Raw genomic sequence first — 44,746 nt, 5'->3', positions numbered from 1 at the left:
CATGCCGAACTCAGAAGTGAAACGCCGTAGCGCCGATGGTAGTGTGGGGTCTCCCCATGTGAGAGTAGGGAACTGCCAGGCATCAAATAAAGCAGAAGGCTCAGTCGAAAGGCTGAGCTTTTTGTTTTTGCGTTTTAACAAGAACCCCGTCCCGAAAGGTGCGGGGTTTTTTGCTGTGTAGGGTATGCCTCCCCGGTGGCGCTGCGCTTACCGGGGCTACTGATCCGACATGGGGCTACGCCCCGGTCGCCCGGCCAGGGGGCGCAGCACCGCCTTTGGGAAAAAAATCGCCTGAATACCTGCTACTGCCTCGCTAACCAGCCGACAATAAATGACGCAATCTGCGGAATATTATTTAAATCCAGCAGCGGAAGTGAGGTCGCGATCGATACATCGCTGGCCACGGCGATCGTATGCTCATCAGTCGTTAACTCTTCCACACAATGGCCGCTGTTTTGCCGAAAAAGCAGGATCTTAGGCACTGCTTCATGCTTGAAACCCTCGACCAAAACCAGATCCAGTCTGCTGGCATCCATTCGACTAACCAGCCATGTGAGATCTAATTCCGGCTTCTCGGGCGTCTCGGTCATCAATGCCCACCGCTGTTCGCTGGCGACAATAGTTTGCGCAGCGCCCGCCTTACGCAGTTCATAGCTATCTTTGCCCGGCTTATCCACGTCCATATCATGATGGGTGTGCTTTATCAGTCCCGGGCGTAATCCTAGAGCGCAAAGCTCAGGGATAAGACGCTTTAATAATGTTGTTTTTCCGGTACCGCTCCATGCGGCGATCGCCAGTAATGGGATCATGATGGCTCCTGCATCTGCTGCAAATCTTCGAGCGTATTTACATTAATGAAAGCAGTTTTCACATCGCTGAAATTCACCGGGCGCCCACCCATTTGTCGCATAAAAACCATCACCCTGCGCTCTCCATGTGCCAGATAAGCCTCCAGTTCCGGAATGATTTGACGATGAACTAATGCAACGGCAGGATGATCCCGTTCGCCGTCATGGGCCCAAACGACCGGTGCGTCCCCTCTCTGCTGGATAAAGCGCTCCACCAAAAAGGACGGAATGAACGGCGTGTCGCAGGGGCAAAAAACAAACCATGGGCTCGCGACCTGCTGCATCACAGCAAGCATTCCGGCCAGCGGCCCCTGATAACCCTCCTGTATGTCTCGAAAGACCGGATATCCGCTGGCACGCCACTGTTCAAGATGACGATTGGCGCTAATGACTAACTCATCTACCTGCGGAGCTAATGCTTCCGCGACGTGTCGCCAGAGAGGACGTCCATTGAGCAACTGTAATCCTTTATCAATGCCGCCCATTCGCGTGGCCCTGCCGCCCGCCAGCACGACGCCGGTTATCGCCTCGCTTTGCATATGAATATCGCCTCTTTCATTGTGGGATTGACCCTGTTAATTTGTCCCTATCAAGAGTAAGGAGCATGACCATGAAATGTAAACGTCTGAATGAAGTAATTGAACTCCTCCAGCCCGCCTGGCAGAAAGAGCCAGAACTGAACCTGATGCAATTTTTGCAGAAACTGGCGAAAGAGGCTGGCTATGATGGCGAACTGAGCGATCTTTCCGACGATATTCTGATCTATCACCTGAAGATGCGTGATTCTTCAAAAGATGCTGTCATCCCGGGTATTCAGAAGGATTATGAAGAAGACTTTAAAACCGCGCTGCTGCGCGCCCGCGGCGTAATAAAAGAGTAAAAGGTTGTAAGCGCTGCCGCGTAAAGCGCAATGAGATGATATCCTGAACTATTCGTACGATTATCGGATGTCAGGATGCACGATAAGGCTTTTACTTTTCAGACGCTTCGCCCGGATACCATTATCGATGGGTTATTCGATCTGGGTATGCGGGTGGACTCCGGTCTTACCCCGCTGAACAGCTATGAGAACCGCGTTTATCAGTTCCAGGACGAAGAGCGTCATCGTTATGTGGTGAAGTTCTATCGTCCTGAGCGCTGGTCGGCAGCACAAATCCTTGAAGAACACCAGTTTGCGCTTCAGCTTGTAGAAGATGAAGTGCCCGTTGCGGCGCCGCTGTTATTTAACGACAGTACGCTTCATCAGCACCAGGGGTTTTATTTTGCCGTTTTCCCAAGCCTTGGCGGCCGACAGTTCGAGGCGGATAACCTTGATCAGATGGAGTGGGTTGGCCGTTATCTGGGGCGCCTGCACCAGACCGGGCGCAAACAGCGCTTTTCTGCGCGTCCGGAGATTGGCGTGCAGGAATATCTGCTGGAACCACGCCAGGTATTTGAACAGTCGACGCTTATCCCCTCAGGCCTGAAGGCCGATTTCCTGAAGGCGACCGATAAACTCATCGCTGCCGTCATGACGCAATGGTACGGTGGCGGGACTACTTTGCGCCTGCATGGTGACTGTCATGCAGGCAATATCCTCTGGCGCGATGGGCCGCTGTTTGTCGATTTAGACGATGCGCGAACCGGCCCGGCGATTCAGGATCTGTGGATGCTGCTCAACGGCGATAAGGCTGAACAGCGTATGCAGCTGGAGACCATCGTCGAGGCCTATGAGGAATTCAGCCCCTTTAACAGCGATGAAATCGCGCTTATTGAACCTTTACGCGCCATGCGACTGGTTTATTATCTGGCGTGGTTGCTCAGACGCTGGGACGATCCGGCTTTCCCGGTTAATTTTCCCTGGTTAACCGGGGAGGATTACTGGCGAGGGCAGACGTCTACTTTTCTCGAGCAGGTGAAGGTTCTACAGGAACCCCCGCTTCAGTTAACGCCAATGTATTAATGTGATATATCCAGGAGAGAGTAAATCATGAAAAAAGTTTGGCTGGCGCTGGCTGGTATGATTCTGGCTTTTAGTGCATCCGCTGCCCAGATCACCGACGGCAAGCAGTACATCACCCTTGATAAGCCGGTTGCTGGCGAGCCGCAGGTGCTCGAATTCTTCTCATTCTACTGCCCGCACTGCTATCAGTTTGAAGAAGTGCTGCATGTCTCTGACAGCGTGCGCCAGAAACTGCCAGAAGGCACCAAAATGACCAAATACCATGTCGAGTTCCTGGGGCCGCTGGGCAAGGAGCTGACGCAGGCATGGGCTGTGGCCATCGCGCTGGGCGTTGAAGATAAAATTACGGCGCCGATGTTCGAAGCGGTGCAGAAAAACCAGACCGTACAGAGCCTGGCTGACATTCGTAAAGTGTTCGTCGACGCTGGCGTGAAAGGGGAAGACTACGATGCCGCATGGAACAGCTTCGTGGTGAAATCTCTGGTCGCTCAGCAGGAGAAAGCGGCAGCCGATCTGCAGCTGCAGGGGGTACCGGCTATGTACGTCAATGGTAAGTACCAGCTGAACCCGCAGGGGATGGACACCAGCAATATGGATGTCTTCGTCGCTCAGTATGCGGATACCGTGAAGCAGCTGGTTGAGAAGAAATAAAAAAAACGCCGGTCACTGACCGGCTTTTTTTTATCTACTTTGCCGTGACTTCATTGCTTTGTCCCGCATGATGTCAGTTAACTGACGGTCTTTCTCTTCCCATAGCCCATTTAGCCAGCGCTGGAAACCACGCTTAAAGTTCTTATCGTTGACGTAATCGCCGTGTAGCTCTTCACCAATCGGTACCAGATTGATACGAACCACAATGCGCGTCAGTCGGCCACTTAGCATGTCGTAAAACGGCCTTGCATGATTTTCCGGGTAGCACAGCGTAACGTTCAGCAGTTTATCGAACTGCGAGCCGAGAACATTGAGCGCCATGGCGATACCCGCCGCTTTCGGCGGTAACAGGTTGTGGTAAGGAGAGCGCGTCTCGCGCTTTTTTACGTCGGTAAAACGCGAGCCTTCCACGAAATTGACGATTGTCGTTGGGTGCGAGCGGAATTTCTCACATGAACGGCGGGTGGTTTCGACATCTTTACCGCGGCGTTCCGGGTGACGAATAAGATAGCTGCGCGAATAGCGGCGCATAAAAGGCATATCCAGCGCCCAGCAGGCGAGGCCTATGAACGGTACCCACGCCAGCTGTTGTTTAAGGAAGTACTTATTCATCGGAATATGCTTGCGGAACAGCACGCATAGCACCACGATATCTGCCCAGCTGTGGTGGTTGCTGATCAGCAGATACCAGTTCTTTTTGTTCAGGCCTTCCAGACCCTGGACGTCCCATTTTAGCCAGGGATTGAGATGCAACAGCAGCGCCAGCCCCTCGCACCAGCAGTACATCATAAAATTGCAAAAAACGGATATAGAGCGCCATACCGCTGGAATGGGGACCAGTAGTTTAATCAGCCCGGCGACGATGATCGGTACAGAGCAGATAACGGTGACTAAGATGGTTAAGGCGATACTCAGCGGAAGTGTTATCGCAGCGAGTAATCTCGACATAGTTAGTTTATTCAGAAAGTTAGGCTGACAAAGAGCGCCTTTAAGCTGCGCAAGAGGCTGATTTTACCAGAAAACGCGGCAAATGACGGGTCTTACCAGAACAGAAAAAAACAAGGATCTTCTATCCACATGGAAGATTAGGTCATCAAATTCATGCCAGGATCGTTGATCTTATTTTAAGTTATTGATAAATAATAACTAATGCTATTTATTCATTTATTTTCAGGGGCGGATAAGCTGACGTTGTAAAACTATGCACAAAGTTATCCACAAGCTAAGTTGTCGCGCGATCGCGAGGATCGTTGAATCTTTTCCGCGAAATGCGGGAAAAATTCAGGATTTCATGCCCGTCTGTGGCATCCTTTATCCATAATCTGATAAACAGGCACGGAAATTATGGTTCAGATCCCAGAAAACCCTCTCATCCTCGTTGACGGCTCCTCCTATCTTTATCGGGCGTATCATGCGTTTCCGCCGCTGACTAACAGCGCAGGGGAGCCCACCGGGGCTATGTACGGCGTACTGAATATGCTGCGCAGTTTGATTCTGCAGTATCAACCGACTCATGCCGTCGTGGTCTTTGATGCGAAAGGGAAAACATTCCGTGATGAATTGTTCGAACATTACAAATCTCACCGCCCGCCGATGCCGGACGATCTGCGCGCGCAGATTGAGCCGTTGCATAAGATGGTGAAAGCGATGGGGCTGCCGCTGATGGCGGTCCCGGGCGTCGAAGCTGACGATGTGATTGGCACCCTGGCGCGGGAAGCGGAAAGGGCTGGACGTCCGGTGCTGATCAGTACCGGCGATAAAGACATGGCCCAGCTGGTGACGCCGGGGATCACCCTGATCAATACCATGACCAACACTATCCTCGGGCCGGATGAGGTGGTTACCAAGTACGGCGTCCCGCCAGAGCTGATTATTGATTTCCTGGCGCTGATGGGCGACTCCTCAGATAACATTCCTGGCGTGCCGGGCGTGGGCGAAAAGACCGCCCAGGCGCTGCTGCAAGGCCTCGGCGGCCTCGATACGCTGTATGCGGAACCGGAGAAGATCGCTGAACTGAGCTTCCGCGGCGCGAAAACGATGGCGGCGAAGCTGGAGCAGAACAAGGAGGTGGCTTATCTCTCTTATCAGCTGGCGACCATCAAAACCGACGTCGAGCTGGAGCTCACTTGCGAAGAGCTGGAGGTGCAGCCGCCGGCGGCAGACGATCTGCTGGCGCTGTTCAGACAGTATGAGTTTAAGCGCTGGACCACCGACGTTGAAGCCGGAAAATGGCTGCAGGCTAAGGGGGGCAAACCGGCTGCGAAACCTGCAGTGCCTGCAGCAGCGGCAGAAGCGGAAGCAGAGGTTGAGGCCGCTACTGCACTTTCAGCAGAGCACTATGTCACCATCCTTGATGAGGCTACGCTGCTCACCTGGATCGATAAGCTGAAGCAAGCGCCGCTCTTTGCCTTTGATACGGAAACCGACAGCCTGGATAACATCTCCGCCAACATGGTCGGCCTTTCATTCGCTGTTGAGCCGGGCGTGGCCGCCTATGTCCCGGTAGCGCATGATTACCTTGATGCGCCGGATCAGATCCCGCGCGAGCGCGTGCTGGCGCTGCTTAAACCGCTGCTGGAGGATGAGAAGCTGCTCAAGGTTGGGCAAAATCTCAAATACGATCGCGGCATTTTGGCTAATTACGACATTGAGCTGCGCGGGATTGCGTTCGATACCATGCTGGAATCTTACATTCTCGACAGCGTGGCGGGCCGCCATGATATGGACAGTCTTTCCGACCGCTGGCTGAAGCATAAAACGATTACCTTCGAAGAGATCGCTGGTAAGGGTAAGAGTCAGCTCACCTTTAACCAGATTGCGCTGGAAGAGGCGGGTCGCTACGCGGCGGAAGACGCCGACGTCACGCTTCAGTTGCATTTGAAAATGTGGCCGAAGCTGCAGCAGCATGAAGGTCCGCTGAATATCTTCCAGCACATTGAAATGCCGCTGGTGCCGGTGCTGTCACGCGTTGAGCGCAACGGCGTTAAAATCGACCCCGCCGTGCTGCATGCGCACTCGCAGGAAATAGCCCAGCGCCTGGTTGAGCTGGAGCAGAGGGCGCATGAGATCGCCGGGGAAGCGTTTAATCTCTCCTCCACCAAACAGCTGCAAACGATCCTGTTTGAAAAACAGGGTATCAAGCCGCTGAAGAAGACGCCGGGCGGTGCGCCGTCCACCTCTGAAGAGGTGTTGGAAGAGCTGGCGCTCGATTATCCGTTGCCGAAAGTGATTCTGGAGTACCGTGGGTTGGCGAAGCTGAAGTCGACCTATACCGATAAGCTGCCGCTGATGATTAATCCCAAAACGGGCCGCGTACATACCTCCTATCATCAGGCGGTTACCGCCACCGGCCGTTTGTCGTCTACCGATCCAAACCTGCAAAACATTCCGGTGCGTAACGAAGAAGGGCGCCGTATTCGCCAGGCGTTTATCGCGCCAGAAGATTACGTTATTGTCTCGGCGGACTACTCGCAAATCGAGCTGCGCATTATGGCGCACCTGTCGCGGGATAAAGGCCTGCTGACCGCCTTCGCGGAAGGGAAGGATATTCACCGGGCGACGGCGGCTGAAGTGTTTGGCTTACCGCTGGACAGCGTCAGCAGCGAACAGCGGCGCAGTGCGAAAGCTATCAACTTCGGTCTGATCTATGGCATGAGCGCCTTTGGCCTGGCCCGCCAGCTGAACATCCCGCGTAAAGAAGCGCAGAAGTACATGGATCTTTATTTCGAGCGTTATCCGGGCGTCCTGGAGTATATGGAGCGCACCCGCGCACAGGCGAAGGAGCAAGGGTATGTTGAAACGCTGGATGGCCGTCGACTCTATTTGCCGGATATCAAGTCCAGCAATGGCGCTCGTCGTGCCGGTGCGGAACGTGCGGCGATTAACGCCCCAATGCAGGGGACGGCTGCGGATATCATCAAGCGGGCGATGATTGCCGTTGATGAATGGCTGCGGAGCGAGAAACCTCGCGTGCGAATGATCATGCAGGTTCACGATGAACTGGTCTTTGAAGTGCATAAGGATGAGCTCGATGCCGTATCGAAAAAGATCCACGAACTGATGGAGAACAGCACTACGCTGGCGGTACCGTTGCTGGTGGAAGTGGGCAGCGGAGAAAACTGGGATCAAGCGCACTAAGTATACAAAGCACAACGCGATTTTCTGTAAGTAAGCAACATAACTTATAGAGTTTTGTGAGGATCATTTGAATTTGCTATGTAAATAGTGAAAAAAAACTACAAAAAATGCTTTATCCGTGAGCGAAAGAAGAGTAAAGTTATTCGCGTAGGGTACAGAGGTAAGATGTTCTATCTTTCAGACCTTTTACTTCACGTAATCGGATTTGGCTGAATATTTTAGCCGCCCCGGTCATTTATGACCGGGGCGTTTTTTATTGCGCGAAAGAAAAGTGGCAAAAAGAAGGACGCGCTTGTGCTTGACGCTGGAGAGGAACCCGGACAAGGCGCGGCACGCTCTTATCCGGCTGTTGGTGTCGATTACTCGTCTACGGCGCTCTCTGCTTCCTGCGGCGGGATTTCGTTAAACCAGCTATCCAGCTTCTGTCGCAGCTTATCCACGCCAGATTTTTTCAGCGAAGAGAAGGGTTCAACCTGAACATCGCCATTGAAGGCCAGCACCGCTTCACGCACCATATTCACTTGCGCTTTACGCGCGCCGCTGGCGAGCTTATCGGCTTTGGTCAGCAGCACCAGCACCTGAATATCGCTTTCTACCGCCCATTGGATCATCTGCTGATCGAGATCTTTAAGCGGGTGGCGAATGTCCATCAGGACCACCAGGCCCTTCAGGCACAGGCGTTTTTCCAGGTATTCTCCCAGCGCGCGCTGCCACTTGATCTTCATCTCTTCCGGGACTTGCGCATAACCGTAGCCGGGAAGGTCGACCAGGCGTTTGCCTTCGGCGACTTCGAACAGGTTAATCAGCTGTGTACGTCCGGGAGTTTTGGAGGTCCGCGCCAGGCTTTTCTGGTTGGTCAGCGTATTCAGCGCGCTGGATTTTCCCGCATTGGAGCGGCCGGCGAATGCCACTTCAATACCGGTATCGGCAGGAAGATGGCGGATATCTGGCGCGCTAGTGACAAAGTGCGTCAGTTGATAATTCCAGTTGGTCAAGACGGTCGTCTCCGTTAAAACAGGCTATGGCAGGGATTATACCTGAACAGCAGAAAAAGGCTGTTTTTACCGCACGCCGGTTCTGTAAGTAAAAACCATGCACTTTGTGAGACATTGGCTATTCTTCGTATAGGACATGCCTGAGAAAAATAAGACTAATAAATTATAACCTACTGAAAATAAATAGATTACAAGAATAGAGAAATCTGAAAAGTGGAATTTTAACGGCCAGACTGGTTGTCGATTTTTGTCAACAGGGTAAAGTAATACACAACGGCGGGGATGCTGAAAAGGATGAGGACTCAGGACGAGGGGTCAGGAAGCGCCAGGAGGCGAAGACCACAGGATTGTCAGGATGACGCGCGTTTTGGAAACGTTTCAAAGGGAAAAGGAAGAAACAGGGACCGTTGGACGCTAAGGGAAAGACAGGGTAAGTCGTTAGCGAACAGGGAAAGAAGAGCCCGTTAAGGGTGGTCAGTGAGGAAAAAGGCGACAGAGTAATCTGTCGCCTTTTTTCTTTGCTTGCTTTCTGCTAGATTCCGCCTCAATTCTATACTGAATAATACTGTCTGAAGATTACACACCATGAAAAAACCGACATCCGCCACCCGTGGCAAATCCGGCCGCAAGTCGCGTGAAGAGTTAAATCAGGAAGCTCGCGATCGCAAACGGCAGAAGAAACATCGTGGCCACGCGGCAGGTAGTCGCGCGAACGGCGGCGATGCGGCTTCAGCAGGTAAAAAACAGCGCCAGGCGCAAGATCCACGCGTGGGCAGCAAAAAACCCATCCCGCTGGGCGTGAGCGAAAGCAGCGCTCCAGCTCCCAAGCAGCATAAACCAAAGAGCGAGAAACCTATGCTTTCACCGCAGGCTGAGCTGGAGTTGCTGGAGAATGATGAGCGCCTGGACGCGCTGCTGGAACGTCTGGAAGAGGGCGGTACCCTGAATGCTGAAGAGCAGAGCTGGGTGGATGCCAAACTGGATCGCATTGATGAGCTGATGCAGCAGCTCGGCCTCTCTTACGATGACGAAGATGAAGAAGAGGAAGAGCGTCAGGAAGATATGATGCGTCTGCTGAAGGGTGGAAACTAACATTTGCATCCCATCGGATTCCCGGTACTGCTTATAACCCTTCTGGTTATATGTTATCTGCTGTGGTTATTCGTTAAACTACGACGGTTGTCGCGGCGTCAGAAATGGCTGCGCAACCGGCTCATGACCCGCGGTGCGGTGGGGCCGGGACGGCGTACCCGTCGGCGGCACCATCGGAAGGAGTGAGCATGTCTGAGCAGATAATCGACTGGGATCTGGCCCTGATCCAGAAATATAACTATTCCGGGCCGCGCTATACCTCGTATCCCACCGCGCTGGAGTTTTCACCACAATTCGGCGCGGCGGAATTCGATGCCGCTGTGGCCCGTTACCCACAGCGTCCCCTGTCGCTGTACGTGCATATCCCGTTTTGCCATAAGCTGTGTTATTTCTGCGGCTGCAATAAGATCGTCACCCGCCAGCAGCATAAGGCCGATCAGTATCTCGATCTCCTTGAACAGGAGATCATCCACCGTGCGCCGCTGTTTGCCAACCGTCAGGTTAAGCAACTGCATTGGGGAGGCGGCACGCCGACCTATCTCAACAAGGCGCAAATCAGTCGCCTGATGGATCTGTTGCGTACCCATTTTCATTTTAACGCCGAAGCCGAGATCTCCATCGAGGTCGATCCGCGTGAAATCGAGCTGGATGTCCTCGATCATTTACGCGCTGAGGGATTCAACCGCCTGAGTATGGGCGTGCAGGACTTTAATAAAGAGGTTCAGCGTCTGGTTAACCGCGAACAGGACGAAGCGTTCATCTTTGATTTGCTCCGTCATGCGCGGGAGATTGGATTTACCTCGACCAATATCGACCTCATCTACGGCCTGCCGAAACAAACGCCGGAGAGCTTTGCCTTTACCCTGCAAAAGGTCGCCGAGCTCAATCCTGACCGCCTGAGCGTGTTTAACTACGCGCATCTGCCCACGCTCTTTGCCGCACAGCGCAAAATTAAAGATGCCGATCTGCCCTCCGCTGAACAGAAGCTGGAGATCCTCCAGGAGACCATCGGCTCGCTGACGGCGGCAGGCTATCAGTTCATCGGCATGGACCACTTCGCGCGTCCTGATGATGAATTAGCGGTCGCGCAACGTCACGGCGTACTGCATCGCAATTTCCAGGGCTACACCACTCAGGGCGATACCGATTTGCTGGGGATGGGCGTGTCCGCGATCAGCATGATTGGCGACAGCTACGCCCAGAACCAAAAAGAGCTAAAGCAGTACTACCAGCAGGTGGCAGAGCAAGGGAACGCCCTGTGGCGCGGGATCGCGTTAACCCGGGACGACTGTCTGCGTCGCGACGTAATTAAGGCGTTGATCTGTAACTTCCGTCTGGATATTGATGCAGTCGAAGCGCAGTGGGCCGTGGATTTTCAGTCTTATTTTGCTGAGGACCTGAAACTGCTGGCGCCGCTGGCGCATGACGGGCTGGTGGTGGTGGAGAGTAAGGCTATCCAGGTAACGGCGAAAGGCCGCCTGCTGATCCGCAACATCTGTATGTGCTTTGATGCCTATCTGCGGCAAAAGGCTCGGATGCAGCAGTTCTCAAGGGTGATTTAATGTTTTCCCCCTCTCCCGCAGGAGAGGGGGAACAATTAGCTGAACAGCCCGACCAGCGCAGCGCACAGAACGGCAGCGACTGCCGTTTGTGGTGTGTGACTCGCAGCGGCGCCGCTCGATATCATACTCACCAGTGATTCAAACATGATGCTCTCCCCTAATGCCGGGCACGATCATACTCAACTCATCGGAACAGTAAAGTACAAAATAGCAGCACTTTGCGCTGATCGGCTATTTTTCATCACGCCGTTTAACCCTACTCCATACCCAACTCTTTTAGCTTACGCGTCAGGGTATTACGACCCCATCCCAGCAGGCGCGCAGCCTCCTGTTTATGTCCCTGAGTATGACGCAGGGCGGTCGTCAGCAGCGTGCGTTCCATTTCGGGTTGCGCTTCTGAAAGCAAGTTTTGATGACCGGAACGCAGCGCCCGATCGGCCCACTGACCCAACAGTGTCGCCCAGCTGTCTGGCTGCATCTGCGTCGGGCTATCAGGAATGGTGGTCTCAAACAGTTCGCTCGGCAGATCCTGCGTCAGCACCTCCTGGCCGGCGGCCATGACGGTGAGCCAGCGACAGGTGTTTTCCAGCTGGCGAACGTTGCCCGGCCACGCCAGGCGGGTCAGCGCTGTCTCCGTTTCCGGATGCAGCTGTTTGGCTTCAACACCTAGCTCGCGGGCGGCAATCTGCAGAAAATGGCGGGCCAGACGTGGAATATCTTCCCGACGCTCGCGCAGCGGCGGCAAATGCACCCGGATCACGTTCAGGCGGTGGAATAAATCTTCACGGAATTTCCCCTCCTGCACCCGCTGCTCCAGATTCTGATGGGTGGCGGCGATGATCCGCACATCGACCTTCACCGGCGCGTAGCCGCCCACGCGATAAAACTGGCCATCCGCCAGAACGCGCAGCAGGCGAGTCTGGACATCCAGCGGCATATCGCCAATTTCATCCAGGAACAGCGTACCGCCGTCAGCCTGTTCAAAGCGACCCTGACGGACGGTATTGGCGCCGGTAAAGGCCCCTTTTTCATGCCCAAACAGTTCCGATTCGATCAGGTCCTTGGGGATCGCCGCCATATTCAGCGCGATAAATGGCGCTTTTGAGCGCGGGCTATGACGATGCAGGGCATGAGCGACAAGCTCTTTACCGGTACCGGATTCGCCATTGATCAGCACGCTGATGGATGAGCGCGACAGACGGCCAATAATGCGAAAGACATCCTGCATGGCCGGCGCCTCGCCAATGATATCGGCGGTGGGGCTGCTTATCGGCGCATTTCGCGGCTGCTGCTGCTCCTGATAGTGGCTAATCGCCCGGTCGACGAGGGCGACGGCTTCATCGATATCAAAAGGTTTGGGCAGATAATCAAACGCGCCTTGTTGATAAGCGCTGACCGCGGCGTCCAGATCGGAATGCGCGGTCATTATGATGACCGGAAGCATCGGATGACGCTGCTTAATCTGTTTGAGCAGCGCCAGACCATCCATTCCCGGCATACGGATATCTGACAGCAGTACATCCGGGGTTTTGGTGGTGAGGGCATCTAGCACCTCATTGCCGCTTTCGAACGTTGTGCAGCTCAAGCCGGCTCCGGTGAGCGCGCGTTCAAGCACCCAGCGGATGGAGCTATCGTCATCAACGATCCAGGCTATCCCTCGTTGCATAAACACCTCTACTTCCGAATAGGCAGGTATACCGAAAATTCGGTATGACCCGGCCAGCTGGTGAATTCAATTTTGCCGGAGTGCTGATCGATAAGGCTGCGGGCGATAGATAAGCCCAGGCCAGTACCGCCTTCGCGGCCGCTGACCATCGGATAAAACAAAGTATCCTGGAGCTGGGGCGGAATACCCGGGCCATTATCTTCGACGTCAATACGGGCGGCGAGGCGATAACGCACCCCGTGCAGCGTCAGCTGGAAAGCGGTCCGGGTGCGGAGAACAATTTCGCCCCCTTCCGGCCCCAGCGCCTGCAGCGCATTACGGACGATGTTCAGCAACACCTGTTCAATTTGATCCGGGTCGTGGGGGAGCTCCGGCAGGCTGGGGTCGTAATCACGGATCAACTTCACGTTGTCCGGCAACTCCATCGAGACCAGTTTCACTACCCGTTCGGCGACCTTGTGGATGCTTTCGGTAACGTGCATGCCCGGATGCTGTGGGCCGAGCAGGCGATCGACCAGATTTCTCAGCCGGTCGGCCTGCTCGATGATCACTTTGGTATATTCCGTTAGCGCCGGGTCGGGCAGGGCTTTGCTGAGCAGCTGTGCCGCGCCGCGCAGGCCGCCTAACGGGTTTTTAATCTCGTGCGCCAGGCCGCGGACCAGATCGCGGGCGGCGACCTGCTGCGCGTGCTGCAGTTGCTCCTGGCTCAGGCGGCGCTGGTTATCCATCGGCGCCATTTCCAGCAGAATAAAGCCTTCCGGCAGCCGCTGGGCGGTCAGCGACAGGATATGCGAGCGGCCATCGATAACCAGCGTCACTTCGTTATCGGTAAAACCCTGGCCCGCCTGCAGACTCTCCTGCATCAGCCCAATATTTAATGAGAAATAGCTCAACAGCTCAGGTAACGGGGTGCCAAACAGCTTGCGCGAACTCTGCGCCAGCAACTGCTGCGCCGCAGGGTTGGCAAAGTGCACCGCCAGGTCATCATCGACCAGTAAGATACTGTTGATAAGAGAGTTGAGGATCTGCCCAGCATCGGGCAGTGTGCCTGTTGCCATTCGACAGTCTCCTGAAAAAGAGTGCACCAATTTAGTGCAGTATAGCTTTTTATCGGTAAAAAGCTCGCGAGATCAGCGTGTTGGTGGAGAAAAAAGCCCATCCTGAGATGGGCTGAAAGTTTCCACGGCAACAAAATATCCCGGGCATCCCGCGCCACAACACGACATACCCTGGATTTACAGCAAAATTAGACGCTGTAGTACAGTTCGAACTCAACCGGATGCGGAGTCATGCGTACGCGGTCGTTCTCTTCCAGACGCAGGGCGATGTAAGCATCGATAGCGTCATTGGTGAATACGCCGCCAGCCGTCAGGAACTCGCGGTCAGCATCCAGGGCCTGCAGGGCTTCTTCCAGAGAACCGGCAACCTGCGGGATCTCTTTCGCTTCTTCCGGCGGCAGGTCGTACAGGTTTTTGTCCATTGCTTCGCCCGGATGGATTTTGTTCTTGATACCATCGAGGCCAGCCATCAGCAGCGCCGCAAAGCACAGGTACGGGTTAGCAGCCGGGTCCGGGAAGCGCACTTCGATACGACGCGCTTTCGGAGAGGTCACCACCGGAATACGGATGGAGGCAGAGCGGTTACGGGCAGAGTAAGCCAGCATAACCGGCGCTTCGTAACCCGGGACCAGACGCTTGTAGGAGTTGGTGGTCGGGTTCGCCAGGGCGTTGATGGCTTTAGCGTGTTTGATTACGCCGCCGATGTAGAACAGCGCCTGCTCAGACAGACCTGCGTATTTGTCGCCGGAGAACAGGTTAGTCCCGTTTTTCGCCAGAGACATATGGCAGTGCATGCCGGAGCCGTTGTCGCCGAACATTGGTTTCGGCATAAAGGTCGCGGTTTTACCAAAGCGGTGAGCGACGTTGTGAACAACGTATTTGTAAATCTGAATTTCGTCCGCTTTTTTGGTCATGGTGTTGAAACGGGTTGCCACTTCGTTCTGACCTGCGGTAGCCACTTCGTGGTGGTGAGCTTCAACAACCAGGCCCATCTCTTCCATGATCATACACATGGTGGAGCGGATATCCTGAGAAGAGTCTACTGGCGGAACCGGGAAGTAACCCCCTTTCACGCCCGGACGGTGACCTTTGTTACCGCCTTCGTATTTGGTGGAGGAGTTCCACGCACCTTCGATATCATCGATCGCGACATGGGAGCCGGAGATAGAGGCGCCGAAACGGATGTCGTCGAACAGGAAGAATTCTGGTTCTGGCCCGAACAGGACGGTGTCAGCGATGCCGGTAGCGCGCAGGTACTCTTCAGCGCGTTTCGCGATGGAGCGCGGGTCACGGTCATAGCCCTGCAGGGTGCCTGGCTCGAGGATATCGCAGCGGATGATCAGGGTCGGTTCTTCGTAGAACGGGTCAATGACCGCGGTGGAAGCGTCCGGCATCAGGACCATGTCAGATTCGTTGATACCTTTCCAGCCACCAATCGAGGAGCCATCAAACATTTTGCCTTCTTCGAAGAATTCGGCATTTACCTGATGAGACGGAATCGTGACGTGCTGTTCTTTACCTTTGGTATCGGTGAAGCGCAGATCGACAAACTTCACTTCGTGCTCGTTCAGCATCGTCAAAACGTGTTCAGCGGACATACTTAAACTCTCCCGGATTGGTCATTGTCGTCGTGGTAACGAAAACTTCATACTGCTTAAAAGTGGCGTTGTTGCCTTAAAAAATATAAAGCGAAATCTGTGCCAACTTTTAAATGCCCCATAAAACGCTGTATCATGCGCACCATAGTGCAAAAGGACTGCACCATGATGGAGATAATGCACCAAAATAGTGCCTCAGTGTGAACATTGAGCACCATTTTGGTGCAATTTTTGTTACGGTGCCCTTTTATCGCTCCGTGAAAGCGGTCACAAAGAAACTCTGCAATACTTGTTTGCGGAGGATGTTTGTGATCCTGTTCAGTCCTTCGCTTAATACGTGTACAATAACGCGCTATTTCTAATGCCTGAGGCAAAGTTGTGATCGAAAATCTGCGTAATATCGCCATCATCGCGCACGTTGACCATGGTAAAACTACCCTGGTTGACAAGCTGCTACAGCAATCCGGTACGTTCGACGCACGTACTGAAGCACAAGAACGTGTGATGGACTCCAACGATTTGGAGAAAGAGCGTGGGATTACCATCCTCGCGAAAAACACCGCAATCAAATGGAATGATTACCGTATCAACATCGTTGATACCCCTGGGCACGCCGACTTCGGAGGTGAAGTTGAGCGTGTTATGTCCATGGTTGACTCTGTGCTGCTGGTGGTAGATGCCTTTGATGGCCCGATGCCGCAAACGCGCTTCGTGACCAAAAAAGCTTTTGCCCACGGTCTGAAGCCGATCGTGGTCATCAACAAAGTTGACCGCCCGGGCGCGCGTCCGGACTGGGTTGTCGATCAGGTGTTCGATCTGTTCGTTAACCTCGACGCGACCGACGAACAGCTGGACTTCCCGATCGTTTACGCGTCCGCGCTGAACGGTATCGCGGGTCTGGACCACGAAGACATGGCTGACGACATGACCCCGCTGTACCAGGCGATTGTCGATCGCGTGCCGGCGCCGGACGTTGACCTTGACGGTCCGCTGCAGATGCAGATCTCCCAGCTGGACTACAACAACTACGTTGGCGTCATCGGCATCGGCCGCATCAAACGCGGTAAAGTGAAGCCGAACCAGCAGGTCACTATCATCGATAGCGAAGGCAAAACCCGTAACGGTAAAGTCGGTAAAGTACTGACCCACCTGGGTCTTGAGCGTATCGAGAGCGACGTAGCTGAAGCTGGCGACATCATCGCGATCACCGGTCTGGGCGAGCTGAACATCTCCGACACCATCTGCGACCCGCAGAATGTCGAAGCGCTGCCGGCCCTGTCCGTCGATGAACCGACCGTTTCCATGTTCTTCAACGTCAACACCTCTCCGTTCTGCGGTAAAGAAGGTAAGTTCGTTACCTCTCGCCAGATTCTGGACCGCCTGAACAAAGAGCTGGTGCACAACGTGGCGCTGCGCGTTGAAGAAACCGAAGACGCTGATGCGTTCCGCGTTTCCGGCCGTGGTGAACTGCACCTGTCCGTTCTGATTGAAAACATGCGTCGTGAAGGTTTCGAGATGGCGGTTTCCCGTCCGAAAGTTATCTTCCGTGAAATCGACGGCCGTAAACAAGAGCCGTTCGAGAACGTGACGCTGGACGTCGAAGAGCAGCACCAGGGTTCTGTTATGCAGGCGCTGGGCGAGCGTAAAGGCGACCTGAAAAACATGAATCCGGACGGAAAAGGCCGCGTACGTCTCGACTACGTGATCCCAAGCCGCGGTCTGATCGGCTTCCGTTCAGAGTTCATGACCATGACCTCCGGTACCGGTCTGCTGTACTCCACCTTCAGCCACTACGACGACGTTCGTCCGGGCGAAGTGGGCCAGCGTAACAACGGCGTGCTGATCTCCAACGGTCAGGGTAAAGCGGTAGCGTTCGCGCTGTTCGGTCTGCAGGATCGCGGTAAGTTGTTCCTCGGTCACGGTGCGGAAGTTTACGAAGGCCAGATCATCGGTATTCACAGCCGTTCTAACGACCTGACGGTAAACTGCCTGACCGGTAAAAAACTGACCAACATGCGTGCGTCCGGTACTGACGAAGCCACGGTTTTGGTTCCGCCGGTTAAGATGACCCTGGAGCAGGCTCTGGAGTTCATCGATGACGACGAACTGGTAGAAGTCACTCCGACCTCTATCCGTATCCGTAAACGTCACCTGACCGAGAACGACCGTAAACGCGCAATGCGCGGTGCAAAAGAAGAGTAATTCATTCTTCTTGCTGTTCGCTAAACCCCGCCTCTCCGGCGGGGTTTTTTTATGGGTGAGATCTGACAATCGCTGCGCTAACCCGGGGCCTCCAGGAGACCCTGGTCACATTTATACCTAAAGTTTGTCCGAGGAATTGCTTTCTTTTTTTGCAGAAGAGTAAGATGAGTCATCTGGTTTAAACCAAATGGATTAAACAATGACTGAAAATCTTTCTACTGTCGAAAATGCAAAAGAGAAACTGGATCTGTGGCTTAAGCAAGGGCTGACGGCTGCGGGTGGAAAACTGCCTTCAGAGAGAGAGCTTGGCGAACTGCTGGGGATCAAACGCATGACGCTGCGTCAGGCGCTGCTCAGCCTGGAAGCGGAATCGAGGATCTTTCGTAAAGACCGGAAAGGATGGTTTGTCGCGCAGCCGCGTTTTAACTACAGTCCTGAGCTCCCCGCGAGCTTTCAGCGGGCCGCCATTGAGCAGGGAAGAGAACCCTCGTGGGGCTTTATTGAAAAACAGCGAACCCGAGACTATCCCGACGCCGCTAAACCCCTGCTGGATGTCACTTCGTCTGATGATTTATATCTGGTCACCGGCTGGGGAGCGTTGGAAGGGCATAAAGTTTTCTACCACGAGACTTTTATCAACCCTAACGTCGCGCCAGATTTTATTGACCGGTTGAAGAACCAGTCTTTTTCCTCCGTCTGGGAGCGTGAATATCATAAGCCTGTGGTGATAAAAAAACTGGCTTTTAGACCCGTCAGAATGTCGGGCGATGTGAGCAAATTCATCGGTGGCTCTGCAGGTCTGCCGGCTATTCTGATAGAAAAACACCGTGCCGATAGTGCCGGCAATATTGTGCAAATAGATCTCGAATACTGGCGATTTGAGGCTGTGGATCTGTTTATTAATTTGTAGGTAATTTATGGTCACTAAAGATAACGCCGGGAAGATCCTTTCCCGTATTGATAATATACCACTCTACCTTCATGCTTATGCCTATCATTTGAATATGCGGCTTGAAAGTATTTTACCTAATGATTTACTGACCATTGCAGATAGTCTGCATTTAAAGGGGGTGAAAATACACGTTCTTGATGGTGAGCGTTATTCGCTGAGCAATATGAATGATGCCCAGTTAGCCGGGTTTGCTGACAAAGCGAAAGCGTTGCAGCTGGATATTCACATCGAAACCAGCGCCTCCGATAAACAGACCATCGATCAGGCCGCGACTATCGCTTTAAAAACAGGAGCGACTTCCGTTCGTTTTTATCCGCGTTATGAAGGCCATTTACATGACGTAATGGAAAAAATTTCATCAGATATTCAATACATTAAAAAGGCTTATAGCCATACCGGCCTGACCTTCACCCTTGAGCAACATGAAGATCTCAAAAGCGCTGAACTGGTGAATTTAATTAAACAAAGCGAGATGCCATCGCTATCGCTCCTTTTTGACTTCGCCAATATGATCAACGCTAATGAGCGACCGCTTGAGGCGTTAGCGTTGATGTCACCTTACATTACGCAGGTTCATATCAAAGACGCTTGTATTATTACTGAGAACGGTGGGCTTGGGCATCGGGCCTGTAATTCAGGCCAGGGCGATATGCCGTTTAAGGCGCTGCTGACGGAATTAATTTGTCTTGGTGATGATCATCCGCAGGTCATGGCATACGGTCTGGAAGAAGAAGTGGATTACTATGCCCCCCCGTTCCGTTTTGCCTCGGAGGGGGACAACCCGTGGATCCCCTGGCGACAAATGAGCGAAACCCCACTGCCAGACGCCGATCAGCTTGAAGCGCGACTGCTAAAAGAAAAAGAGGATGCGATAGCGCAGCTCCATTATGTCAAAGAGACGTTGCAGAGAATAAAAGACGAAGCGCTTACGGCGCTGACACACTAAATTTACTAATAATTCGTTATGCCGGGACATCATTTTTAATAAATGATGATGGTCTGTTATTTTCCTTAAACCAAATGATGTTCAATCATTAGGGGAACTTATGCTCACAAAAAAGAAATGGGCTATATTCAGTTTATTAACCCTGTGCGGTGGCACCATTTATAAACTGCCTTCTCTGAAAGATGCTTTTTATATTCCGATGCAGGACTATTTCCATCTGACTAATGGCCAGATAGGCAATGCCATGTCGGTGAACTCCGTGGTGACCACGATTGGTTTTTTCCTGTCAATTTACTTTGCCGATAAACTGCCTCGCCGCTACACCATGTCGCTATCGCTGATTGCGACAGGCTTGTTGGGGATCTATCTGACGACTATGCCAGGCTACTGGGGAATTCTCTTTGTTTGGGCTCTCTTTGGCGTTACCTGCGACATGATGAACTGGCCGGTGCTATTAAAGTCGGTAAGCCGGTTGGGCAACAGCGAACAGCAGGGGCGTTTGTTTGGTTTCTTTGAGACCGGGCGGGGGATTGTCGACACGATTATTGCTTTCTCTGCCCTGGCTATTTTCACCTGGTTTGGCAGCGGTTTGCTGGGGTTTAAAGCCGGGATCTGGTTCTACGCTCTGATCGTGATTGTTGTCGGGATCATGCTGTTTTTTATGCTGAAAGAAAAGGATGAGGATGCGCTTGAGAAAGCTACCGTCGAGAGCGCCACAGAGAAAAGTAGCATCTCTTCGGTCTTAAAAGATAAAACCATCTGGCTTATCGCGTTCAACGTCTTCTTTGTTTATGCGGTTTACTGTGGGCTCACTTTCTTTATTCCCTTCCTGAAAAATATCTACCTGTTGCCGGTGGCGCTGGTGGGCGCCTACGGCATCATTAACCAGTATTGTTTGAAAATGGTGGGTGGGCCGATTGGCGGCCTGATAGCCGATAAAATCCTCAAGTCGCCAAGCAAATATCTCTTCTATACCTTCTGTGCCAGCACCGTAGCCCTGGTGGCGTTAATATTGCTGCCCCACGAAAGCATGCCAGTCTACCTCGGCATGATCTGCACCCTGGGATTTGGCGCAATTGTGTTTACCCAGCGAGCGGTCTTCTTTGCCCCGATCGGTGAAGCCAACATCGCGGAGAACCGGACCGGCGCCGCCATGGCGCTGGGGAGTTTCGTTGGCTACGCACCGGCCATGTTCTGCTACAGCCTGTATGGCTACATTCTCGATCTCAACCCTGGTCTGACAGGCTACAAGATAGTCTTTGGCATCATGGCGTGCTTTGCGCTCTGTGGCGCGTTCGTTTCGGTCATGCTGGTTAAACGCATTCGCGGTGGCAGGAAAACGCTGCGCGCTGCGACAGAATAACCGCCAGCCTGATTCTGCTTATTCAAAGCCGCATTATGCGGCTTTGTTCGCGAGTGGCTTGTTGTTTCAGGTTTATGCATAGTCAAACCTCATCTTTCCCGCTAAAGTTAATTTTCCACGGCGCGGAAGGAGACGAAAATGCTCTATATCTTTGATTTAGGTAATGTGATTGTCGACATTGACTTCAACCGGGTATTGGGGGCCTGGAGCGATTTAACCCGCATCCCGCTGGCGACGCTGAAGCAGCATTTCACCATGGGAGAGGCTTTCCATCAGCATGAGCGCGGCGAGCTCAGCGATGAAGATTTTGCCGCCGCCATGTGCCATGAAATGAATATGTCCCTCAGCTATGAGCAGTTTGCTCACGGCTGGCAGGCGGTGTTTGTCGCGCTGCGTCCGGAAGTGATTGCGATCATGCAAAAACTGCGTGCCCAGGGCCATCGCGTGGTGGTGCTCTCCAATACCAATCGTCTTCACACCACGTTCTGGCCGGATGAATACCCGGAAGTGCGCGCTGCCGCCGATCGCATCTATCTGTCTCAGGAGATGGGAATGCGTAAGCCTGAAGCGCAAATTTATCAGCGAGTACTGGAAGAAGAGGGTTTTTCCGCCGCAGATACGGTCTTTTTTGATGATAACGTCGATAATATAGCAGGGGCTAACCGGTTGGGGATCACCAGTATTCTGGTGACCGGGAAGAAGACCATCCCTGACTATTTCGCGAAACAGCTATGCTAAGAACCGTTCATCAAAAATTACTCCACCATACCCGGCCGCTGCTGGCATGGCTTAAGCTGCTGTGGCGGCGTATTGATGAAGACCATATGACCACCCTGGCGGGGAACCTCGCCTATGTGTCATTACTGTCCCTGGTGCCGCTGATTGCCGTCGTGTTCGCGCTGTTTGCGGCCTTCCCCATGTTCTCCGAAGTCAGCGTGCAGATCCGCCATTTTATCTTCGCCAATTTTATTCCGGCGACCGGGGATGTGATCCAGGGATATATCGAGCAGTTCGTCGCCAATTCCAGCCGCATGACCGCCGTAGGCGCCTTTGGCCTGATCGTGACCTCGCTGCTGCTGATGTACTCGATCGACAGCGCGCTAAACACCATCTGGCGCAGCACGCGCAGCCGGCCCAAAGTTTACTCCTTTGCCGTTTACTGGATGATCCTGACCCTTGGCCCGCTGCTGGCGGGCGCCAGCCTGGCGATCAGTTCCTATCTGCTGTCGCTGCGCTGGGCAAGCGACCTGGACGGCGTAATTGATAATCTGCTCCGCCTTTTCCCGCTGATCCTCTCCTGGGCGGCATTCTGGCTGCTCTACAGTATTGTACCCACCACCCAGGTACGTAACCGCGACGCGGTGATCGGGGCGCTGGTGGCGGCGCTGCTGTTTGAGGCAGGTAAAAAAGCGTTTGCCCTCTATATCACCACCTTTCCGTCCTATCAGCTCATTTATGGCGTGATTTCGGTGGTGCCGATTTTGTTCGTCTGGGTGTACTGGACCTGGTGTATCGTCTTGCTTGGCGCTGAAATTACTGTCACTCTCGGTGAATACCGCAAACTTAAAACAGAAGAAACAGAACAACCATGATTGCATTAATTCAACGCGTATCCCGTGCAAGCGTTACCGTGGCGGACGAAGTGACGGGCGAAATTGGCCCGGGGCTTCTGGTGCTGCTGGGAGTCGAAAAAGACGATGATGAACAAAAAGCGAATCGCCTCTGCGAGCGCGTGCTGGGCTACCGCATCTTCAGCGATGCGGAGGGGAAAATGAACCTGAACGTTCAGCAGGCGGGCGGCAGCGTGCTGGTGGTTTCGCAATTTACGCTGGCGGCGGATACCGAGCGGGGAATGCGGCCAAGCTTCTCGAAAGGCGCCGCTCCTGACCGCGCTGAGGCGCTGTATGAGTATTTCGTCGCCCGCTGTCGCCAGCAGGAAATGAACACCCAGACCGGAAGATTCGCTGCGGATATGCAGGTTTCTTTGGTCAATGATGGTCCCGTGACCTTTTGGTTGCAAGTATGACCCAGCTTCCGGGCAGGCTGCGGGTAACAAAAGAGAGTACGACTATGTATCACCTTCGTGTACCGCAAACAGCAGAAGAGTTAGAGAGCTACTATCAGTTCCGCTGGGAGATGCTGCGTAAGCCGCTGCATCAGCCTAAGGGTTCGGAACGTGACGCCTGGGATGCGATGGCGCATCATCAGATGGTGGTGGATGAAGAGGGCAACCTGGTGGCTGTCGGCCGGCTATATATCAATGCAGAGAATGAAGCCTCCATTCGCTTTATGGCCGTTCATCCCTCGGTGCAGGATAAAGGGCTGGGTACGCTGATGGCGATGACCCTGGAGTCCGTCGCGCGTCAGGAAGGGGTTAAGCGGGTCACCTGTAGCGCTCGCGAAGATGCGGTGGAGTTTTTCGCCAAGCTCGGCTTTATCAATCAGGGGGAGATCACCACCCCGACCACCACGCCGATCCGTCATTTCCTGATGATTAAGCCGGTCGCATCGCTGGACGACATTCTCCACCGTGGCGACTGGTGCGCGCAACTACAGCAGGCGTGGTATCAGCATATCCCGCTGAGTGAAAAAATGGGCGTGCGCATCCAGCAGTACACCGGGCAGAAATTTATTACCACCATGCCGGAAGCGGGAAATCAGAATCCGCACCACACGCTGTTTGCCGGCAGTTTGTTCTCGCTCGCTACCTTAACCGGATGGGGGCTTATCTGGCTGATGCTGCGCGAGCGGCACCTGGGGGGCACCATCATTCTGGCGGATGCGCATATCCGCTACAGTCAGCCCATTAGCGGCCGCCCCAGCGCCATCGCCGACCTCGGTTCGCTGAGCGGCGATCTCGACCGTCTGGCGCGTGGGCGTAAAGCCCGCGTGCAAATGCAGGTGGAGCTTTTTGGCGACGATAAACAGGGCGCCGTTTTCGAGGGGATCTACATCGTGCTGCCGGCGAAGCCCTTTGGCTCTTACGAAGAGGGCGGCAACGAGGAAGAGTAAGCCGCGGGCGGTTATCGTCCTGGCGATGCTAAGCGCCAGGCGATATCCCGCATGGCATCTCGCGCGGCGCGGCTGATCCCACCCAGCTGAAAGAAGCCGTGGATCACCCCCAGATAGCGCTGACAGGAACTCTCCACCCCTTGCGCCATCAGCCTTCGATGCAGCGCTTCGCCCTCGTCGCGTAAAGGATCGAACTCCGCCGTCAGAATATGCACCGGCGGCAGACCGTGAAAATCGTCGCGCCAGAGTGGACTGGCATCCGGATGGTTCGCTGGCGTCGAGGCGAGGTACATTTCATAGCCGCTCAACAACGTGTCCCGGGTAATCACATAGTCAGCGCCGTTGCTGACGTAGCTCGCCATGCTGGCGGTGGGGTCGAGCATGGGATAAATCAGAATCAGTTGCGCGGGTTGCCACGCCGCATTCGCTTTCAGGCGCAGGGCCGTTACCAGAGCGAGGTGCCCGCCGGCGCTGTCGCCAGCCAGTGTGATGCGTGAGGCGTCAACGCCAAGCTGCTCCGCGTGCCGGTGGATGATCATGACACCTTGTTCTGCGTCATCGTGCGCCGCCGGAAAGGTATGCTCCGGCGCCAGGCGGTACTGCACGGCGATCACCCGGCAACCGCTGAACCAGGCTAGCTGGCGGAGCTGATTGTCGTGGGTGGCAAAGCCGCCGCTGACAAAACAGCCGCCGTGATAATACACAATGGTGGGTAGTAAGCCGTTGCTTTTTGGCGGCGAGACGACGCGCAAGGTCATGCCATCGAGCGCGATGTCTTCAACCTGCACCCGCGTTTCTGTTTCCCCTGCGAGAACGGCGCTGGCGAGATAGCCGTTTCTCCGGTCATCAATACTCTGTTCTCGCGATAATGGCCGCCCCGCAGCAATAAACTCCTCAACCAGCGAAGCAATCCCTTTTTCCAACGTCATGGCAAGTCCCTTTTACTGGGTTAATATCCAGTGTTATAGCCTGGTTATTGCGAAAAAGATATACCGAATAAAGCCGCGATCGCATTGTGGAAAGCGGCTCGCAGAAGCGTATTTCTCAGCAAAGATCTGCTTTTTCTTCGTTTTTATCAGGTGTAATTTGCTCGTTATCCGGTGCGCCGTAATACCTTGTCCTTCTGAACAGCACCCTAAAAGTTGAACAATATCTGGAGAAGCAGAAACGGGCTAAGGAGAGCATTTCCGGCGTGTTCACACCGTATGAATGATAACGAGCGACCTGAGTCGCCCGTTATAGGAGCGCAGAACTTATTCCCCTTCGCCGGGGAACATGAACGGGTTAATTGAGCTTCTGGCGAAGCCTTCCTGCTCCATGCGGGCGTCAAGCACCAGGGATGCCAAATCGTCGGCGACGGCTTCGACTTTCGGATCCTTCTCCTGATACATAATCTTCAGGTAAGTTCCGCAGTCGCCACAGCTTTCGGCTTTCACCGCAGCCTGCTCGTTGTCCAGCGACCAGTAGTGCAGATCGCGGCTCTGTTCGCAGTTGCTACATTTGACGCGTACCACGTGCCACTCGGTTTCGCACAGATTGCAGTGCAGATAGCGCAGCCCCTGAGTGGTGCCGATCTGCACGATGCTGGAGACCGGCATCGAGCCGCACACCGGGCAGAACTGGCGCTGTTCGCCGTATTCAGCGCGCGCTTTCCCCGGAATCAGGCTGGCCATCTGCGCCCAGTAGAGCGACAGCGCGGCCCAGATGAACGGCGCTTTATCGCTGCTGACCGAGGCGAAGTCGGAAGCAAACAGCGCGCTGGCCATCTGCTCCAGCTCCTGCTCAGAGGCTTTTTCCAGATTTTCAATGACCGCCAGCGCTGGGCCGCTCATCTCCGGCTTCAGCTCGGCAATCAGCGAGTGCAGCAGCTTGTGCCAGTGTTTGTCGCGCGGCAGGACGTGGATATCCAGCGGCGGCTTGCCCTGTTCGCTGGCCGCTTTAATACGGGCGGTGAGATCCATCTGCAGCGGATGGTCGTACAGCACCACTTCCTGGGCATGGGCGATCAGCGCGGCAAAGCGCAGGTAATCGCCCAGCGGGTTATTGGCGGCCAGCTCGCGCAGACGTTCAGCGCGGCGGTTATACAGATTTTTCAGCCTGGGGAACAGTAGCGGCGGAATTGCTTCCGCCGTGCGTTTCTCGCTCGAACCCAGCTCGTCTTGCGGGATTATGCGAATACTCATTCAGATGACTTTTCCTGTTTCTGGCGGACCTCTCGGTACCAGCGCGGGTGATGTTTCTTCGCCCACGTACTGGTGACCCAGCCTTCCACCATCGCGGTAATGGTGCCTTTCACCCAGAGGGCGGCGTAGATATGCACCATGATAACCACAATTAACGCCACTGCGGCAAATGAATGCAGCATCAGCGCAAATCGGATCACCGGGATTGAGAAAGCCGGCGCAAAATACGGACGCCAGATGATCACACCGCTCACCAGCAGCAGTACCAGGAAGATAATCGCCGCCCAGAATACGCATTTCTGGCCGAAATTATAGCGTCCGGTATCGCCCACCTCCTCGTTGACGACGATCTTACGAATATTCTTCGCCCAAAAGATATCATCCCGATTGATTAGGTTGTGGTGCCAGTAACGGAAAAACATGATGATGAACGACGCGAACATCACCACCCCGACGAACGGGTGGAGAATTCGCGCCAGCTGCGGCGTGCCGAGGATATGCATCAGCCAGTTAAAGGACGGGAAGAAAAAGCCTAACCCGCTTACCGCCGCCAGGATGAAGCAGAAGGCGGTGACCCAGTGGTTGATGCGTTCCGGCGCCGTGTAGCGCACGATGGTGTCACGTCTTTTCATTTGCGCACCTCGTCTTTCTCTTCATGCAGGTTGTCCTCTTCCTCTTCCGCGCGGTTCGGACCGACGCCGACGTAGTGGAAGATACTGGCTGCGAAGGTCGCGGCGAAGCCGACGGCCGCCAGCGGTTTCCAGATGCCTTTCCAGAACTTGACGGTCTGGCTGATCTCCGGGTTTTCCGGCAGGCCGTGGTACAGATTCGGCTTATCGGCATGGTGCAGCACGTACATGACGTGGGTACCGCCGACGCCGGCCGGATCGTACAGGCCCGCATTGTCGTAACCGCGGGTTTTCAGTTCAGCTACGCGCTCGCCGGCCAGCGTTTTCATATCCTCTTTGGAGCCAAAGTGGATGGCGCCGGTCGGGCAGGTTTTCACGCAGGCCGGTTCCTGGCCGACGGTGACGCGGTCTACGCACAGGGTACATTTGTAGACGCGGTTGTCTTCCGGGTTCAGACGCGGCACATCGAAAGGACAGCCGGCGATACAGTAACCGCAGCCGATGCACTGCTCGGACTGGAAATCGACGATACCGTTGGCGTACTGAATGATCGCGCCTTCTGACGGGCAGGCCTTCAGGCAGCCCGGGTCAGCGCAATGCATGCAGCCATCCTTGCGGATGAGCCATTCAAGCTTGTCGTTTTGCTCCACTTCCGAGAAGCGCATCACCGTCCATGACTTGGCGGTCAGGTCCGCCGGGTTGTCATACACCCCAACGTTGTGACCGACTTCATCACGAATATCGTTCCATTCGGAGCAGGCCACCTGACAGGCTTTGCAGCCGATACAGGTGGTGACGTCGATAAGCTTCGCCACCTCCTGCTGGTGGTCCCGCGCCTGAGGCGCGGGGGTGAAACCGTTAGTCGCGGAACGACGAATAATATCTTGCGATTGATAAGCCATAAGTCGTCTCCGTTACACCTTTTCCACGTTCACGAGGAAAGCTTTGAACTCCGGCGTCTGCGTGTTCGCATCACCGACGAACGGCGTCAGGGTATTGGCTATAAAGCCTTTTTTCGCCACGCCCTCATAGCCCCAGTGAATAGGAATGCCGATGGTATCGATATCCTTACCGTCAACTTTTAGCGTGCGAATACGTTTGGTCACCACCGCCTTGGCCTTGATGTAGCCGCGGTTGGAGGAGACCTTGACGGTATCGCCATGGCTGATGCCAAGCTTATTCGCCAGTTTTTCACCGATCTCCACAAACTGCTCCGGCTGCGCGATGGCGTTAAGCAGCGCGTGCTTGGTCCAGTAGTGGAAGTGTTCGGTCAGGCGGTAAGTGGTGCCGACGTACGGGAATTTCTCCGCTTTGCCCATCTGCTCGAGATCGCCTTTGAAGACGCGAGCGGCCGGGTTAGAGACCACGTTCGGGTGCAGCGGGTTAGTCCCGAGCGGCGTTTCAAACGGCTCGTAGTGTTCCGGGAACGGTCCTTCCGCCATCTTATCGATAGCGAACAGACGGCCCATCCCTTCCGGCTGCATGATAAACGGACCGACGTCGCTGCCAGGCGCGGCGGCGCTGTAGTCCGGAATATCCACGCCGCCCCATTTCGCGCCGTCCCACTTCAGCAACTGACGTTTAGGATCCCACGGTTTACCCTGTGGGTCCGCGGAGGCGCGGTTATACAGGATGCGGCGGTTGAGCGGCCATGCCCAGGCCCAGCCCAGCGTATTGCCCAGACCGGACGGATCGGCGTTATCGCGGCGCGCCATCTGGTTGCCTTCCGGTGTCCAGCTTCCGGCGAAGATCCAGCAGCCGCTGGAGGTCGTGCCGTCGTCGCGTAGCTGTGCGAAGGAGCTCAGCTGCTGCCCTTTCTTGACGATCACCGCGCCGGTCGCCGGGTCGGTAATATCCGCCAGCGCTTTACCGTTGCTTTCCATCGCCACTTCTTCCGACGCCGGCTCATGCGGTGTGGAGTAATTCCACGTCATGTTGAGCACTGGCTCTGGCGCCGGGCCACCCTCTTCGGCATACATCTTACGCAGGCGAGTGAAGATACCGGCGAGGATTTCGCCATCGGTGACAGCGATCCCCGGGGCGTCCGCGCCTTTCCAGTGCCACTGCAGCCAGCGGCCGGAGTTGACGATAGACCCGTTCTCTTCGGCGAAGCAGGTGGACGGCAGACGGAACACTTCGGTCTGGATTTTCGACGGGTCAACATCGTTCGACTCACCGTGGTTTTGCCAGAAGGTGGACGTTTCGGTATTGAGCGGGTCGATGGTCACGAGGAACTTCAGCTTCGACAGGGAAGCGACGACCTTGTTTTTGTTCGGGAACGAGGCGACCGGGTTAAAGCCCTGGCAAATATAGCCATTCACTTTGCCCTGATTCATCATCTCGAAGTACTGCAGAACGTCGTAGCTCTTATCCCACTTCGGCAGCCAGTCAAAGCCCCAGCTGTTTTCTGCTGTCGCTTTATCGCCGAAGAAGGCTTTCATCATGGAGACAAAGAACTTCGGATAGTTGCCCCAGTAGTTGACCTGGTCTTTCAGCAGCGGCTTCGGCGTGTTAGCCGTCAGGTAGGTCTGCAGGTCGGCCTGTTTTTCGTTCGGCAGCGACATGTAGCCTGGCAGGCTGGTGGAGAGCAGGCCGAGGTCGGTCAGACCCTGGATATTGGAGTGGCCGCGCAGGGCGTTGACGCCGCCGCCCGCCATCCCCATGTTGCCCAGCAGCAGCTGGATCATCGCCATGGTGCGGATGTTCTGCGCGCCGATGGAGTGCTGGGTCCAGCCGAGAGCGTACAGGAACGACGCGGTCTTATCCGGCGCGCTGGTTTCAGCAATGTATTCACAGACTTTGAGGAAGTCGGCCTTCGGCGTACCACAGATGTTTTCGACCACATCCGGGGTATAACGGGAAACGTGCTGCTTCAGCAGGTTCCAGACGCAGCGCGGATGCTGCAGCGTAGTATCGCGTTTGGCGAAGCCGTTTTCGTCCAGCTCATAGTTCCAGCTGGTTTTGTCGTACTGGCGTTTTTCTGCGTTATAGCCGCTGAACAGCCCGTCGTCGAAGCTGTAGTCCTCACGCACGATCAGGCTGGCGTTGGTGTAGGCTTCGGTGTATTCGCGGTTGAATTTTTCGTTATTCAGCAGATACAGGATCACGCCCGACAGGAAGGTAATGTCGGTACCGGAACGAATCGGGGTATAGAAATCAGCCACCGACGCTGTACGCGTGAAGCGCGGATCGATAACGATGAGTTTGGCACCGTTATGGATTTTGGCTTCCATCGCCCAGCGGAATCCCACCGGATGCGCTTCAGCGGCGTTACCGCCCATCACTACGATCAGGTTGGCGTTCTTAATATCCACCCAGTGGTTGGTCATCGCACCGCGACCAAATGTTGGAGCAAGACTTGCTACCGTTGGTCCGTGTCAGACACGCGCCTGGTTATCCACCGCCAGCATCCCGAGGGCGCGGGTGAATTTTTGCGTTAAATAGCCGGTTTCGTTACTGGAGGCGGAGGCGCACAGCATCCCGGTGGTCAACCAGCGGTTGACGGTGATGCCAGCGTCGTTTTGCGCGATAAAGTTGGCGTCGCGGTCCTCTTTCATCAGCTTGGCGATGCGATCGAACGCTTCGTCCCAGCTGATTTGCTGCCATTTATCGGAGCCTGGCGCGCGATATTCCGGGAATTTCAGGCGGCTTTCAGAATGGATAAAGTCCACCAGACCAGCCCCTTTCGGACAGAGCGCACCACGGTTGACCGGATGATCCGGATCGCCTTCGATATGGAAAATGGATGCTTTGGCGTTTTTCGCGCCGTCGCCGAGGCTATACATCAACAGCCCACAGCCGACAGAACAGTATGTGCAGGTGTTACGGGTTTCGCGCGTGCGCAGCAATTTGTACTGCCGTGTCTCCGCGAGCGCAGTCGCCGGGGCAAAGCCCAGCGCTGCTGCCGTGGTTCCCGCCATACCGCCAGCGCAGATCTTAAAGAACTGCCTTCTGCTGACCTGCATGGTTCGCTCCTTGTTTCGACATTGTCACATGTAGTTATTTGCTTTGCGGTGAGAGCCGCAAAGGTTCAGAATTAGGGCATATTTCCCTCATTCCTGAAGGGATAAAAACAGAATACCACATTGTGTGTATGCCTGTTCCAATACGGTTAAAGCAAAGTGAACAAGAAGCCTCTCGAACAAATCGAAAATGTGACGAATGTCACAGGATATCGCCAGGTCTCCCTCTGGAAGCGCGAGGATCTGCAACATCCTCAGCCAGATGAGTTAGCGGAAGAGGTACCGGTCGCGCTGGTCTACAACGGTATCTCCCACGTGGTGATGATGGCCACGCCGAAAGACCTGGAGCCGTTCGCCGTCGGCTTCTCCTTATCCGAAGGGATTATTGAGCATCGGCGGGAGATTTTCGGCATGGACGTGGTGTCGGTATGCAACGGCCTTGAGGTGCAGATTGAACTCTCCAGCCGGCGTTTTGTGGGGCTCAAAGCCCGGCGTCGCGCGCTGGCCGGGCGCACCGGCTGCGGGGTTTGCGGCGTCGAGCAGCTCAATGATATTGGTAAGCCGGTTCAACCGCTGCCGTTCACTCAGACGTTCGATATCGCCAATCTCGACCAGGCCCTGGCGCATCTTAACGACTTTCAACCGGTCGGCCGACTCACCGGCTGTACCCACGCGGCCGCCTGGGTCCGGTCAACGGGCGAACTGGCGGGCGGTTTTGAAGACGTCGGCCGGCATGTGGCGCTGGATAAACTGCTGGGCCGGCGGGCGGAAATCGGCGAGGGCTGGCAGCAGGGCGCCGCGCTGGTCTCCAGCCGCGCCAGCTATGAAATGGTGCAGAAAGCCGCGATGTGCGGGGTCGAGATCCTGTTCGCGGTATCAGCAGCCACCACCTTAGCGGTGGAGGTCGCCGAGCGCTGCAACCTGACGCTGGTGGGCTTTTGCAAGCCGGGCAGGGCGACGATCTACACCCACCCGCAGCGTTTGATCGCGGGTTAAAAGTTAATCAGTAAATTTGAATAATGACAGCAAATCCTTCCGCTTTTTGTTTGGTGATGTGCGGGCTACTATTTAACACATCAAGGCACAACGCCTTATCTAAACAACTAAATGAAAGGGTTTATATCATGAAAAGCATCAAAACTTTTGTCGCAGTAATCGCTATGGCCGCCTCTTTTGCTTCCTTCGCCGCTGAAACCGTCAGCGCTACCGCTGCAACGATGGACGGCGCGGAAGCGAAAATCGCCGCACAGGCCCAGGCAGCAGGCGCGTCGTCTTACAAAATTACCGAAGCGTTTACCGGCAACCGCGTGCATATGACTGCCGAACTGAACAAATAAGCGTAACGCTACTGTCGAAAGAGCGCCTCAGGGCGCTTTTTTTGTTTCCGTTTCGGCAAAAAACAGTCACTATTCCCCACCGCCGCGAAAAAAATGTGGCACTACTCACGTTTCCGTTCTTTTCTTAACTCCCCATTATTACCGCCAATGAAACATCTTCATTGTTGAATATCTCGATATTTTAACGCTATGAAATATAAAGATATTAAAAAGGAAAAGCGATGAAGAACACGCTCTGCATGTGTGATCTTTGTCACAAAAATAAGCCCGCCGTTGCGACTGTCAACTATTCATGTACGTAATTTAATACGCATTATGTGATCTCCATTGCAAATACAAGTCTTGCAGTCAGGGAAAAATGTCGTCAGGCAAATGAGCGAGGAGGCGTCATGAAAATTGGCATCGTTATTAGCGGCGGGGATGTTTCGGGAATGAATAATTTTATATTCCAGATTGCCAGGCAGGCTGATGCCGACATCACGCTGTTTAATGGCGGTATTCCTGGCCTGCTGGAGAAAAATCATCAGGATATCGCGTGGCGCGATCTGGTTGATTTCTCCATTACCGCGGTGCCGATCATTACCTCCGGACGAACCAGTCGCAAACTACAGCGCAGCGAATATGAAATGATTGCTAAAAAACTGAAATCGCTGCGTATTGACGTGCTTATTATGGCCGGGGGGGACGGCAGCCTGCAGTTTCTCAATACCCTAAGTGAATTTGATATTAATTGCTTTGGCGTGGGAATGACTATCGATAATGACGTGTATGGCAGTGATTATACGATTGGTTTTTCCACGGCCTGCGAGCAGATTATTAAAGAAGTCTCCCGTTTAAGAAATACCGGAAGAGCGCTGCCGGGGCGGGTTTTTATGGTTGAGATATTAGGAGGTTATTGTGGAGAATTAACGTTACAGTCCGCCATTAAATGCAATGCGGATATTGCCCTGATCCCGGAGGCGCAGATGCCGCTGGCCATGCTTGCGGAGCGGATTACCCGGAAGCTGAGCACGCAGAACAGCGTCGTTATCCTCTGCTCAGAAGGCTACACCAAAGAATACTCTCCCGGCTTTCAGGGAGCGATTGATACCATGATCAAACAGCTGGAACCGCAAATCGGCGTCCGAATCCGTAAAACGATTGTCGGTTATGGCCTACGCAGCGGTGACCCGACCTGTGAAGAGATTTATCAGGGCACCATTATGGCCAGTGAAGTGGTTCGCTGTATTCAGTCAGGTATGAAAAATAAAGCCATAATAATTAATTCCAGTAACAAACCTATTCCGATTGATTTAGTCAGTATGAAAAAACGTCTGGTCGATACTGAAGGACATCATTATAAACTTGCCAAGCAACTCAATATTATTTGAGGAGACCCTCCATGCTGAAAATTTTATGCGTATGTGGCTGCGGCCTCGGTTCAAGCTTTGCCATTGAAATGACGGCGAAGGCAGTTTTAAAAAAGCTGGAAATTCCCGCTCATATTGAACACACCACCGTATCCGAAGCCGGAGCCTTTAAATCGGATATGATTTTGACGCAAAAAACCTTTGCCGACATCTTAACCGCCGATGCTACTGAAGAGGAAATTAAACGCGTCGTGGTGCTCAATAAGCTTACGGATAAAGAGGAAATTGAAACCAAGATCGTCGCATTCTTAAAAGAACGTCATCTGAAGGTGGCTGATTATGAATAGCTTCGTGGCGTTTATCGTTAAGGATTTACTTGGTCAGGCATCCATTCTTATTGCTTTTATTGCCATGCTTGGCCTGATCCTGCAAAAGAAATCGCCGGGCAAAACCGCGGAAGGGACGTTTAAAACGCTGCTTGGCTTCTTAATTATGATGGCCGGGATCAACATCATTGTCGCCACGCTAACCTTTCTGAACGATATCTTCACCCAGGGATTTGGCATGAAAGGCTATATTACCGATGTGGCCGCCATCGCCGGGTTAGCGAATCGGGAATTAGGTTCGGAAGTGGCGCTGACGCTGCTGGTGATCTTTGCCGTCAATATTATTATCGCCCGTCTGACGCCGCTTAAATATATTTTCCTGACCGGCCAGGCGCTGCTGTGGATGGCGACGATCGGCGCCGTGATTGGCTATAAGTCCGGGCTCACCGGCGTACCGCTGATTTTAACCGGGGGCATCTTCGGCGGCGTGATGGCGGTGTTAATGCCGGCCCTGGCGCAGCCGGTGGTCAGGCGCATTACCGGATCTGACGACGTGGCCCTGGGGCACTTCTGTACCATCGGTTATCTGGTGCAGGCCGCCGTCGCAAAGGTCGTCGGCAAAGGCTCCCGCTCCACGGAAGATCTCGAGCTGCTTGATAACTTTAAGTTTCTGCAGGATACCTATCTGGCCATGGCGGTGGTGATGGTGCCGATGTATCTCATCCCGGCTATCGCGGCGGGCCCCCAGTACATCGCGCAGTTCTCCGGCGGGATTAACTACCTGATGTATGCCTTTATGCAGTCCATTCAGTTTGTCGCCGGGGTCTTTGTCCTCTATAGCGGCGTGCGTTTATTGCTCAATGAGCTGGTGCCGGCCTTTCGCGGTATCGCGATGCGTATTGTCCCGGATGCGAAGCCGGCTCTTGATTGCCCGGTACTGTTTCCTTATGCGCCGAATGCGGTGATTGTCGGATTTCTGGCGACGACCGTCGGCTCGATTATCGGCATGCTGGTTTTCCCGATGTTCGGTCTGGCGATGATCCTCCCCGGGCTGTTAACCAACTTTTTCGCCGGCGGCACGGCAGGGGTTTTTGGCAACGCGCTGGGCGGACGCCGCGGGGCGATGATCGGCGGGGTTATTCACGGCCTGTTTATCACGTTTCTGCCGGCCATTCTGGTGCCCATGCTGGAGAGCTATGGCTTTACGGGCGTCACCTTCAGCGACTCTGACGTCATCAGCTCGGGTCTGGTATTAGGCCACGCCTTCCAGAATAACTGGCTCTTTGTCGCCTTATTTATTGTGTTTGTCGCCGCACTGGCATGGTTTGTCAACGGGAAATCCGCTAAGCCGAAAGGGGAAAATGTTCATGAGTCTGTATAATTTCAATGAGATTTTAAAAATTGCCCAAGCGAGAAATTTTAAAGCGATTGGCTCGTTTAACTTGCACTGTATTGAGATGCTGCCAGCGTTTTTCAAAGCCGCGCAAAACAGCCACAGCCCGTTAATGATCCAAATTTCAACCGGGACCGCGGAGTACCTCGGCTATCGTTTGCTGGTCGACGCCGTGCGTTCATTAGCGGACAGTGAAAATATTCCAGCCTGTCTGCATCTTGACCACTGCTCAGATATTAAGGCCATCGAGACGGCAATGAACGCGGGCTTTTCGTCGGTGATGTACGACGGCTCACATTTAAGCCTTGAGGAAAATATCGGTAATACGCGAATAGTGGTGGAGATGGCCCGCCCGCGCAATATTACGGTAGAAGGCGAACTGGGGGCGATCGGTGGGTCAGAGGATGGAAAAGCGGTGGCGGCGGAAGATATCTGTTTTACCACCGTCGAAGACGCGAAACGCTTTGTGGAGGAGACCCAGGTCGATATGCTGGCCGTCTCGGTGGGCACTGTGCATGGCCTCTACACCGGTAAAGCGCAGCTACAGCACCAGCGGCTGAAACAGATTAGCGCGGCGACCGGCGTGCCGCTGGTGCTGCACGGCGGTACCGGCGTCAGCGATGAGGATATGCGGCTGGCCGTCACCGAAGGGATTAATAAAGTGAACGTCGGGACGGAAATGAACGTGCAGTGGGTTGACCGCTGTAAAACGACGTTTGAGAAAGGGAAAGTGAATGACAGCGTACGGAAATTCTTAATTCCCGCCAACCAGGCGGTCACTGAAGTCTTAATGGAAAAAATGGCGTTATTTAAATAACGTTTTCTCCGTCACTCTCTATTTCGTTGCCCTGTCTTCCGCCAGGGAGGGAACTTGCTATGTTTGAATCATTGAAAACGTTGTGGAAAAAAGAGCAAACCCCGCTGCAGGATTATGATCAACAGTCCCGTCAGTTGGCGGAGGAGATTGCCAGGCTGGAAGGCGAACTACAGCGCCAGCCTGGCAATAGCGAGGTGCAAAAAACATTGATGCTGACTTACAACCGGGCGCTATCCATATATGCCAAAAGCACCACCCACCGGCAGAATATTGATACGCTGTTTCTGCAGATTGATAATTTACGCAATATTATTCGCCGCAATATTTAGGAATACAGAATGACCATAAAAGAACTGCTTATTGAGGCCGATGCCATTCAGGTTGGCGTTGTGGAGTCCGACTGGCAGCGGGTAATAAAGCTGGCTGCCCGCCCGCTGGAGGCAAAAGGCTTTATTTCGACGGAATATAGCCAGGCGGTGATCGACAATACCCTGAACCATGGCGCCTATTACGTATTCGATGAAGGTATTGCCATCCCCCATGCCCGACCCGAGTGCGGCGTCAGACGCAACTGCTTTAGCCTGGTGCTGCTGGAAAAGCCGATTCCTTTTGCGGACAGTGAAAAAGCCGACATTGTCATTATGTTTGGCGCCCGGGATAGCAATGCGCATATCGAGGAGGGGATCCGCTCCATCGTCGCGCTGCTGGATAACAATGACACGATGGCCAAACTGCGGATGGCCCGCAGCCGGGAGGAGGTTGTCGCGTTACTATGAACAGACATCTGACCCCAGTCTGCAAAACGGCTATTTTAATCAACGGCATTCCGGCCTCGGGGAAGAGTACCATCACCCGTTTGCTGGCGGAGACCTTCAGCCTGCCGGTATTGACGATCGACGGCATCAAAGAGCCGTTTATGGCGCGTCTGGCTCCGGTCGACCGGCCAATGAATCGCCAGCTGGGCTGTGCGGCGTATGAGGTGATCTGGTCGATTGTCGGCGCGTCGCCTGCCAGTATGGTCTGGTTGATCGACGCCTGGTTCGGCTTTCAGCCGCGGGAGACCTTGCAAAAATTGCTGCGGCAGGCGGGCGTGGAGCAGGTGATTGAGATCTGGAACCATATCTCCCCCGAGCTGGCGGTCGCGCGCTATGCCTCGCGGCTGGCGACGCGGCCGCCGGGCCACCCCGGCGAAGAGTATCTGCCGGAGCTGGCCCAGCTGGCCGGGCGCGCGCAGCCCATGTCTTTAGGGCCCCTTTTGACGATAGACCAGCAGCGCCCGCTGGAGATAACGGCGGTTATTCACTGGCTTGAAGGTACAATTAGCGGACAACGTACCGGTTTGGCGAATTACGCCTACCCGTCCTAGGACATACCCGCCAGCCGCAGCAGCGCCGTCACCACCGCCGCGGCGATAATCACGCCGATCAGCGGCACCTTGCGCCAGGCGAGAAACACAGCGACAGCCACGCCCAGAACGCGCGCTATGCCGGCGAAATGCGCGCCTTCATAGAAAGTGGTGGCCAGGGCGACGGAAAAAAGCAGCACCGTCGCCGCATCGGAAAGCAGCGCCTGCGAGCGCTCGGAAAATGCCAGCCGATTACCAAGCTTCGCGCCGCCAAGACGCATCAGATAGGTTCCCAGCGACAGGATGGCGATACCGGCGATAAACAGCGTCATATTGCCCATTATTTTTTCCTCGACAGTAAACCAAACAACGAGAGCAGCACCGGCAGCCCGGTAGGCGCAAACGGCACGGCAGCAAGCGCCAGCGCGGCGCCGCTGACGGCGCGGATCAGCGTGGTACGGTTTTTAAAGGCCGGGATCACCAGCGCCAGCAGGATTGCCGGGAAGACCGCGTCAAGCCCGATGGTTTCCGGCGCCGGCAGCAGTTTGCCGACGGCGGCGCCGGTGAGCGTACCCAAAGGCCAGATCAGCGCTACGCCGGCGCCGCACAGCCAGTAGGCCGCTTTGCGCTGCGCGGGGGTGGGCTGCGACAAGCCAAAGACCACGCTCTCGTCGTTCATAATGTGGCACCCGATAAAGCTTAAGGCGCGCCGACCAACCAGTTCGCGCACAGTCACCCCGAAAGGGATATGGCGCGCGTTGACTAACAGGCCGGCGGCGGCGGCGGCCAGCGGGCTACCGCCGCTGGCGACAATACCGATAAACATAAATTCAGAGGCGCCCGCCAGCACGGACACCGAAAGTACGAGCGGCACCCATAAGGGGAAGCCGTAAGCCACCGCCAGCGACCCATAGGACATGCCTACCACCCCGACGGCGAGGCAAACTAAAACAATCGCTTTTATCGTGTCTCCGCTGAGACTGGAGAGAGTTTGTTTCATATCACTTAGCCATATCGAACGAATTTCCATTATAATGAACACATAATGATCGTTTTTCAAGGCGAACAAATCGTTCGATATAAAAAACAAGGGGCGGGTATGACACAGCCAATCAGCGTTATCGCCAAAAGTCTGGTGCGGGAGCGGGCGCGGACCGGGCTTTCGCTGGCGGAAGTCGCGCGTCGGGCGGGTATCGCAAAATCCACGCTATCGCAACTGGAGTCCGGCAACGGTAATCCGAGTCTGGAAACGCTGTGGTCGCTCTGCGTAGCGCTGGATATTCCATTTGCCAGGCTGCTTGAGCCGCAGGTGAACAAAACGCAGGTGATCCGCCGCGGCGAGGGGACAAAAGTGGTGGCGGAGCAGGCGAACTATCAGGCTATTTTGCTGGCCGCCTGTCCACCCGGCGCGCGTCGGGACATCTATTTGCTGCTCACCCAGCCCGGCGCCGACCGCATTTCGCATCCGCATCCGCCAGGCTCGGTGGAACATATTATCGTGACCCAGGGGCGGGCGCGGGTAGGGCTGACGTCGGCGCCGGAAGAGCTCGGCGAGGGCGACTATATCTGCTATCCGGCGGATCAGGAGCATGTGTTTCAGGCCCTGGAGCCGGATACGCAGGCCCTGCTGATCGCTGAGCAAAACTGACATCGCACCGGCGGGCGTCGCGCTCTCGCTGGACGCCATAGCCGTATTGCGGGACACTAGCCGCATTCTTCCGCGAAGACAGGCATACCTATGTCGCTGAAAGCCATTGCTAAAGAACTTGGGATCTCGGTAACGACCGTCAGCCGCGCGTTAAACGGCTATGATGATGTGTCGCAGGAGACCCGTGCTCGCGTGGAGGCTGAAGCGCAGCGTCGCGGATATCGGCCAAACACGTTCGCGCGTCGCCTGAAAATGGGCAAAATCGACGCCGTTGGCCTCGTTTTCCCCGTGCGCCCCGCGCCGCTGAATAACAACGTCTTTCTCGAAATGGTGGGAGAAATCAGCCACGAGCTGGCGCGCTATGAGATTGATTTACTGCTGATCGCCGATGATGAACAGGCCGATAAACACGGCTATATGCGCATGGTGCAGAGCCGTCGCGTCGATGCGTTGATCGTCGCGCATACCCTGGATGACGACCCGCGCCTGATTCAGCTGCTCTCTTCCGGCTTTCCTTTTCTCGCGCTGGGCCGTAGCCGCCTGCCGCAGCCCTACGCCTGGTTTGATTTCGATAACCAGGCGGGCACGTATCGCGCCACCCGTCATCTGATTAGCCAGGGGCACCGGCGCATCGCGCTGCTGAGCGAAAATAATAATCAGGCGTTTATTACCCAACGCCGCAACGGTTACCTGGAAGCGCTGCGCGAAGCGGGCCTGGCGGAAACCTGGCTGCGCAGCGTGCCGCCCACCCGCCGCGGCGGGTTTCAGACAACGATGGAGCTGCTGCGCTTGCCTGAACCGCCAACGGCGATTGTCACCGACTGCAATACCCATGGCGACGGCGCGGCGATGGCCCTGGCTCAGCTCGGACGTCTTACCGGCGCCGATCGCGTCTCACTGGTGGTCTACGACGGTTTGCCGCAGGATAGCATCATCGACACCCCGGTGGGCGCGGTGGTTCAATCCACCCGACAGGGGGTGGGCCGCCAGATAGCCACGATGGTCCGCCGCTTAATTGCCGGCGAAGATCTGACCTCGCTTCAGGTGCTCTGGCAGCCCGAATTCATTCCCGGCGAAACCGCCTGATACTTCTCTCCACAGATGAATTTCCTGAACTCGATCACGGATCCGAAACGTTTTGGTTGGCGTCCGAAACGTTTCGGATCAACAGTAAGACATTCCTTGATATGGAGATGTCTAATGTCAGATTCGATTATACGCCTGCAAAGCGCAACGGTTGACGTGGTGATCAAAGCCCGCCCTTTCGCCGAAATTATCTACTGGGGGCCGCATTTAAGCCACTTTTCGCCGCAGGATGCCGACAGCCTGACGCGACCGGTCGCCAATGGCCGCCTCGATGTCGATTCCCCGGTCACTTTAATGGCGGAACTGGGCCATGGTCTGTTTGGCGCGCCGGGCATTGAAGGCCATCGCCAGGGGCTGGATGCCTCGCCGATTTTCGCCACCAGCAAAGTGCGGCACGAGGGCCAGACGCTAACCCTGGTCAGCGAAGACCCGCATGCCGGCCTGCGTTTGTACAGCGAGATCGCATTGGATGCCAGCGGTGTGTTGAGCGTGCGCCATGGCGTGACCAATCTGCGCGTCAGCCCATGGCAGGTGGATCGCCTGGCGGTCACGCTGCCGGTCGCCGAACGCGCTCGTGAGGTAATGGCTTTCCATGGCCGCTGGATCCGCGAGTTTCAGCCTCACCGCCTGACCCTGGAGCACGACAGCTTTGTGCTGGAGAACCGCCGCGGGCGCACCTCTCACGAACATTTCCCGGCCCTGATCACCGGCAGCCACGCCTTTAGCGAGATGCAGGGTGAAGTCTGGGGCGTGCATCTGGCCTGGAGCGGTAATCATCGCCTGCGGGCGGAGGTGAAAACCGATGGCCGCCGCTATCTGCAGGCCGAGGCGCTCTATCTGCCGGGCGAAATGGCGCTGGCAGAAGGGGAAACCTTGTGGACGCCTTACCTGTATGCCAGCTACTCGGCGAACGGGCTGAACGGCATGAGCCAGCAGTTCCATCGTTATCTGCGCGAACGGATTATTCGCTTCCCGGGCAACAAGCCGCGCCCGGTGCATCTCAACACCTGGGAGGGGATCTATTTCGACCACGATCCGGACTACATCATGCGCATGGCGGATGAAGCGGCGGCCCTGGGCGTGGAGCGTTTTATCATTGACGACGGCTGGTTTAAAGGACGCAACGACGACTGGGCGGCGCTCGGCGACTGGTATCTCGATGAGAAAAAATACCCCCACGGCCTGACGCCGGTTATCAACCACGTGAAATCGCTGGGGATGGAGTTCGGTATCTGGGTGGAGCCTGAGATGATTAACCCGGATTCCGATCTGTATCGGGCACACCCTGATTGGGTGCTGGCGCTTCCGGGCTATACGCCGCTTCCCGGGCGTCATCAGTTTGTCCTGAACCTGAATATTCCGGAAGCCTTTGATTATCTGCTGGAGCGGATGAGCTGGCTGCTGGGCGAACACGCGGTGGACTACGTGAAATGGGATATGAACCGCGAGCTGGTGCAGCCGGGCCATAACGGCAAAGCCGCCGCCGATGCGCAGACTCGCCAGTTCTACCGCCTGCTGGATACGCTGGTGGCCCGCTTCCCGCATATTGAATTTGAATCCTGCTCCTCCGGCGGCGGTCGTATCGATTATGAAGTCCTCAAGCGCAGCCATCGCTTCTGGGCTTCTGACAACAATGACGCCCTTGAGCGCAACACCATCCAGCGCGGCATGAGCTACTTCTTCCCGCCGGAGGTGATGGGCGCGCATATCGGTAATCGCCACTGTCATGCCACCTTCCGCCAGCACAGTATCGCCTTCCGCGGCCTGACGGCGCTGTTCGGTCATATGGGGCTTGAGCTGGATCCGGTGAGCGCCGATGAAGAAGAGCGCGCCGGGTATAGGAAATACGCGGCTCTGCATAAGCAGTGGCGCGACGTGATCCATCACGGCGTGCAGTGGCGGATGGATATGCCGGACGCCACCACCCTTGCTCATGGCGTCGTCAGCCCGGATAAAGCGCAGGCGATTTTCCTCGTCAGCCAGCTGGCGATGCCGGACTACACCCTGATGGCGCCGCTGCGCCTGGCGGGGCTGGAGGCGAGCGCCCGCTATCAGGTGACGCTCCTCGATCATCCGAACATTCAGATCACCGGCGAGGGCGGCCACACCATGCGGAAGCTGCCGGCATGGATGACGACGCCGCAGACGGTGAGCGGTGAGTGGCTACAGCAGGCGGGGCTGGCGCTGCCCATCCTCGACCCGGAAAGCGCCATTCTGATTGGCCTGCAACGCGTGTGATGGTATCGGGCCGCGTCGCGGCCCTTCTTGAGGAAAATATAATGAACCCGACCGTCTGTACCCACAAAAACAACCCCAACTTCTGGATTTTCGGGCTGTTCTTCTTTCTCTACTTCTTCATCATGGCCACCTGCTTTCCGTTTCTGCCGATCTGGCTGTCGGATGTTATCGGCCTGAATAAAACTGAAACCGGCCTCGTTTTCTCCAGCCTGTCGCTGTTCGCCATCTGTTTCCAGCCGGTTCTCGGGGTGATCTCTGACAAGCTGGGGCTGAAAAAACATCTGATGTGGATCGTGACCGTTCTGCTGGTGCTGATTGCTCCCTTCTTCCTCTATGTTTTCGCGCCGCTGCTGAAAACCAACATCTGGCTTGGGGCGCTGAGCGGCGGCGCCTATATCGGCTTTGTATTCTCCGCAGGCGCCGGCGCGATGGAGGCCTATATCGAACGGGTAAGCCGCAACAGCGGGTTTGAATACGGCAAGGCGCGCACCTTTGGTTGTCTGGGATGGGCGCTGTGCGCCACCACCGCCGGCATGCTGTTCAGCATTAATCCCGAATGGGTGTTCTGGATGGGGTCGGCCGCCGCGCTGCTGCTGGTGGTGCTGGTGGCTATCGCCAAACCGCAGGCCAGTCAGTCCGCGCAGGTAATGGACTCGCTCGGCGCCAATCGCCCGGCGATCGATTTAAAAACGGCGGTGCGCATGTTCCGTCAGCGGAAGATGTGGATGTTTATTCTGTATGTCATCGGCGTGGCCTGCGTGTATGACGTTTTCGATCAGCAGTTCGCCACCTTCTTCAAATCGTTCTTCGCGACCCCGGAAGCAGGCACCCGTGCCTTTGGTTTCGCCACCACCGCGGGAGAAATATGTAACGCCATCATTATGTTCAGCTCGCCGTGGATTATTAACCGCATCGGAGCGAAGAATACCCTGCTGATCGCCGGGATGGTGATGGCGGCCAGAATGATTGGCTCTTCCTTCGCCACCACCGCCGCGGAAGTGGTGGCGCTGAAGATGCTCCATGCGCTGGAAGTGCCGTTCCTGCTGGTGGGTGCCTTTAAATACATCACCGGCGTGTTTGATGTCCGGCTGTCGGCGACCATTTATCTGGTGGGCTTCCAGTTCGCCAAGCAGGTGGCGGCGATCTTCCTCTCCGCCTTCGCCGGCAATATGTATGATCGGATCGGCTTCCAGGAGACCTATATGATCCTCGGCGGAATAGCCCTGACGGTCACCTTAATATCCGCGTTTACGTTAGCGGGCAAGGCGAAAAGTGAGCCGCTGCGCGATAATGCGATGACCGTTTAATTATCAACATTCCGTGGCACAGGGTGGTGCCTGACAGAGAAGGAAGATGTCATGATGGATATGAAAAAACGTATGAACAGCGGTGAGCTTTACCTGGATGCAGGATATGGCTTGCCGGAGCAGCGGCTGATGGGTAAAGCACGGGCCTATGAATATAATCATTCGCATCCGTTTAATCAGGAATTGCGCAACGATATTATTCAGCGCATGTTCGCGAAAGTCGGCGAACAATGCTGGATAGAGCCGCCGATCAATATTGCCTATGGGATCCATACGACGATTGGTGATAATTTTTATGCCAATTTTAACCTCACGCTGGTCGACGATGCGGACATTATCATCGGCAATAACGTCATGTTTGCGCCAAATGTCACTATCTCCACCGCCGGGCATCCCATCCACCCCGCGCTGCGCCATACGCATCAACAGTTTTCATTACCGGTAGTGATTGAAGATGGGGTCTGGTTAGGCACGGGGGTGATTATTAATCCCGGGGTAACGATTGGCCAGAATTCAGTCATAGGCGCGGGCAGTGTGGTAAATCGCTCTATACCGGCGAATGTGGTTGCCGCTGGCGTACCTTGCCGGGTATTAAGAGAAATTACCGATGCGGATAAAGACAAATACGCACTTTTCCCCGGATGATGGACGAGAGAAACAGGGGAGCGTAAAGGATCGTGTCCCCTGTTTTGCATTATCGCCGTTGAACCGGCCTCCAGCCCGCATGGGGGGAGGCCGGGGAAGGTACTCTCCGGCGTCGCGGGGTTTCACGCCAGATAAAACACTTCTTTGAGCTCCGCGCTCAGCGGGCTGTTGTCCGGGTTGCTGGGCATCACCTCGCGCATATATTTCCACCAGCGCTGGCACACTTCCGTGCTGGCGACCGCCTCCCAGCGGGCTTCCGACTCAATCTCCACCGTGGCGAACAGCAGGTTGCGCTCTTTATCGAGATAAATGGCGTAGTGGTGCGCGCCGTGCGTTTTCAGCACCGCCTCCAGCTCCGGCCAGATGGGGTTGTGGCGACGTGCATACTCCTCGTGCGCGTCAGGGTTCACCTGCATCACAAAGGCTTTGCGGATCATAATGCCTCCAGATAGAGCTC

General features: G+C 55.1%; 45 protein-coding genes (1 of these 45 running past the window's edge). 28 read left to right on the top strand and 17 right to left on the bottom strand.

All coding sequences use genetic code 11. The annotated features are described in order from the left end of the window. Positions 1 to 302: 302 nt before the first annotated feature. Positions 303 to 809, bottom strand: a complete 507-nt coding sequence (gene mobB / locus ACLH1I_RS22840) for a molybdopterin-guanine dinucleotide biosynthesis protein MobB (RefSeq protein WP_032455444.1) — start codon at positions 807 to 809, stop codon at positions 303 to 305. Continuing rightward, positions 806 to 1,387, bottom strand: coding sequence for a molybdenum cofactor guanylyltransferase MobA (gene mobA, locus ACLH1I_RS22835; RefSeq protein WP_004203611.1), 582 nt, complete (start codon positions 1,385 to 1,387; stop codon positions 806 to 808). Before mobA ends, mobB begins: the two co-directional genes overlap by 4 nt. 71 nt (positions 1,388 to 1,458) lie before the next feature. Between mobA and ACLH1I_RS22830 the strand changes: the two genes are divergently transcribed. The 3 genes from ACLH1I_RS22830 to dsbA all read left to right on the top strand — a co-directional run bounded on the left by ACLH1I_RS22830 (position 1,459) and on the right by dsbA (position 3,441). Continuing rightward, positions 1,459 to 1,728 carry a YihD family protein gene (locus tag ACLH1I_RS22830; protein WP_002882612.1) on the top strand — a complete coding sequence of 90 codons (270 nt, stop codon included), beginning with the start codon at positions 1,459 to 1,461 and terminating at the stop codon, positions 1,726 to 1,728. A gap of 75 nt (positions 1,729 to 1,803) precedes the next feature. After that, positions 1,804 to 2,790, top strand: a complete 987-nt coding sequence (locus tag ACLH1I_RS22825; protein ID WP_048326146.1) for a serine/threonine protein kinase — start codon at positions 1,804 to 1,806, stop codon at positions 2,788 to 2,790. Between the two features lie 27 nt (positions 2,791 to 2,817). Next, positions 2,818 to 3,441 carry a thiol:disulfide interchange protein DsbA gene (dsbA, locus tag ACLH1I_RS22820; protein ID WP_004203613.1) on the top strand — a complete coding sequence of 208 codons (624 nt, stop codon included), beginning with the start codon at positions 2,818 to 2,820 and terminating at the stop codon, positions 3,439 to 3,441. Positions 3,442 to 3,471: 30 nt separating this feature from the next. Here the strand turns inward: dsbA and ACLH1I_RS22815 are convergent, their stop codons facing one another. Further along, complete coding sequence (locus ACLH1I_RS22815; protein WP_048326148.1) at positions 3,472 to 4,389, bottom strand: acyltransferase; 918 nt, start codon at positions 4,387 to 4,389, stop codon at positions 3,472 to 3,474. A 396-nt stretch (positions 4,390 to 4,785) separates the two neighbouring features. Here ACLH1I_RS22815 and polA point away from each other — a divergent pair, with 396 nt between their 5' ends. Beyond that, the gene (gene polA, locus ACLH1I_RS22810) at positions 4,786 to 7,578 is read left to right on the top strand and encodes a DNA polymerase I (RefSeq protein ID WP_048326151.1); all 2,793 of its coding nucleotides are present in this window, start codon (positions 4,786 to 4,788) and stop codon (positions 7,576 to 7,578) included. A gap of 359 nt (positions 7,579 to 7,937) precedes the next feature. Here the strand turns inward: polA and yihA are convergent, their stop codons facing one another. Continuing rightward, a complete protein-coding gene (yihA, locus tag ACLH1I_RS22805) occupies positions 7,938 to 8,573 on the bottom strand; it encodes a ribosome biogenesis GTP-binding protein YihA/YsxC (protein WP_004203619.1) in 636 nt (211 codons plus the stop codon). A 585-nt stretch (positions 8,574 to 9,158) separates the two neighbouring features. Here yihA and yihI point away from each other — a divergent pair. Further along, positions 9,159 to 9,665 carry a Der GTPase-activating protein YihI gene (gene yihI, locus ACLH1I_RS22800; RefSeq protein ID WP_002882743.1) on the top strand — a complete coding sequence of 169 codons (507 nt, stop codon included), beginning with the start codon at positions 9,159 to 9,161 and terminating at the stop codon, positions 9,663 to 9,665. Between the two features lie 188 nt (positions 9,666 to 9,853). Continuing rightward, the gene (gene hemN, locus ACLH1I_RS22795) at positions 9,854 to 11,227 is read left to right on the top strand and encodes an oxygen-independent coproporphyrinogen III oxidase (protein ID WP_043521875.1); all 1,374 of its coding nucleotides are present in this window, start codon (positions 9,854 to 9,856) and stop codon (positions 11,225 to 11,227) included. Between the two features lie 35 nt (positions 11,228 to 11,262). Here the strand turns inward: hemN and ACLH1I_RS22790 are convergent, their stop codons facing one another. The 4 genes from ACLH1I_RS22790 to glnA form a co-directional block, all read right to left on the bottom strand. Next, positions 11,263 to 11,373 (bottom strand): YshB family small membrane protein, encoded by a 111-nt coding sequence (locus ACLH1I_RS22790; RefSeq protein WP_004152951.1) that lies wholly within the window; start codon positions 11,371 to 11,373, stop codon positions 11,263 to 11,265. Positions 11,374 to 11,483: 110 nt separating this feature from the next. Further along, complete coding sequence (gene glnG / locus ACLH1I_RS22785; RefSeq protein ID WP_002882749.1) at positions 11,484 to 12,893, bottom strand: nitrogen regulation protein NR(I); 1,410 nt, start codon at positions 12,891 to 12,893, stop codon at positions 11,484 to 11,486. A gap of 8 nt (positions 12,894 to 12,901) precedes the next feature. After that, the gene (gene glnL, locus ACLH1I_RS22780; RefSeq protein ID WP_004203621.1) at positions 12,902 to 13,951 is read right to left on the bottom strand and encodes a nitrogen regulation protein NR(II); all 1,050 of its coding nucleotides are present in this window, start codon (positions 13,949 to 13,951) and stop codon (positions 12,902 to 12,904) included. A 188-nt stretch (positions 13,952 to 14,139) separates the two neighbouring features. Then, entirely contained in the window at positions 14,140 to 15,549 is a 1,410-nt protein-coding gene (glnA, locus tag ACLH1I_RS22775) for a glutamate--ammonia ligase (RefSeq protein WP_004203622.1), read from the bottom strand. Positions 15,550 to 15,927: 378 nt separating this feature from the next. On the opposite strand from glnA, the gene typA reads away from it, so the two are divergent. The 8 genes from typA (at position 15,928) to fabY (ending at position 24,024) form a co-directional block, all read left to right on the top strand. Continuing rightward, positions 15,928 to 17,751, top strand: coding sequence for a ribosome-dependent GTPase TypA (typA, locus tag ACLH1I_RS22770; protein WP_002882755.1), 1,824 nt, complete (start codon positions 15,928 to 15,930; stop codon positions 17,749 to 17,751). Between the two features lie 199 nt (positions 17,752 to 17,950). Continuing rightward, the gene (locus tag ACLH1I_RS22765; protein WP_151629347.1) at positions 17,951 to 18,661 is read left to right on the top strand and encodes a GntR family transcriptional regulator; all 711 of its coding nucleotides are present in this window, start codon (positions 17,951 to 17,953) and stop codon (positions 18,659 to 18,661) included. Positions 18,662 to 18,668: 7 nt separating this feature from the next. Next, on the top strand, positions 18,669 to 19,649 hold the full coding sequence (locus tag ACLH1I_RS22760; RefSeq protein ID WP_151629345.1) for a sugar phosphate isomerase/epimerase family protein: 981 nt from the start codon (positions 18,669 to 18,671) through the stop codon (positions 19,647 to 19,649). A gap of 100 nt (positions 19,650 to 19,749) precedes the next feature. Continuing rightward, the gene (locus tag ACLH1I_RS22755) at positions 19,750 to 21,012 is read left to right on the top strand and encodes an MFS transporter (protein ID WP_151629343.1); all 1,263 of its coding nucleotides are present in this window, start codon (positions 19,750 to 19,752) and stop codon (positions 21,010 to 21,012) included. A gap of 138 nt (positions 21,013 to 21,150) precedes the next feature. Further along, complete coding sequence (yihX, locus tag ACLH1I_RS22750; RefSeq protein ID WP_017899838.1) at positions 21,151 to 21,750, top strand: glucose-1-phosphatase; 600 nt, start codon at positions 21,151 to 21,153, stop codon at positions 21,748 to 21,750. Next, entirely contained in the window at positions 21,744 to 22,604 is an 861-nt protein-coding gene (locus tag ACLH1I_RS22745) for a virulence factor BrkB family protein (protein ID WP_004203625.1), read from the top strand. Before yihX ends, ACLH1I_RS22745 begins: the two co-directional genes overlap by 7 nt. Then, positions 22,601 to 23,038, top strand: coding sequence for a D-aminoacyl-tRNA deacylase (dtd, locus tag ACLH1I_RS22740; protein ID WP_004203627.1), 438 nt, complete (start codon positions 22,601 to 22,603; stop codon positions 23,036 to 23,038). The genes ACLH1I_RS22745 and dtd overlap by 4 nt, the downstream gene beginning before the upstream one ends. A gap of 44 nt (positions 23,039 to 23,082) precedes the next feature. Further along, positions 23,083 to 24,024 (top strand): fatty acid biosynthesis protein FabY, encoded by a 942-nt coding sequence (gene fabY / locus ACLH1I_RS22735; RefSeq protein ID WP_025999202.1) that lies wholly within the window; start codon positions 23,083 to 23,085, stop codon positions 24,022 to 24,024. Positions 24,025 to 24,035: 11 nt separating this feature from the next. Here the strand turns inward: fabY and ACLH1I_RS22730 are convergent, their stop codons facing one another. From ACLH1I_RS22730 to fdnG, 5 genes are all read right to left on the bottom strand, one after another. Continuing rightward, positions 24,036 to 24,953, bottom strand: a complete 918-nt coding sequence (locus ACLH1I_RS22730) for an alpha/beta hydrolase (RefSeq protein ID WP_151629341.1) — start codon at positions 24,951 to 24,953, stop codon at positions 24,036 to 24,038. A 324-nt stretch (positions 24,954 to 25,277) separates the two neighbouring features. Next, the gene (gene fdhE / locus ACLH1I_RS22725) at positions 25,278 to 26,207 is read right to left on the bottom strand and encodes a formate dehydrogenase accessory protein FdhE (RefSeq protein WP_004203631.1); all 930 of its coding nucleotides are present in this window, start codon (positions 26,205 to 26,207) and stop codon (positions 25,278 to 25,280) included. Continuing rightward, on the bottom strand, positions 26,204 to 26,839 hold the full coding sequence (fdoI, locus tag ACLH1I_RS22720; RefSeq protein WP_004203632.1) for a formate dehydrogenase cytochrome b556 subunit: 636 nt from the start codon (positions 26,837 to 26,839) through the stop codon (positions 26,204 to 26,206). Before fdoI ends, fdhE begins: the two co-directional genes overlap by 4 nt. Next, a complete protein-coding gene (gene fdxH, locus ACLH1I_RS22715; protein ID WP_002882822.1) occupies positions 26,836 to 27,738 on the bottom strand; it encodes a formate dehydrogenase subunit beta in 903 nt (300 codons plus the stop codon). The genes fdoI and fdxH overlap by 4 nt, the downstream gene beginning before the upstream one ends. A gap of 12 nt (positions 27,739 to 27,750) precedes the next feature. Then, the gene (fdnG, locus tag ACLH1I_RS22710) at positions 27,751 to 30,801 is read right to left on the bottom strand and encodes a formate dehydrogenase-N subunit alpha (RefSeq protein ID WP_106479130.1); all 3,051 of its coding nucleotides are present in this window, start codon (positions 30,799 to 30,801) and stop codon (positions 27,751 to 27,753) included. 156 nt (positions 30,802 to 30,957) lie between these two features. On the opposite strand from fdnG, the gene fdhD reads away from it, so the two are divergent. The 9 genes from fdhD (at position 30,958) to ACLH1I_RS22665 (ending at position 37,386) form a co-directional block, all read left to right on the top strand. Next, positions 30,958 to 31,794 (top strand): formate dehydrogenase accessory sulfurtransferase FdhD, encoded by an 837-nt coding sequence (gene fdhD / locus ACLH1I_RS22705; protein WP_151629339.1) that lies wholly within the window; start codon positions 30,958 to 30,960, stop codon positions 31,792 to 31,794. Positions 31,795 to 31,922: 128 nt separating this feature from the next. After that, the gene (locus ACLH1I_RS22700) at positions 31,923 to 32,135 is read left to right on the top strand and encodes a YdgH/BhsA/McbA-like domain containing protein (protein WP_151629337.1); all 213 of its coding nucleotides are present in this window, start codon (positions 31,923 to 31,925) and stop codon (positions 32,133 to 32,135) included. A 389-nt stretch (positions 32,136 to 32,524) separates the two neighbouring features. After that, positions 32,525 to 33,505 (top strand): 6-phosphofructokinase, encoded by a 981-nt coding sequence (locus tag ACLH1I_RS22695; RefSeq protein WP_004203638.1) that lies wholly within the window; start codon positions 32,525 to 32,527, stop codon positions 33,503 to 33,505. Between the two features lie 11 nt (positions 33,506 to 33,516). Further along, a complete protein-coding gene (locus ACLH1I_RS22690; RefSeq protein ID WP_004203640.1) occupies positions 33,517 to 33,831 on the top strand; it encodes a PTS sugar transporter subunit IIB in 315 nt (104 codons plus the stop codon). Next, entirely contained in the window at positions 33,824 to 35,191 is a 1,368-nt protein-coding gene (locus ACLH1I_RS22685) for a PTS sugar transporter subunit IIC (RefSeq protein ID WP_198080076.1), read from the top strand. The genes ACLH1I_RS22690 and ACLH1I_RS22685 overlap by 8 nt, the downstream gene beginning before the upstream one ends. Continuing rightward, entirely contained in the window at positions 35,178 to 36,020 is an 843-nt protein-coding gene (locus ACLH1I_RS22680) for a ketose-bisphosphate aldolase (protein WP_151629333.1), read from the top strand. The genes ACLH1I_RS22685 and ACLH1I_RS22680 overlap by 14 nt, the downstream gene beginning before the upstream one ends. A 59-nt stretch (positions 36,021 to 36,079) precedes the next feature. After that, positions 36,080 to 36,349 carry a hypothetical protein gene (locus tag ACLH1I_RS22675; protein WP_064183871.1) on the top strand — a complete coding sequence of 90 codons (270 nt, stop codon included), beginning with the start codon at positions 36,080 to 36,082 and terminating at the stop codon, positions 36,347 to 36,349. 9 nt (positions 36,350 to 36,358) lie between these two features. Beyond that, on the top strand, positions 36,359 to 36,796 hold the full coding sequence (locus tag ACLH1I_RS22670) for a PTS sugar transporter subunit IIA (RefSeq protein WP_004203645.1): 438 nt from the start codon (positions 36,359 to 36,361) through the stop codon (positions 36,794 to 36,796). Then, on the top strand, positions 36,793 to 37,386 hold the full coding sequence (locus ACLH1I_RS22665; RefSeq protein ID WP_004203646.1) for an AAA family ATPase: 594 nt from the start codon (positions 36,793 to 36,795) through the stop codon (positions 37,384 to 37,386). Before ACLH1I_RS22670 ends, ACLH1I_RS22665 begins: the two co-directional genes overlap by 4 nt. Here the strand turns inward: ACLH1I_RS22665 and ACLH1I_RS22660 are convergent. Then, the gene (locus tag ACLH1I_RS22660; RefSeq protein WP_043521891.1) at positions 37,383 to 37,706 is read right to left on the bottom strand and encodes an AzlD domain-containing protein; all 324 of its coding nucleotides are present in this window, start codon (positions 37,704 to 37,706) and stop codon (positions 37,383 to 37,385) included. The two genes, ACLH1I_RS22665 and ACLH1I_RS22660, sit on opposite strands and share 4 nt — an antisense overlap. Then, on the bottom strand, positions 37,706 to 38,365 hold the full coding sequence (locus ACLH1I_RS22655) for an AzlC family ABC transporter permease (RefSeq protein WP_032431168.1): 660 nt from the start codon (positions 38,363 to 38,365) through the stop codon (positions 37,706 to 37,708). The genes ACLH1I_RS22660 and ACLH1I_RS22655 overlap by 1 nt, the downstream gene beginning before the upstream one ends. Positions 38,366 to 38,464: 99 nt before the next feature. Between ACLH1I_RS22655 and ACLH1I_RS22650 the strand changes: the two genes are divergently transcribed. The 5 genes from ACLH1I_RS22650 to ACLH1I_RS22630 all read left to right on the top strand — a co-directional run bounded on the left by ACLH1I_RS22650 (position 38,465) and on the right by ACLH1I_RS22630 (position 44,289). Next, positions 38,465 to 39,013 (top strand): helix-turn-helix domain-containing protein, encoded by a 549-nt coding sequence (locus ACLH1I_RS22650; RefSeq protein ID WP_002882865.1) that lies wholly within the window; start codon positions 38,465 to 38,467, stop codon positions 39,011 to 39,013. Positions 39,014 to 39,103: 90 nt separating this feature from the next. Continuing rightward, on the top strand, positions 39,104 to 40,099 hold the full coding sequence (locus ACLH1I_RS22645; RefSeq protein ID WP_032455457.1) for a substrate-binding domain-containing protein: 996 nt from the start codon (positions 39,104 to 39,106) through the stop codon (positions 40,097 to 40,099). Between the two features lie 114 nt (positions 40,100 to 40,213). Next, positions 40,214 to 42,337: an alpha-galactosidase gene (locus tag ACLH1I_RS22640; protein WP_004203653.1), complete on the top strand. Its 2,124-nt coding sequence runs from the start codon at positions 40,214 to 40,216 to the stop codon at positions 42,335 to 42,337. Between the two features lie 41 nt (positions 42,338 to 42,378). After that, the gene (locus tag ACLH1I_RS22635; RefSeq protein ID WP_004203654.1) at positions 42,379 to 43,644 is read left to right on the top strand and encodes an MFS transporter; all 1,266 of its coding nucleotides are present in this window, start codon (positions 42,379 to 42,381) and stop codon (positions 43,642 to 43,644) included. A gap of 51 nt (positions 43,645 to 43,695) precedes the next feature. Next, a complete protein-coding gene (locus ACLH1I_RS22630; RefSeq protein WP_017899831.1) occupies positions 43,696 to 44,289 on the top strand; it encodes a maltose acetyltransferase domain-containing protein in 594 nt (197 codons plus the stop codon). Positions 44,290 to 44,411: 122 nt separating this feature from the next. Here the strand turns inward: ACLH1I_RS22630 and rhaM are convergent, their stop codons facing one another. Further along, entirely contained in the window at positions 44,412 to 44,726 is a 315-nt protein-coding gene (rhaM, locus tag ACLH1I_RS22625; protein ID WP_017899830.1) for an L-rhamnose mutarotase, read from the bottom strand. Next, on the bottom strand, positions 44,723 to 44,746 hold the 3' end of the coding sequence (gene fucO / locus ACLH1I_RS22620) for a lactaldehyde reductase (RefSeq protein WP_004203657.1). It continues 1,125 nt past the right edge of the window; the window shows 24 of its 1,149 coding nt (coding positions 1,126-1,149); the start codon falls outside the window, past its right edge; the stop codon is at positions 44,723 to 44,725. The genes rhaM and fucO overlap by 4 nt, the downstream gene beginning before the upstream one ends.

Origin of the sequence: Klebsiella sp. 1SOBk10mer (genome assembly GCF_046602535.1) — a bacterium.
Classification (GTDB): Bacteria; Pseudomonadota; Gammaproteobacteria; order Enterobacterales; family Enterobacteriaceae; genus Klebsiella; species Klebsiella quasipneumoniae.
The sequence above is the reverse complement of the archived record's forward strand: the minus strand, read 5'-3'. Positions and strand labels throughout refer to the sequence as shown.

Coding starts and splice junctions, on each gene's coding strand:
- mobB (WP_032455444.1), bottom strand. CDS start 809: ATGATCCCATTACTGGCGATCGCCGCATGGAGCGGTACCGGAAAAACA.
- ACLH1I_RS22700 (WP_151629337.1), top strand. CDS start 31,923: ATGAAAAGCATCAAAACTTTTGTCGCAGTAATCGCTATGGCCGCCTCT.
- ACLH1I_RS22755 (WP_151629343.1), top strand. CDS start 19,750: ATGCTCACAAAAAAGAAATGGGCTATATTCAGTTTATTAACCCTGTGC.
- ACLH1I_RS22825 (WP_048326146.1), top strand. CDS start 1,804: ATGCACGATAAGGCTTTTACTTTTCAGACGCTTCGCCCGGATACCATT.
- ACLH1I_RS22830 (WP_002882612.1), top strand. CDS start 1,459: ATGAAATGTAAACGTCTGAATGAAGTAATTGAACTCCTCCAGCCCGCC.
- mobA (WP_004203611.1), bottom strand. CDS start 1,387: ATGCAAAGCGAGGCGATAACCGGCGTCGTGCTGGCGGGCGGCAGGGCC.
- ACLH1I_RS22760 (WP_151629345.1), top strand. CDS start 18,669: ATGGTCACTAAAGATAACGCCGGGAAGATCCTTTCCCGTATTGATAAT.
- ACLH1I_RS22730 (WP_151629341.1), bottom strand. CDS start 24,953: ATGACGTTGGAAAAAGGGATTGCTTCGCTGGTTGAGGAGTTTATTGCT.
- ACLH1I_RS22685 (WP_198080076.1), top strand. CDS start 33,824: ATGAATAGCTTCGTGGCGTTTATCGTTAAGGATTTACTTGGTCAGGCA.
- glnG (WP_002882749.1), bottom strand. CDS start 12,893: ATGCAACGAGGGATAGCCTGGATCGTTGATGACGATAGCTCCATCCGC.
- ACLH1I_RS22690 (WP_004203640.1), top strand. CDS start 33,517: ATGCTGAAAATTTTATGCGTATGTGGCTGCGGCCTCGGTTCAAGCTTT.
- ACLH1I_RS22695 (WP_004203638.1), top strand. CDS start 32,525: ATGAAAATTGGCATCGTTATTAGCGGCGGGGATGTTTCGGGAATGAAT.
- ACLH1I_RS22640 (WP_004203653.1), top strand. CDS start 40,214: ATGTCAGATTCGATTATACGCCTGCAAAGCGCAACGGTTGACGTGGTG.
- glnA (WP_004203622.1), bottom strand. CDS start 15,549: ATGTCCGCTGAACACGTTTTGACGATGCTGAACGAGCACGAAGTGAAG.
- ACLH1I_RS22645 (WP_032455457.1), top strand. CDS start 39,104: ATGTCGCTGAAAGCCATTGCTAAAGAACTTGGGATCTCGGTAACGACC.
- ACLH1I_RS22635 (WP_004203654.1), top strand. CDS start 42,379: ATGAACCCGACCGTCTGTACCCACAAAAACAACCCCAACTTCTGGATT.
- ACLH1I_RS22680 (WP_151629333.1), top strand. CDS start 35,178: ATGAGTCTGTATAATTTCAATGAGATTTTAAAAATTGCCCAAGCGAGA.
- glnL (WP_004203621.1), bottom strand. CDS start 13,951: ATGGCAACAGGCACACTGCCCGATGCTGGGCAGATCCTCAACTCTCTT.
- ACLH1I_RS22675 (WP_064183871.1), top strand. CDS start 36,080: ATGTTTGAATCATTGAAAACGTTGTGGAAAAAAGAGCAAACCCCGCTG.
- fabY (WP_025999202.1), top strand. CDS start 23,083: ATGTATCACCTTCGTGTACCGCAAACAGCAGAAGAGTTAGAGAGCTAC.
- ACLH1I_RS22665 (WP_004203646.1), top strand. CDS start 36,793: ATGAACAGACATCTGACCCCAGTCTGCAAAACGGCTATTTTAATCAAC.
- fdoI (WP_004203632.1), bottom strand. CDS start 26,839: ATGAAAAGACGTGACACCATCGTGCGCTACACGGCGCCGGAACGCATC.
- rhaM (WP_017899830.1), bottom strand. CDS start 44,726: ATGATCCGCAAAGCCTTTGTGATGCAGGTGAACCCTGACGCGCACGAG.
- ACLH1I_RS22790 (WP_004152951.1), bottom strand. CDS start 11,373: ATGTTTGAATCACTGGTGAGTATGATATCGAGCGGCGCCGCTGCGAGT.
- ACLH1I_RS22650 (WP_002882865.1), top strand. CDS start 38,465: ATGACACAGCCAATCAGCGTTATCGCCAAAAGTCTGGTGCGGGAGCGG.
- ACLH1I_RS22745 (WP_004203625.1), top strand. CDS start 21,744: ATGCTAAGAACCGTTCATCAAAAATTACTCCACCATACCCGGCCGCTG.
- yihX (WP_017899838.1), top strand. CDS start 21,151: ATGCTCTATATCTTTGATTTAGGTAATGTGATTGTCGACATTGACTTC.
- fdhE (WP_004203631.1), bottom strand. CDS start 26,207: ATGAGTATTCGCATAATCCCGCAAGACGAGCTGGGTTCGAGCGAGAAA.
- ACLH1I_RS22660 (WP_043521891.1), bottom strand. CDS start 37,706: ATGGGCAATATGACGCTGTTTATCGCCGGTATCGCCATCCTGTCGCTG.
- hemN (WP_043521875.1), top strand. CDS start 9,854: ATGTCTGAGCAGATAATCGACTGGGATCTGGCCCTGATCCAGAAATAT.
- yihI (WP_002882743.1), top strand. CDS start 9,159: ATGAAAAAACCGACATCCGCCACCCGTGGCAAATCCGGCCGCAAGTCG.
- ACLH1I_RS22765 (WP_151629347.1), top strand. CDS start 17,951: ATGACTGAAAATCTTTCTACTGTCGAAAATGCAAAAGAGAAACTGGAT.
- polA (WP_048326151.1), top strand. CDS start 4,786: ATGGTTCAGATCCCAGAAAACCCTCTCATCCTCGTTGACGGCTCCTCC.
- fdxH (WP_002882822.1), bottom strand. CDS start 27,738: ATGGCTTATCAATCGCAAGATATTATTCGTCGTTCCGCGACTAACGGT.
- ACLH1I_RS22815 (WP_048326148.1), bottom strand. CDS start 4,389: ATGTCGAGATTACTCGCTGCGATAACACTTCCGCTGAGTATCGCCTTA.
- ACLH1I_RS22670 (WP_004203645.1), top strand. CDS start 36,359: ATGACCATAAAAGAACTGCTTATTGAGGCCGATGCCATTCAGGTTGGC.
- ACLH1I_RS22655 (WP_032431168.1), bottom strand. CDS start 38,365: ATGAAACAAACTCTCTCCAGTCTCAGCGGAGACACGATAAAAGCGATT.
- dtd (WP_004203627.1), top strand. CDS start 22,601: ATGATTGCATTAATTCAACGCGTATCCCGTGCAAGCGTTACCGTGGCG.
- dsbA (WP_004203613.1), top strand. CDS start 2,818: ATGAAAAAAGTTTGGCTGGCGCTGGCTGGTATGATTCTGGCTTTTAGT.
- ACLH1I_RS22630 (WP_017899831.1), top strand. CDS start 43,696: ATGATGGATATGAAAAAACGTATGAACAGCGGTGAGCTTTACCTGGAT.